Origin of the sequence: Novosphingobium bradum, from assembly GCF_042646485.1 — a bacterium.
Classification (GTDB): Bacteria; Pseudomonadota; Alphaproteobacteria; order Sphingomonadales; family Sphingomonadaceae; genus Novosphingobium; species Novosphingobium bradum.
In genome coordinates, this window is record NZ_JBHRTQ010000002.1 from 1,091 (window position 1) to 45,897 (window position 44,807).

At 68.3% G+C, this 44,807-nt stretch carries 35 protein-coding genes; 18 read left to right on the forward strand and 17 right to left on the reverse strand.

The window, feature by feature from the left end:
- The 3 genes from ACFOD9_RS01185 to hemF form a co-directional block, all read right to left on the reverse strand.
- Positions 1-1,106 (reverse strand): RelA/SpoT family protein (locus ACFOD9_RS01185; protein ID WP_379508254.1); only part of this gene is annotated, 1,106 nt, incomplete at its 3' end.
- Positions 1,107-1,292: 186 nt separating this feature from the next.
- On the reverse strand, positions 1,293-1,823 hold the full coding sequence (locus ACFOD9_RS01190; RefSeq protein ID WP_379508255.1) for a superoxide dismutase family protein: 531 nt from the start codon (positions 1,821-1,823) through the stop codon (positions 1,293-1,295).
- Positions 1,824-1,836: 13 nt separating this feature from the next.
- Positions 1,837-2,706: an oxygen-dependent coproporphyrinogen oxidase gene (hemF, locus tag ACFOD9_RS01195; RefSeq protein WP_379508256.1), complete on the reverse strand. Its 870-nt coding sequence runs from the start codon at positions 2,704-2,706 to the stop codon at positions 1,837-1,839.
- 46 nt (positions 2,707-2,752) lie between these two features.
- On the opposite strand from hemF, the gene pdeM reads away from it, so the two are divergent.
- Positions 2,753-3,421 carry a ligase-associated DNA damage response endonuclease PdeM gene (gene pdeM, locus ACFOD9_RS01200; RefSeq protein ID WP_379508257.1) on the forward strand — a complete coding sequence of 223 codons (669 nt, stop codon included), beginning with the start codon at positions 2,753-2,755 and terminating at the stop codon, positions 3,419-3,421.
- 2 nt (positions 3,422-3,423) lie between these two features.
- On the opposite strand, the gene ACFOD9_RS01205 is transcribed toward pdeM, so the two are convergent.
- The 3 genes from ACFOD9_RS01205 to ACFOD9_RS01215 form a co-directional block, all read right to left on the reverse strand.
- Positions 3,424-4,191, reverse strand: coding sequence for a TIGR01458 family HAD-type hydrolase (locus tag ACFOD9_RS01205; RefSeq protein ID WP_379508258.1), 768 nt, complete (start codon positions 4,189-4,191; stop codon positions 3,424-3,426).
- Positions 4,192-4,378: 187 nt separating this feature from the next.
- Positions 4,379-5,719: a glutamate--tRNA ligase gene (gene gltX, locus ACFOD9_RS01210; RefSeq protein ID WP_379508259.1), complete on the reverse strand. Its 1,341-nt coding sequence runs from the start codon at positions 5,717-5,719 to the stop codon at positions 4,379-4,381.
- Positions 5,720-5,767: 48 nt separating this feature from the next.
- Complete coding sequence (locus tag ACFOD9_RS01215) at positions 5,768-7,423, reverse strand: NAD+ synthase (RefSeq protein WP_379508260.1); 1,656 nt, start codon at positions 7,421-7,423, stop codon at positions 5,768-5,770.
- Positions 7,424-7,524: 101 nt separating this feature from the next.
- Here ACFOD9_RS01215 and ACFOD9_RS01220 point away from each other — a divergent pair, with 101 nt between their 5' ends.
- Positions 7,525-9,225 carry an amidohydrolase gene (locus tag ACFOD9_RS01220; protein WP_379508261.1) on the forward strand — a complete coding sequence of 567 codons (1,701 nt, stop codon included), beginning with the start codon at positions 7,525-7,527 and terminating at the stop codon, positions 9,223-9,225.
- A 103-nt stretch (positions 9,226-9,328) separates the two neighbouring features.
- Here the strand turns inward: ACFOD9_RS01220 and rpoC are convergent, their stop codons facing one another.
- Positions 9,329-13,621 (reverse strand): DNA-directed RNA polymerase subunit beta', encoded by a 4,293-nt coding sequence (gene rpoC / locus ACFOD9_RS01225; RefSeq protein ID WP_379508262.1) that lies wholly within the window; start codon positions 13,619-13,621, stop codon positions 9,329-9,331.
- 75 nt (positions 13,622-13,696) lie between these two features.
- Positions 13,697-17,875, reverse strand: coding sequence for a DNA-directed RNA polymerase subunit beta (gene rpoB / locus ACFOD9_RS01230; RefSeq protein WP_379508263.1), 4,179 nt, complete (start codon positions 17,873-17,875; stop codon positions 13,697-13,699).
- A 745-nt stretch (positions 17,876-18,620) separates the two neighbouring features.
- Between rpoB and ACFOD9_RS01235 the strand changes: the two genes are divergently transcribed.
- Complete coding sequence (locus ACFOD9_RS01235) at positions 18,621-19,148, forward strand: DUF2975 domain-containing protein (protein WP_379508264.1); 528 nt, start codon at positions 18,621-18,623, stop codon at positions 19,146-19,148.
- A complete protein-coding gene (locus tag ACFOD9_RS01240; protein ID WP_379508265.1) occupies positions 19,148-19,354 on the forward strand; it encodes a helix-turn-helix domain-containing protein in 207 nt (68 codons plus the stop codon). The genes ACFOD9_RS01235 and ACFOD9_RS01240 overlap by 1 nt, the downstream gene beginning before the upstream one ends.
- Before the next feature lie 13 nt (positions 19,355-19,367).
- Here the strand turns inward: ACFOD9_RS01240 and ACFOD9_RS01245 are convergent, their stop codons facing one another.
- Positions 19,368-20,015: a methyltransferase family protein gene (locus tag ACFOD9_RS01245; RefSeq protein WP_379508266.1), complete on the reverse strand. Its 648-nt coding sequence runs from the start codon at positions 20,013-20,015 to the stop codon at positions 19,368-19,370.
- A 394-nt stretch (positions 20,016-20,409) separates the two neighbouring features.
- Here ACFOD9_RS01245 and rplJ point away from each other — a divergent pair, with 394 nt between their 5' ends.
- Complete coding sequence (rplJ, locus tag ACFOD9_RS01250) at positions 20,410-20,922, forward strand: 50S ribosomal protein L10 (protein WP_379508267.1); 513 nt, start codon at positions 20,410-20,412, stop codon at positions 20,920-20,922.
- A 68-nt stretch (positions 20,923-20,990) separates the two neighbouring features.
- Positions 20,991-21,362 carry a 50S ribosomal protein L7/L12 gene (gene rplL / locus ACFOD9_RS01255; protein WP_379508268.1) on the forward strand — a complete coding sequence of 124 codons (372 nt, stop codon included), beginning with the start codon at positions 20,991-20,993 and terminating at the stop codon, positions 21,360-21,362.
- Positions 21,363-21,427: 65 nt separating this feature from the next.
- Here the strand turns inward: rplL and ACFOD9_RS01260 are convergent, their stop codons facing one another.
- On the reverse strand, positions 21,428-21,952 hold the full coding sequence (locus ACFOD9_RS01260) for a c-type cytochrome (protein WP_379508269.1): 525 nt from the start codon (positions 21,950-21,952) through the stop codon (positions 21,428-21,430).
- A gap of 144 nt (positions 21,953-22,096) precedes the next feature.
- Between ACFOD9_RS01260 and ACFOD9_RS01265 the strand changes: the two genes are divergently transcribed.
- The 5 genes from ACFOD9_RS01265 to ACFOD9_RS01285 all read left to right on the forward strand — a co-directional run bounded on the left by ACFOD9_RS01265 (position 22,097) and on the right by ACFOD9_RS01285 (position 27,467).
- On the forward strand, positions 22,097-23,476 hold the full coding sequence (locus tag ACFOD9_RS01265; RefSeq protein ID WP_379508270.1) for an MATE family efflux transporter: 1,380 nt from the start codon (positions 22,097-22,099) through the stop codon (positions 23,474-23,476).
- 140 nt (positions 23,477-23,616) lie between these two features.
- A complete protein-coding gene (gene groES, locus ACFOD9_RS01270; RefSeq protein ID WP_379508271.1) occupies positions 23,617-23,904 on the forward strand; it encodes a co-chaperone GroES in 288 nt (95 codons plus the stop codon).
- Between the two features lie 49 nt (positions 23,905-23,953).
- A complete protein-coding gene (gene groL / locus ACFOD9_RS01275; protein WP_379508272.1) occupies positions 23,954-25,591 on the forward strand; it encodes a chaperonin GroEL in 1,638 nt (545 codons plus the stop codon).
- Between the two features lie 172 nt (positions 25,592-25,763).
- Positions 25,764-26,852: a serine hydrolase gene (locus tag ACFOD9_RS01280; RefSeq protein WP_379508273.1), complete on the forward strand. Its 1,089-nt coding sequence runs from the start codon at positions 25,764-25,766 to the stop codon at positions 26,850-26,852.
- 93 nt (positions 26,853-26,945) lie between these two features.
- Positions 26,946-27,467 carry a group III truncated hemoglobin gene (locus tag ACFOD9_RS01285; protein WP_379508274.1) on the forward strand — a complete coding sequence of 174 codons (522 nt, stop codon included), beginning with the start codon at positions 26,946-26,948 and terminating at the stop codon, positions 27,465-27,467.
- Positions 27,468-27,477: 10 nt separating this feature from the next.
- On the opposite strand, the gene ACFOD9_RS01290 is transcribed toward ACFOD9_RS01285, so the two are convergent.
- Positions 27,478-27,804, reverse strand: a complete 327-nt coding sequence (locus tag ACFOD9_RS01290; protein WP_379508275.1) for a hypothetical protein — start codon at positions 27,802-27,804, stop codon at positions 27,478-27,480.
- Positions 27,805-28,087: 283 nt separating this feature from the next.
- Positions 28,088-28,279, reverse strand: a complete 192-nt coding sequence (locus ACFOD9_RS01295) for a hypothetical protein (RefSeq protein ID WP_379508276.1) — start codon at positions 28,277-28,279, stop codon at positions 28,088-28,090.
- A gap of 378 nt (positions 28,280-28,657) precedes the next feature.
- On the opposite strand from ACFOD9_RS01295, the gene polA reads away from it, so the two are divergent.
- From polA to ACFOD9_RS01310, 3 genes are all read left to right on the forward strand, one after another.
- Positions 28,658-31,528, forward strand: coding sequence for a DNA polymerase I (gene polA, locus ACFOD9_RS01300; protein WP_379508277.1), 2,871 nt, complete (start codon positions 28,658-28,660; stop codon positions 31,526-31,528).
- Between the two features lie 62 nt (positions 31,529-31,590).
- Positions 31,591-32,904, forward strand: coding sequence for a CHASE3 domain-containing protein (locus tag ACFOD9_RS01305; protein WP_379508278.1), 1,314 nt, complete (start codon positions 31,591-31,593; stop codon positions 32,902-32,904).
- A 46-nt stretch (positions 32,905-32,950) separates the two neighbouring features.
- On the forward strand, positions 32,951-34,000 hold the full coding sequence (locus ACFOD9_RS01310) for a mechanosensitive ion channel family protein (RefSeq protein ID WP_379508279.1): 1,050 nt from the start codon (positions 32,951-32,953) through the stop codon (positions 33,998-34,000).
- A 12-nt stretch (positions 34,001-34,012) separates the two neighbouring features.
- Here the strand turns inward: ACFOD9_RS01310 and ACFOD9_RS01315 are convergent, their stop codons facing one another.
- From ACFOD9_RS01315 to ACFOD9_RS01325, 3 genes are all read right to left on the reverse strand, one after another.
- Positions 34,013-35,023, reverse strand: a complete 1,011-nt coding sequence (locus ACFOD9_RS01315) for an acyltransferase family protein (RefSeq protein WP_379508280.1) — start codon at positions 35,021-35,023, stop codon at positions 34,013-34,015.
- 118 nt (positions 35,024-35,141) lie between these two features.
- Positions 35,142-37,451: a CDC48 family AAA ATPase gene (locus ACFOD9_RS01320; RefSeq protein ID WP_379508281.1), complete on the reverse strand. Its 2,310-nt coding sequence runs from the start codon at positions 37,449-37,451 to the stop codon at positions 35,142-35,144.
- A 491-nt stretch (positions 37,452-37,942) separates the two neighbouring features.
- Positions 37,943-38,722 (reverse strand): universal stress protein, encoded by a 780-nt coding sequence (locus ACFOD9_RS01325; protein WP_379508282.1) that lies wholly within the window; start codon positions 38,720-38,722, stop codon positions 37,943-37,945.
- A 240-nt stretch (positions 38,723-38,962) separates the two neighbouring features.
- Here ACFOD9_RS01325 and ACFOD9_RS01330 point away from each other — a divergent pair, with 240 nt between their 5' ends.
- From ACFOD9_RS01330 to ACFOD9_RS01345, 4 genes are all read left to right on the forward strand, one after another.
- On the forward strand, positions 38,963-39,670 hold the full coding sequence (locus tag ACFOD9_RS01330; RefSeq protein ID WP_379508283.1) for a CoA transferase subunit A: 708 nt from the start codon (positions 38,963-38,965) through the stop codon (positions 39,668-39,670).
- Positions 39,670-40,320 carry a CoA transferase subunit B gene (locus ACFOD9_RS01335; RefSeq protein WP_379508284.1) on the forward strand — a complete coding sequence of 217 codons (651 nt, stop codon included), beginning with the start codon at positions 39,670-39,672 and terminating at the stop codon, positions 40,318-40,320. Before ACFOD9_RS01330 ends, ACFOD9_RS01335 begins: the two co-directional genes overlap by 1 nt.
- Before the next feature lie 112 nt (positions 40,321-40,432).
- Positions 40,433-40,978 (forward strand): glutathione peroxidase, encoded by a 546-nt coding sequence (locus ACFOD9_RS01340; protein ID WP_379508285.1) that lies wholly within the window; start codon positions 40,433-40,435, stop codon positions 40,976-40,978.
- Between the two features lie 99 nt (positions 40,979-41,077).
- A complete protein-coding gene (locus ACFOD9_RS01345) occupies positions 41,078-41,770 on the forward strand; it encodes a ferritin-like domain-containing protein (RefSeq protein ID WP_379508286.1) in 693 nt (230 codons plus the stop codon).
- Positions 41,771-41,813: 43 nt separating this feature from the next.
- On the opposite strand, the gene metK is transcribed toward ACFOD9_RS01345, so the two are convergent.
- Both metK and lnt read right to left on the reverse strand, forming a co-directional pair.
- Positions 41,814-43,064, reverse strand: coding sequence for a methionine adenosyltransferase (metK, locus tag ACFOD9_RS01350; RefSeq protein WP_379508287.1), 1,251 nt, complete (start codon positions 43,062-43,064; stop codon positions 41,814-41,816).
- A gap of 60 nt (positions 43,065-43,124) precedes the next feature.
- Positions 43,125-44,726, reverse strand: a complete 1,602-nt coding sequence (gene lnt, locus ACFOD9_RS01355; RefSeq protein ID WP_379508288.1) for an apolipoprotein N-acyltransferase — start codon at positions 44,724-44,726, stop codon at positions 43,125-43,127.
- Positions 44,727-44,807 lie beyond the last annotated feature (81 nt).

The following is a 44,807-nucleotide window of genomic DNA, read 5'->3' on the forward strand; positions in this document are numbered from 1 at the left end:
GCATCGTGGCTGGCGTCGACGATCTCGATCAGGTCGCGCAGCCAGCCCACCTCGGCATCGGGGGTGACCCCGCCCTGCTTGTAGGCCCAGTGCGCGGCGAGGCCGAATTCGTTGGTCCGGTGCATATCGCGGGTGCGGATCTGCACCTCCATCCGCATCGAGTTCTCGAAGATCAGCGCGGTGTGGAGCGAGCGGTAGCCGTTCGACTTGGGCGTGGAGATGTAGTCCTTGAAGCGCCCGGGGATCATCTGCCACTGCTGATGGAGCACGCCCAGCGCCTTGTAGCAGTCCCCCACGCTTTCCACGATCACGCGGAAGGCCATGATGTCGGTGATCTGCTCGAAGGAAACGTGGCGCTCGGCCATCTTCTTCCAGATCGAATAGGGATGCTTCTCGCGCCCCGAAACCTCCACCTTCAGCCCCGCCTCGGCCAGCGCCTGCTTGATCGAGAGCGCGATCTCGTCAACCTGCCCGCCTTCGGAACTGCGGATCTGCGCCAGCCGGCCGCTGATCGTGGCATAGGCTTCCGGCTCCAGCTGCTCGAAGGCGAGGAGCTGCATCTCGCGCATATATTCGTACATCCCCACCCGCTCGGCGAGCGGCGCGTAGATATCCATGGTCTCGCGGGCGATGCGGCGGCGCTTGTCCTCGCTCTTGATGAAGTGAAGGGTACGCATATTGTGGAGGCGGTCGGCCAGCTTGACCAGCAGCACCCGCAGGTCCTCGCTCATCGCCAGGAGGAACTTCCGCAGGTTTTCGGCGGCCCGCTCGCTCTCGGTCATGGCCTCGATCTTGGAGAGCTTGGTCACCCCGTCGACCAGCCGGGCAACGTCCGGCCCGAACAGGCGCTCCACCTCCTCCACCGTGGCGAGGGTATCCTCGATCGTATCGTGGAGCAGGGCGGTGATGATCGTGTCGGTATCGAGCTTGAGCTCGGTCATCAGCCCGGCCACTTCCACCGGGTGCGAGAAATAGGGATCGCCGCTGGCCCGCTTCTGGGTGCCGTGCTTCTGGACCGTATAGACATAGGCACGGTTGAGCACCGCCTCGTCCGCCTCCGGATCGTAGGCCTTCACTCTTTCGACAAGTTCATACTGACGCAACATTGCCCGCACGATGCGCGGAGCGAGCCCTCGAGGGCAAGAAAAGTTTTGGGATTGGTTGAATACGGACCAGCCAATCGCCCTTCCCGCGGCGAGGTCAAGTCATTTGTCGGGCGCGGGAAGCCCATCCGGGCTTTCCTTCTGCGGCATCGGCCGCAAGCTCCTGACGGATGTCAGGAGCGCACCAGATCAAGGCCGCTCGAACACCCCGCAAACGATCCGCGCGCCGCTGTTGCCCGAAGGATCGGTCTTGTAGTCGTCGGCATCGGCGTGGAGCACCAGGGCCGTGCCTTCGCCGCCCAGCAGGGTGGAGGCCAGCTTGAAGGGGCGCATCGGGGTGCGGATCTTGGCGGAAATGCGGCCATCCTCGCCGGCGGTCACATTGGGCAGGTCGCCCAGGTGCTGGCCGGCCGGGTTGAGATTGCCATGCGCGCGGTGATCGGGGTTGAGATGGCCCCCGGCGCTGGCAAAGCCCGGCCCCTCGCACTTGCCGACCGCGTGGAGGTGCATCCCGTGCACCCCCGGCGCCACGCCCGAAATCTCCACTTCCAGCACCGATCCGGCCGGGCGCGGCATCACGCTGACCGTTCCGGCCACGGTGCCGTTGGGGCGATAGAGGGTGGCCACCGCCACCGGGCGCAAGGGGCGCTCGGCCAGAATGGGCTGCGCCACCGCGGCCAGCAAGGTCACCGAAGCGAGCGAAAGCTTGGACAGGCGCATGGGCAAAGTCTCCTCAGGACCAGACAGCTTCTGGCGGCAGGCTCATCAGGATGGCATCGATGTTGCCGCCGGTCTTCAGGCCGAACAGCGTGCCGCGATCATAGACCAGGTTGAACTCGGCGTAACGCCCGCGATATTCCAGCTGGGCCTGCCTGTCGGCCGGGGTGAACTCCAGCCCCATCCGCCGCCGCACGATGGCCGGGAAGGCGGCCAGGAAAGCGCGGCCCACGTCCTGGGTGAAGGCGAAATGGGCCTCCCACATGGCCTCGTCGCCGCATTCGAGATGATCGTAGAAGATCCCGCCCACCCCGCGATGAACCTTGCGGTGGGGAATGTAGAAATAGTCGTCCGCCCAGGCCTTGAACCGCTCGTAATAATCGGGCGCGTGGGGATCGCAGGCCGCCTTCATCGCGGCGTGGAATTCGTCGGTATCCTCGGCGAAGGGCAGCGGCGGGTTGAGGTCGGCACCGCCGCCGAACCAGGCCTTGGTGGTGGTCAGGAACCGGGTGTTCATGTGAACGGCGGGCACCTGGGGATTGGCCATGTGCGCCACCAGGCTGATCCCGGTGGCGCTGAAGCGGGGATTGGCGGCATCGGCCCCGTTGATCGTGGCGGCGAACTGCGGGTTGAGCGCGCCCTGCACGGTGGAGACGTTCACCCCCACCTTCTCGAACACCTTGCCCTTCATCAGCCCCTGCGTGCCGCCGCCGGTATCGCCCCCATTGTCGCCTTCGGCCACGCTCTGGCGGGTCCAGGGGGTATAGGCGAAACGGGCGTCGCTGCCGGCCTCGCGCTCGATCGCCTCGAACTCGGCGCAGATCTGGTCGCGCAGGGTTTCGAACCAGGTGCGGGCGCGGGCGGTGAAGGGGGTCCAGTCAGTCATCGCTTGTCCCTTGCCAAGCGCGGCGCCCTGTCGCAAGGGACAAGCGATGGTTCCCCTTTCGTTCGCAGGACAGGAATGGCGGCTCACCGCCTCCGGCGCACTTTACTGGCCGCGCGAGAATGCGCTGCTGGTGGCCGACCTGCATCTCGAAAAGGCCAGCTGGTTCGCCGCGCGCGGCCAGCCGCTCCCCCCCTATGACAGCCGGGAAACCCTGGGCCGCCTGGCCATCGCCCTGCGCGAAACCGGCGCGCGGCGGGTGTTCTGCCTGGGCGATTCGTTCCACGATGCCGATGGCCCGGCCCGGCTCGAACCCCATGCCGCGGGGATGCTCGCCGCGCTCACCCGGGCGACCGACTGGGTGTGGATCACCGGCAACCACGATGGCGCCGCCACGCTCGATGGCACGCAGGTCGAGGAACTGGCCGTCGCGGGCCTGTGCCTGCGCCACCAGGCGCGGCCCGGCGAAGCGGCGCCGGAACTGTCGGGCCACTATCACCCCCGGCTGCGGCTCACCCTGCGCGGGCGGCGGATCGTGCGGCCCTGCGCCGTGCGCTCGGACCACCGGATGATCCTGCCGGCCTTCGGCGCGCTGACCGGCGGGATGGACGCCGCCGATCCCGCGATCCTCGCCGCGCTCCAGCCCGCCCGCGCGATCGATGCCGTGCTGCCGGCAGGAAGCCGGCTGGTGCAATACCCGCTCTGGCGCGCGGGCTGAAATCAGGCGGCCGCCAGAAGCCAACCCACTGCGCCCATCAAGTCATCCGCCACGTGGCTCGGCGCGGGGCTGAACGCCGCCTCGTCGCCCGGGCGGTACTTGCCGGTGCGGACCAGCACCGCCCGGCCCAGCCCCGCCGCCAGCGCCCCGGCCACGTCGGCCTCGGCGTCGTCGCCGATCATCACCACCTCGTCCGCCGCGCAGCCAACCGAGGCCACCGCCAGCGCGAAGAACTCCGGCGCAGGCTTGCCCAGTACCAGCGCCCGGACCCGCGCGGCGAATTCCAGCCCGACGACGAAAGCCCCGGCATCAAGGCTGAGCGCGCCATCGGCATCCAGGAAGGTGCGGTTGCGGGCCAGCGCCAGCAAGGGCGCGCCGGCCACCAGCGCCCTGAAGGCCGCGTTCATCGCGCCATAGGAAAAGGCCTCGCCGGCATCGCCCACCACCACCGCGCCCGGCCCTTCCCCGCCGCACCCGGCAAAATCCTCGGCCAGCGCAGGGTGGACCAGCAGGTGCGGCGCCATGCCTCGCGCCGCCAGCCAGGCGCAAGCCGACCCCGCCGGGGTGAACAGCTCGCCATCGGCCACGTCCACGCCCATGGCCGCCAGTTGCGCGGCGATCAGCCGCCGGGGGGTACGCGTGGTATTGGTCAGGAACCGCACGGCCAGCCCCGCCGCGCGCAGCCGCCCGATGGCCGCGATGGCGCCGGGGATCAGGTCGCTCCCCTGATAGACCACCCCCGCCAGGTCGATGAACACCGCGCGCGCCATATCGGGGAAATGCGGGAAGGCGCATCGGGTTTCAAGCGTCACACCCTGCCACCCCCGCGCACCCGACCTGAGACTTGCGCGCACACCCTGATGCCCGCTCGCGCTGAGCCTGTCGAAGCGCCATGCACCACGGCCGCGGCGCCACCCTTCGACAAGCTCAGGGTGAGCGGTGAGGAATGATGCCGCCTTATGCCAACCGCGCCAACACTTCCTCGCGCCCGATCAGCGGCATCAAAGCCCCCATGTCAGGGCCGTGCTCCCGGCCAGTAAGTGCCAACCGCAGCGGGAGGAACAACTCTTTGCCTTTACGCCCGGTTTCAGTCTTCAAGATCGAGGTCAGCATCGACCACAGTCCGGACTGAAGGTCAGGATCATGCCAGTAGAGGCGTTCCGCCGCCATGCGCGCCTTCTTCAGATATTCCTTTGTATCTTCATCAAATTCGGGCGCGGCCACCGGCCCCGTCACCACCCGCCACCAGTCCGCCGCCTCGCCGATCTGCGCCAGGTTGGGCCGGATCGCCTCCCACGCCGCCGTATCCATGCCCGCGGGCAGCAGGTGGGCCACCCGGTCGAACGGCAGCTTGTGGATGATCTGCGCGTTCAGGCGGTGCAGTTCGGCCTCGTCGAACCGGGCCGGCGCGCGGCCGAAGGCGGCAAGGTCGAAGCTCGCCACCAGTTCGCCCCGGTCGGCAATGGCTTCCACCGCCTGCGAGGTGCCCAGCCGCGCCAGCAGCGCCACCAGCGCTTCCGGCTCGATCCCCTGTTCGCGGAAGGCCGAAACGCCCAGCGAGCCCAACCGCTTGGACAGCTTGCCCTCGCTCCCCACCAGCAGCGCCTCGTGGGCGAAGGCCGGCGGCTCGGCCCCCAGCGCGGTGAACATCTGCACCTGGGCGGCGGTATTGCTCACATGGTCCTCGCCGCGCAGCACCTGGGTGACGCCCATGGCCACGTCGTCGATCACGCTGGGCAGCATATAGAGCCACGAGCCATCGGCGCGGCGCACCACCGGATCGCTCATCGCGCCCGGATCGAAGTGCTGCGGCCCCCGGATGCCGTCGTCCCATTCGATCGGCGTGGCGCGATCCAGCAGGAAGCGCCAGTGCGGCTGCTCCCCCGCCGCCGCCCGGGCTTCATGGTCTGCCTCGCCCAGCGCCAGCGCGGCCCGGTCGTAGATCGGCGGCAACCCGCGCCCAAGCTGGATCTTGCGCTTGAGCTCCAGCTCCTGCGCGGTCTCGTAGCAGCGATAGACGCGGCCCGCCGCGACCAGCCGCGCGAACTCGCGCTCATAGAGCGCGGTGCGGGCCGATTGCCGCTCCTCCCCGTCGGGCGCCAGTCCCAGCCAGGCAAGGTCGGCCCGGATCGCCTCCACGTAGTCCTCGCGGCTGCGCGCCGCATCGGTATCGTCGATCCGCAGCAGGAAGCGCCCGCCTCCCTTGCGCGCGAGCAGCCAGTTGTGCAGCGCCGTGCGGATATTGCCGACGTGCAGCGTGCCGGTGGGCGAAGGGGCAAAGCGGGTGACGGTGGCCATGGCAGCGCCCTACCGCCCCCGCGCCGCGAAGGCTAGGCCGGCGCGCCCTCAGGCAGAGCGGAAGGCGTGGGTGATCGGATAGCGCCGGTCACGGCCGAAGTTGCGGCTGCCCAGCTTGACCCCAGGCGGCGCCTGCCGGCGCTTGTATTCGGCCAGGTGCAGCAGGCGCTCGATCCGCACCACGGTATCGTGGTCGAAACCTTCGCCCACCAGCTGGGCCACCGATTTCTCGTGCTCCACCAGCCCCAGCAGGATCGCGTCAAGCACCTCGTAGGGCGGCAGCGAATCCGAATCCTTCTGGTCCGGGCGCAGTTCCGCGCTCGGCGGCTTGGTGATGATGTTCTCCGGGATGACCGGTCCCACCGGACCGAGGCCGATCTTCGGTCTATGGGCGTTGCGCCACCGGCTGATGGCAAATACGGTCATCTTGTAGGCGTCTTTCAGCGGGTTGTAGCCGCCGGCCATGTCGCCATAGATCGTGGCATAACCCACTGACATTTCAGACTTGTTGCCCGTGGTCAGAAGCATCGGCCCAAACTTGTTGGACAGGGCCATCAAGGTCACCCCGCGAATGCGCGATTGCAGGTTTTCCTCGGTGACATCCGGCTTCTGCCCGGCGAAGACCGGCGCCAGCATATCGGTGAAAGCCCCCACCGCCGGGGCGATCGGCACCGTATCATAGCGGCAGCCGATCAGCCGCGCGCACTCGGTCGCATCATCCAGGCTTTCCTGGCTGGTATAGGCGCTGGGCAGCATCACGCACCACACGCGGCTTGGCCCCAGCGCATCGGCGGCGATCGCCGCGCAGATCGCGCTGTCGATCCCGCCGGAAAGCCCCAGCACCACGCCGGGAAAGCGGTTGCGGTCCACATAGTCGCGCAGCGCCAGCACCATCGCGCAGTAGATGTCCTCGGGGTGGTCGGCCAGCTGGGCGATCTCGCCCCGGTCGCAGCGCCACCCTTGCGCGGTGCGGGTCCAGCGGGTCTCGACGACCTGCTCCTCCCAGTCGGTCATCTGCACGGCCAGCGCGCCGTCGCCGTTGATGACGAAGCTTGCCCCGTCGAACACCAGTTCGTCCTGCCCGCCAACGCGGTTGAGGTAGGCCAGCGGCAGCCGGGTATCGACCGCCCGCAGCTTGGCCACACCATCGATCCTGAGGCTGTCCTTGTCGATCTCGTAGGGGCTGCCGTTGGGCACGATCAGCAGTTCCGCGCCGAAATCGGCAAGGTGCCGGCAGACGTCGGGCTGCCAGATGTCCTCGCAGATCGGCACCCCGATCATCACCCCCTTGAACACGATCGGCTCGGGCAGTTCGCCTGGCTGGAACAGGCGCATCTCGTCGAAGGTGCCGTAATTGGGCAATTCGCGCTTGAAGCGCACCGCCGCGATCCTGCCGCCATCGAGCAGGGCCACGCCATTGTGCAGCGCCCCGTCGCGCACGAACACGCTGCCCACCAACATGGCCGGCCCGCCATCGGCCGTGACCTTGGCCATCTTCTCCAGCTCGGCCGCCGCGCGTTCCACCAGTGCGGGCTTGAGGATCAGGTCCTCGGGCGGATAGCCGACCAGTTGCAGCTCGGGGAACACCACCAGGTCCGACCCGCGCGCCTTGTCGCGCACGGCAAGCATGGCCGCGGCATTTCCGGCAAGGTCTCCGACCGACTGGTTCATCTGGGCAAGGGTGATCTTGAGCGTATCGACCATGGGGCATGACTAGGTCACAGACCGACGGGCGGCAAGCGCAGGGGATTGCGGCAAGCAAGATTGACCGGCATCCTTGAGCCATCGGGAGGGGAGCAATCGCAATGAAAGGTGCCGTCAACGCCGTGCTGGCCCTGCTCGCCATCGCCGCCGCCGGCCAGGCCCAGGCCGCGCCCGCGCCGGTGGCCGACATCATCTTCCAGCACGGCACCATCATCCCGATGACCGCGCCCGACGCCCGCGCCGAGGCCGTGGCGGTGAAGGACGGGCGCGTGCTGGCCCTGGGCAGCGAGGCGGCCATGGCCAGGCTGCGCGGCAAGGCCACCCGCGTGGTCGATCTGGCGGGACAAACCCTGCTGCCCGGCTTCATCGATGCCCACGGCCACCTCACCGCGCTGGCCCGCATGGCCGCGATGGTCCCGCTGGCCTCGCCCCCGGTCGGGCCGGTCACCGATATCGCGGGCCTGCAGGCCGCCCTGCGCGAACGGCTGAAGGCGCAACCCGGCGACGGCTGGATCGTGGGCAACGGCTACGACGATTCGCTCCTGGCCGAGCATCGCCACCCCACCCGCGCGGAACTCGATGCGGTCAGCGCCGACCGGCCGATCTTCATCATGCACGTATCCGGGCACCTCGCCACGCTCAACACCCGGGCGCTGGACCTGGCGGGAATGCTGCATCCCGCCGCCGATCCGCCCGGCGGCGTCATCCACCGCGAAGCTGACGGCCGGACCGCGTCAGGCCCGATCGAGGAAACCGCGATCTTCATGGCCATGCGCCTGCTCGCGCCACCCTCGCTCGACCAGCAGCTGGCCCAGCTCGACGAAGCCCAGCGCGTCTATGCCCGCAACGGGCTGACCACCGCGCAGGACGGGGCGACCATGCCGGACGCCTGGGACCTCTTGGCCGAAGCAGCCCGGCGTTCGCGTCTCATCCTCGATGTCGATGCCGTGCCGCTGCTCGCCGCGAAATGGCCCGCGCTCGACAGCCTGCCGTTCACCGCCGCCTATGCCGGGCACCTGCGCGCCGCCGGGATCAAGCTGATAATCGACGGTTCGCCCCAGGGCCGCACCGCCTGGCTGAGCGAGCCCTATCACCAGCCCCCGCCCGGCCAGGACGCCCGCTATGCCGGCTATCGCCAGGTGCCCGACGAAGTCCTGCGCGCCAGCCTGCGCCGCGCCGCCAACCATGGCTGGCAGGTCTATGCCCACGTCAACGGCGATGCAGCGATCCAGCAACTGATCGATGCCGTGCGCGCGGTGAACGCCGATGGCGGCACGCCGCTGGTGCGGCCCGTCGCGGTCCACGCGCAGACTGCGCGGCACGATCAACTGGTGGCGATGAAGGCGCTTGGCATCGTCCCCAGCTTCTTTGCCGCCCATACCTTCTACTGGGGCGATTGGCACCGCGAGGTGGTGCTCGGGGCTGAACGGGCCGAGCGCATCTCGCCCCAGCGCGAGGCCATCGATCTCGGCCTGGCCCCCACCATCCACAACGATGCCCCGATCGTCCCGCCCGACATGATCCGCCTGGTCTGGTCGGCCGCCACCCGCCGCACCCGTTCGGGCGACATCCTTGGCGCCGCCGAGCGGGTCAGCGTGTTCGAGGCGCTCGGTGAGGTCACCCGCAATGCCGCGCTGCAATTGGGCGAAGATGGCATCAAAGGCACGATCGAGCCGGGAAAATACGCCGACTTCGTCGTGCTGAGCGCCAATCCGCTGGCCACCGCCCCGGAAGACCTGCTGCGCCTGAAGGTGAGCGCCACCTACAAGCAGGGCCGAGCGATCTACAGCGCCGCCAACTGAAATCGCCGCCCCGGGGCAGCATGGCCCCATGCCAAGAAAAAGCCCCGCCGGATCGCTCCGGCGGGGCCATTTCCTTGTCGCTGGCTCAGGTGTCCGGCGGGCCTCAGGCCTCGCCCCCGTTATCCTCGGCGCCATTCACCAGATAGTCGCCGGCATCGGCATCGGTGCCGTGGGTCTCGCCCTCGACCACGGCCAACGGATCGTCGCCGATCGCGGCTTCCGGACCCTGCGCCAGTTCGGCGGCGTGTTCCTCGGCCGCCGTTGCCGGCGCGATCAGGCTTTCCTGGAGCTTGCGATACTGCGCGCGCAGCGCCGCGTCGCGGCTGGTGGCCGCCACGCGCAGGCGGTTCATGCCGGCGCCCGTGCCCGCCGGGATGAGCCGGCCGACGATCACGTTCTCCTTGAGCCCGATCAGGCTGTCGCGCTTGCCCTCGACCGCGGCCTGGGTGAGCACGCGGGTGGTCTCCTGGAACGAGGCCGCCGAGATGAACGAACGGGTCTGGAGGCTCGCCTTGGTGATGCCCAGCAGCACCGGCTTGCCAACCGCGGGCGCCATGCCCTCGGCCAGCTTGGCGTTGATCTCGTCCATTTCCTCGCGGTCAACCTGCTCGCCCGCCAGCAGCACGGTGTCGCCACCGTCGGTGATCTCGACCTTCTGCAGCATCTGGCGAACGATCACCTCGATGTGCTTGTCGTTGATCTTCACGCCCTGCAAGCGGTAGACTTCCTGGATTTCCGCGACGAGGTACTCGGCCAGAGCCTCGACCCCCATCACTTCCAAGATGTCGTGCGGATCGGGCGAACCGGAAATCAGGTTGTCGCCCTTCTTGACCCAGTCGCCCTCCTGCACGTCGATGACGCGGCTCTTGGGGATCAGGTACTCGATCGGATCGCCCTCTTCCGGAACGATCGCGATCTTGCGCTTGGCCTTGTAGTCGCGGACGAATTCGATCCGGCCGGCGATCTTGGCGATGATCGAGTTGTCCTTGGGCTTGCGGGCCTCGAACAACTCGGCAACGCGCGGCAGACCGCCGGTGATGTCGCGGGTCTTGGCGGCTTCGCGGCTGGCACGGGCCAGCACGTCACCGGCTTCGACCGCCTGCCCGTCTTCCACCGAAAGGGTGGTGCCCGGCGCCATCAGGTAGCGCGCGGCCTCGCCCGAGGCGTCGTCAAGCAGGGTCAGGCGCGGACGCAGGTCTTCCTTCTTGGAACGGCTGGTCGAGCGGTTCTCGGTCACGACGCGGCTCGACATACCGGTCGCTTCGTCAGTCTGCTCGGTCAGGGTCTTGCCGTCGATCAGGTCCTGGTACTTCACGATACCCGGCTTTTCCGTGATCACCGGGGTGGTGAACGGATCCCACTCGGCCAGGCGATCGCCCTGGCTGATGATCGCGCCGTGCTCGTGGAGCAGGTGGGTACCATAGGGCACGCGGTGCATCGCGCGCTCGCGGCCCTCGCTGTCGAGCACCACGATCTCGCCGCCACGGGCCAGGCTCAGCCGGCGGCCGCGCTTGTCGGTGATGGTAGGGATGTCGCGGTATTCGACCGTGCCGTCGCACAGCGCTTCAAGGTGCGACTGCTCGTTGACCTGCGCCGCGCCACCGATGTGGAAGGTACGCATGGTGAGCTGGGTGCCCGGCTCGCCGATCGACTGGGCGGCGATCACGCCGACCGCCTCGCCGATGTTCACCGGGGTACCACGGGCGAGGTCGCGCCCGTAGCAGGTCGCGCAAACGCCCTGTTCGGCCTCGCAGATCAGCGGCGAACGGATGCGCGCACCCTGCGGGTCGACCGCCTCGATCCGGGCCACGGCGGCCTCGTCGAGCAGGTCGCCCTTGGCGGCCACAACCTTGCCGTCCTTGTCGAGGATATCCTCGGCCAGGGTGCGGCCCAGGATGCGCTCGCCCAGCGAGGCGATGGTCGAACCGCCCTGGATGATCGCGCGCATTTCCAGCGCCCGCTCGGTCCCGCAATCGGGGATGACCACCACGCAGTCCTGCGACACGTCGACCAGGCGGCGGGTCAGGTAGCCCGAGTTCGCCGTCTTGAGCGCGGTGTCCGCGAGACCCTTGCGGGCGCCGTGGGTGGAGTTGAAGTATTCAAGAACGGTCAGGCCTTCCTTGAAGTTCGAGATGATCGGCGTCTCGATGATCTCGCCCGACGGCTTGGCCATCAGGCCGCGCATCCCGGCAAGCTGCTTCATCTGGGTCGGCGAACCACGCGCGCCCGAATGGCTCATCATGTAGATCGAGTTGACCGGCTTCTGCCGCCCGTGCTCGTCCTTCGGGGTCGCCTTGATCTCGTCCATCATGGCCGCGGCCACCTGGTCGCCGCAGCGGCTCCAGGCGTCGATGACCTTGTTGTACTTTTCCTGCTGGGTGATCAGGCCGTCCTGGTACTGCTGTTCATAATCAGCCACCAGTTCCTTGGTCTTGTCGACCAGTTCCACCTTCGAATCCGGGATGATCATGTCATCCTTGCCGAAGGAGATGCCGGCCTTGAACGCGTGGCGGAAGCCCAGCGCCATGATCGCGTCGGCGAACAGGACCGTGTCCTTCTGGCCGGTGTGGCGATAGACTTGGTCGATGACGTCGCCGATTTCCTTCTTGGTGAGCAGGCGGTTGACCACCTCGAAGGGCACCTTGTGGCTCTTGGGCAGGCATTCGCCGATCAGCATCCGGCCCGGAGTCGTCTCGAAGCGGCCGATGTATTCCTGGCCGTTCTCGTCGGTCTGGGGAACGCGCGCGATCACCTTGGAGTGGAGCGTCACCGCCCCGGCGTAGAGCGCCTGGTGCACCTCGGCCATGTCGGCCATCAGCATCCCCTCGCCCGGCTCGCCTTCGCGGTCCATCGAGAGGTAGTAGAGGCCCAGGACCATGTCCTGCGAGGGCACGATGATCGGCTTGCCGTTCGCGGGGCTGAGGATGTTGTTGGTCGACATCATCAGCACGCGCGCTTCCAGCTGGGCTTCCAGCGAAAGCGGAACGTGGACGGCCATCTGGTCACCGTCGAAGTCGGCGTTGAAGGCCGAGCAGACCAGCGGGTGCAGCTGGATCGCCTTGCCCTCGATCAGCACGGGCTCGAAGGCCTGGATGCCGAGGCGGTGGAGCGTGGGCGCGCGGTTCAGCAGCACCGGGTGCTCGCGGATCACTTCGTCCAGGATGTCCCAGACTTCCTTGCGCTCCTTCTCGACCCACTTCTTGGCCTGCTTCAGAGTCATCGACAGACCCTTGGCATCGAGCCGCGCGTAGATGAACGGCTTGAACAGTTCGAGCGCCATCTTCTTGGGCAGGCCGCACTGGTGCAGCTTCAATTCCGGCCCGGTCACGATGACCGAACGGCCCGAATAGTCGACGCGCTTGCCGAGCAGGTTCTGGCGGAAGCGGCCCTGCTTGCCCTTGAGCATATCGGACAGCGACTTCAAGGGCCGCTTGTTGGCGCCGGTAATGACCCGGCCGCGGCGCCCGTTGTCGAACAGGGCGTCAACCGCTTCCTGGAGCATCCGCTTTTCGTTGCGGACGATGATGTCGGGCGCGCGCAGTTCGATCAGGCGCTTGAGGCGGTTGTTGCGGTTGATGACGCGGCGATAGAGATCGTTGAGATCCGAAGTCGCGAAGCGGCCGCCGTCGAGCGGCACCAGCGGGCGCAGTTCCGGCGGAATGACCGGCACCACGTCGAGGATCATCCACTCCGGGCGGTTGCCGGAATCGATGAACGATTCCACCACCTTGAGGCGCTTGATGATCTTCTTGGGCTTCAGTTCGCTCTTGGTCTCGGACAGCTCCTTGAGCAGGTCCTCGCGCTCCTGGACCAGGTCCAGGTCCATGAGCATCAGCTTGACCGCCTCGGCGCCGATCCCGGCCGAGAAGGCGTCTTCGCCATACTCGTCCTGGTATTCGTAAAGCTCGTCCTCGGTGATCAGCTGGAACTTCTCCAGCGGGGTCAGGCCCGGCTCGGTGACGATGTAGCTCTCGAAGTAGAGCACGCGCTCAAGCTGCTTGAGCTGCATATCCAGCAGCAGGCCGATGCGCGAGGGCAGCGACTTGAGGAACCAGATGTGGGCAACGGGCGCGGCCAGCTCGATGTGGCCCATGCGCTCGCGGCGCACCTTGGTGACGGTAACCTCGACGCCGCACTTCTCGCAGACGACGCCCTTGTACTTCATCCGCTTGTACTTGCCGCAAAGGCACTCGTAGTCCTTCACCGGCCCGAAGATGCGGGCGCAGAACAGGCCGTCGCGCTCGGGCTTGAAGGTGCGGTAGTTGATCGTCTCGGGCTTCTTGATCTCGCCAAACGACCACGAGCGGATACGCTCGGGGCTGGCGATCCCGATCTGGATCTGGTCGAAGGTTTCCGGCTTGGCCAGCTGGTTGGTGAACTTGGTCAGGTCGTTCATGTTTCTGTCCCTCTAGGGGTCAAGGCAATCGGGCGAAGCGGGGGACGGGCGACCGGCAAGGCCGCCCGTCCGCGCCTATTCCGCCGCGTGGCGCTGGTTGTTGATCGCCTCGTCGTCGGCATCGTCGTGGTCGATCATCGAGTTGAGCTCCACGTTGAGGCCGAGCGAGCGCATTTCCTTGACGAGCACGTTGAAGCTCTCGGGAATGCCGGCCTCGAAGGTATCGTCGCCCTTGACGATCGCCTCGTAGACCTTGGTGCGGCCGACCACGTCGTCCGATTTCACCGTGAGCATTTCCTGCAAGGTATAGGCCGCGCCATAGGCCTGGAGCGCCCAGACCTCCATTTCGCCGAAGCGCTGGCCGCCGAACTGCGCCTTGCCGCCCAGCGGCTGCTGGGTGACGAGGCTGTAAGGCCCGATCGAACGCGCGTGGATCTTGTCGTCGACCAGGTGGTGCAGCTTGAGCACGTACTTGTAGCCCACGGTCACCTTGCGGTCGAACCGGTCGCCGGTGCGGCCATCGTAGAGGTCGACCTGCCCGCTCTCGTCCAGGCCCGCCATCCGCAGCATGGCGGTCACGTCGGCTTCCACCGCGCCGTCGAACACCGGAGTGCCCATCGGCACGCCGCCGCGCACGTTCTGCGCCAGTTCGATGATCGATTCGGCACTGCGGCCGGCGATCTCGCTGGTGTAGTTGTCGCCATAGATCTCGGCGAGCAGCGCCCGGACCGCTTCCGGCGGCTGGCCAGCAGTGGGGTTCGGGTTGGCCTCGCGCCAGGCATCCAGCGCATCGCCGATCTTGCGGCCAAGGCCGCGCGCGGCCCAGCCCAGGTGCGTTTCGAAGATCTGCCCGACGTTCATGCGGCTCGGCACGCCCAGCGGGTTGAGCACGAAGTCAACGGGGGTGCCGTCTTCCAGGAAGGGCATATCCTCGGCCGGCAGGATGCGGCTGATGATGCCCTTGTTGCCGTGACGGCCGGCCATCTTGTCGCCCGGCTGGAGCTTGCGCTTCACCGCGACGAAGACCTTGACCATCTTGAGCACGCCCGGGGCCAGCTCGTCGCCGCGCTCCAGCTTCTCCTTGCGATCCTCGAACTTCTCGCTGATCGCCTTGACGGTCTCGTCGTACTGGGCCTTGACCGCTTCCAGCTGCACCTGGCGCGCATCGTCGGCGACGGCGAACTTCCACCACTCGTAGCGCTCGACCTCGGCGAGGTTGTCCTCGGTGATCGTGTCGCCCTTCTTGAAGCCCTTGGGAGCGGCCGCGGCCACCTGGCCGATCAGCATCTCGCGCAGGCGGTTGAAGGTGGCGCGGTTGAGGATCGCGCGCTCGTCCTCGCGGTCCTTGGCGAGGCGTTCGATCTCCTCGTTCTGGATCGCGCGGGTACGGTCGTCGATCTCGATGCCGTGACGGTTGAACACGCGCACGTCGACGATCGTGCCGGCCACGCCCGGGGGCAGGCGCAGCGAGGTGTCGCGCACGTCGCTGGCCTTTTCGCCGAAGATCGCGCGCAGCAGCTTCTCTTCCGGCGTCATCGGCGATTCGCCCTTGGGCGTGATCTTGCCGACGAGGATGTCACCGGGGTGAACTTCCGCGCCGATATAGACGATGCCCGCCTCATCGAGGTTGCGAAGCGCTTCCTCGCCGACGTTGGGGATGTCGCGGGTGATGTCTTCCGGCCCGAGCTTGGTGTCGCGGGCCATGACCTCGAACTCCTCGATGTGGATCGAGGTGAAGACGTCATCCTTCACGATCCGCTCGGAGATCAGGATGGAGTCCTCGTAGTTGTAGCCGTTCCAGGGCATGAACGCGACCAGCACGTTGCGGCCCAGGGCCAGTTCGCCCAGTTCGGTCGAGGGGCCGTCGGCGATGATGTCGCCGGCTTCCACCAGGTCACCCACCTTCACCAGCGGGCGCTGGTTGATGCAGGTCGACTGGTTCGAGCGCTGGAACTTCTGCAGCGTGTAGATGTCCACGCCCGACTGGCCGGCCTCGATGTCGCCCGAGGCGCGGATGACGATGCGGGTCGCGTCGACCTGGTCGACCACGCCGGGACGCAGGGCGGCGATCGCCGCGCCCGAATCGCGCGCCACGGTCGCTTCCATGCCGGTGCCCACGAACGGCGCCTCGGCCTTGACCAGCGGCACCGCCTGGCGCTGCATATTCGAGCCCATCAGCGCGCGGTTGGCGTCGTCGTTTTCCAGGAACGGAATGAGCGAGGCGGCCACCGAGACGAGCTGCTTGGGACTGACGTCCATCAGCGTCACGTGCTCGCGCGGGCTCATCACGAACTCGCCGCTTTCACGCGCCGAGACCAGTTCCTCCACGAAGGAGCCATCGGCGGTCAGCTCGGCCGAGGCCTGGGCAACCGTGTGCTTGGCCTCTTCCATGGCCGACAGGTAGACGACCTCGTTGGTCACCTTGCCGTCGATCACCTTGCGGTAGGGCGTCTCGATGAAGCCGTACTTGTTGACGCGGGCGAAGGTGCTCAGCGAGTTGATCAGGCCGATGTTCGGGCCTTCGGGCGTCTCGATCGGGCAGATGCGGCCGTAGTGGGTCGGGTGAACGTCGCGGACCTCGAAGCCCGCGCGCTCACGGGTGAGGCCGCCCGGCCCGAGCGCCGAGACGCGGCGCTTGTGGGTGACTTCCGAGAGCGGGTTGGTCTGGTCCATGAACTGCGAGAGCTGGCTCGAACCGAAGAACTCGCGCACCGCGGCCACGGCCGGCTTGGCGTTGATCAGGTCGTTCGGCATCACGGTCGACACGTCGACCGAACTCATCCGCTCCTTCACCGCGCGCTCCATGCGGAGCAGGCCGACGCGGTACTGGTTCTCCAGCAGCTCGCCCACCGAACGGACGCGGCGGTTGCCGAGGTTGTCGATGTCGTCAACCTCGCCCTTGCCGTCCTTGAGGTTCACCAGCTCCTTGACCACGGCGAGGATGTCCTCGGTACGCAGCGTGGTGATGGTATCCTCGGCGTCGAGGCCCAGGCGCATATTCAGCTTCACGCGGCCGACGGCCGAGAGGTCATAGCGGTCGCCGTCGAAGAACAGGCCTTCGAACAGGGCTTCAGCGGTCTCGCGCGTCGGCGGCTCGCCAGGGCGCATCACGCGGTAGATGTCGGCCAGGGCATGGTCGCGGTCCGGGGCCTTGTCGGCCTTCAGGGTGTTGCGGATCCACGGGCCGGTGTTGATGTGGTCGATGTCGAGCAGCTCGATCCGGTCGATCCCGGCCTTGTCGAGCGCTTCCAGGTTCTCCGGCGTCACTTCGTCGCCGGCTTCGATCCAGATGCGGCCCGTGCTCTCATCGATAAGGTCGAGCGCGGAATAGCGGCCGAAGATTTCCTCGGTCGGGATCAGCAGCTGGGCAAGCCCGTCCTTTTCCGCCTTGTTGGCGGCGCGCGGGGAGATCTTTGTGCCAGCGGGGAAGATCACCTCGCCGCTCTTGGCGTCGACGATGTCGAAGGCCGGCTTGGCGCCGCGCCATTGCTCGACCACGAAGGGCACCTGCCAGCCGCCCTGGCCGCGCACCCAACTCACGGTCTCGTAGAAGTGGTTGAGGATGTCTTCGTCGCCCAGGCCCAGCGCGTGGAGCAGCGCGGTCACCGGCAGCTTGCGCTTGCGGTCGATGCGGACGTTGACGATGTCCTTGGCGTCGAACTCGAAGTCCAGCCACGAACCGCGGTAGGGGATCACGCGGGCGGCGAACAGGTACTTGCCCGAGGAGTGGGTCTTGCCGCGATCGTGGTCGAACAGGACGCCCGGCGAACGGTGCATCTGCGAAACGATCACGCGCTCGGTGCCGTTGATGAAGAACGTGCCGTTCTCCGTCATCAGCGGCATATCGCCCATGTAGACGTCCTGCTCCTTGATATCGAGCACGGAGCGGGTTTCAGTTTCCGAATCCACCTCGAACACGATCAGGCGCAGGGTCACCTTCATCGGGGCGGCATAGGTGATGCCGCGCTGGCGGCACTCGGTCACGTCGTACTTGGGCGGCTCCAACTCGTAGTGAACGAAGTCCAGCTCGGCGGTGCCGGCGAAGTCGCGGATCGGGAACACCGAACGCAGGGTCTTTTCGAGGCCCGAGACATAGCCCGTGGCCGGGTCCGACCTCAGGAACTGCTCGTAGCTTTCGCGCTGGACCTCGATCAGGTTCGGCATCTGCACCACTTCGTGGATGTCGCCGAAGATCTTGCGGATCCGCTTGGAGCGCGCGTTGCGCGCAGCCTGCACTTGGGGCTTGGTCGCCATGAGGGAGTCTTTGCCTCTTCTCGTGCGGCCGGACGAATTGCCGGCCAGAAAAATCATGCCACATACGCGATCGGTGGCCATGAACGCGAAACAGGCAGGCACGCGCACTCCCAGTGGGAGCCGCTACCCGCAGCAGATTCGCGTCGCATGAAAACCCGGAAAAGCTTCCTTCTTGGGCAGTTCCCGCGCACGAACCGCCTTGCTCGAAGCCTCCGAGCGAACGAACCCTATAGGCCTGCCGCCCCCCAAGGTCAACGCGGCGCCGCGCAATCCGGCGCATTTGCGGCCCGCTCCGGCCAGCGCTCACCCCAGCCAGCCCGATGCCGCCCGACGCCACCCCAGCGACCAATCCGCCGCGCATCGTTTTTCGATATTATCGATTGACGATAAGGTCGACTCCATGTATTGAAAAACGATAACGAACATATCGGAGATCGATCAATGCGCTCTGCCCTCCCCCGCCCGGCCTACCTCCTCGCCTTCGCCCTTGCCGCCGGCGTCAGCCAGTTGCTGTGGATCACCACCCTCGCCGCACCGGCCCTGGCCTGACCGCCATGAGCCCGGCCCTGAGGCGCTCGGTGGCCATTGCCATCTTGCTCCATGTCGGTGCAGTGATCTGGGCGGCGTCGCTGGTGTCCACCGGCGCCTGAATTCGCCGAACCTGAAATCGGTGAACCTGAAATCGCCGGGCCGGTATTCCCGGCCCCGCAGTCCCCACCGCCGCCCGACCGGAAAGATGCCCCGCATGGCCCGCCGCTACGACCCCCTGCTCTCCGCCGCCCGAACGCTCGTCACCATGTTGCTCGGGATGTGTGGTCTCGGCGCGATCGCGGCGGCGGCGGGCGCGCCGCTGATCCTGGCCTGGAAGCCGCAGGTGCTGGACTACCTCGCCCACCAGGCCGGCCACCCGCTGGACCCGCGCGTGGCCGGCGGCGTGGCCCTGCTGCTGCTGCTGGGCGCGGTGGTGCTGGCGCTGTCGGTCTATTTCCTGGTGCTGCTGCGCGGGATCATCGATTCGGTTGCCCGAGGCGAAACCTTCGCCGCGCCCAATGCCGCCCGGCTCGCGCGCATGGGCTGGCTGGCGGCCATCGTCGAGGCCGTGTCGATCCCGGCCGGGGCCGTGGCCTTCCCGATCAACCGCGCCATCGGCCACGATCGCCTCGAATTCGGCCTCTCGCCCGGGGTGATCCTGCTGGCCCTGGTCCTGTTCATCCTCGCCCGTGTGTTCCGCGAGGGCGCGAAGATGCGCGAAGAGCTGGAAGGCACCGTCTGATGGCGATCACCGTCAAGCTTGACGACCTGCTCCACGCCCGCCGGATGACCCTGACCGAACTGGCCGAGAAGGTCGACATCACCCTGGCCAACCTGTCGATCCTCAAGACCGGCAAGGCCAAGGCGATCCGCTTCTCCACGCTGGAGGCGATCTGCCAGGTGCTCGAATGCCAGCCCGGCGACCTGCTCGGCTTCCGCGCCAACTGACGCCGCGCGCGGCTCAGAACAGGCCCGGCACCAGCCGCCAGCGCACCCTCGCCATGTAGGCGGCATATTCGGCATCGCGCGAAAGCAGGCGCTCCTCGGCCAGGATCCGCAGGATCTGCGCCCACCAGCCGATGGCATAGATCACCACGTTGATCGGGCTGAACATCAGGATCAGCACGCCAAGGTGCACGAACAGGTAGCCCGCATACATTGGATGGCGAACGAAGCGGTAAGGACCGGTCAGCTTGATCCCGCGGTTGGCCGGCGCCACGCCGAACGAGCGACGCAGGATCAGCTTGGCCCAGGCCTGGACCAGGTTGCCGCCGATCGCCAGGAACACGCCCAGCGGCGCCAGGGCGGGAACCAGCGTCACCCCCGGGATGATCAGCAGGCCGGCGCAGGTCGCGGTGATCGCCAGCAGCCAGTCGCCCAGTTCCATGGAAAGCTTGTCGGTCGGCCGCCGGATCAGGGTGAAGATCGCCACCGCCGTCTCCGACAGCAGCAGCAGCGGGGCATAGGGATTGCCGGAAATTTCAACCCGCTGGACGAGGAAGATCCACAGGACGACAATCGCCACCTGCTCGATCCTGTCCATCACCCGCGGGCGGCACCAGAACGGCAGGGCGGCCACGGTCTCGATCGGCTTGGCACTCGCGGTCATCAGGTCCCCCACAGGTAGAACTGCGGAGGTGCCAGAACAGGGTTAAGGAAGGCCTAAGGAGGGCTGGCGGACGACGCCAGCCTCGCAAAACCTTGACTTCCCGCCCCCGCCCGCTAAAGGCCCGGGCCGACCGACCGGATTCGTCCGGCCTGTCATCCGTCCGAGACAGTTGGTGCAAGGGGTCTGCCCTTGCTTAATCTCCAGCCTAGACGGGGAAAAGAGATTCCAGTGCCCACGCCCGGCCCGCCGGTTTCGTGGTGCGTTTGCGCCCTTCCTCCCAGAGCAAGGCCGCTGCTCCTTCCCCCCTCAACGGACTCGCCCCGGCCGCCCAGGCTGCCGGGACAACGTAGCCGGTCGCCTGCTCGTCAGGCGATCATATGTGAAGGAGTAAGGCATGGATCGTTCGCAGAAAGCCGAATCGGTCGCATCGCTGAACGCGACTTTCGCAGAGGTCGGCGTGGTGGTGATCACCCGCAACCTCGGCATGACGGTGGCCCAGTCCACCGCCCTGCGCGGAAAGATTCGGGACGCGGGCGCGACCTACAAGGTTGCGAAGAACAGTCTTGCCAAGCTTGCCGCCAAGGACACGGCCTACGAAGGGATCAGCGATCTCTTCACCGGCCCGACCGCGATCGCCGCTTCGGTGGATCCGGTTGCCGCCGCCAAGGCCGTGGCCGAATTCGCCAAGACCACCGACAAGATCGAGATCGTCGGTGGCTCGCTGGGTTCGGTTGTCCTCAATGCCGATGGGATCAAGGCTCTCGCCACGATGCCGTCGCTGGACGAAATGCGCGCCAAGCTCATCGGTCTCGTCCAGGCCCCGGCCACGAAGATCGCCCAGCTTTCCACCGCTCCGGCGGCCAAGCTGGCCCGCGTCTTCCAGGCCTACGCCGACAAGGCCGCCTAAGACTGTTCGTAACGAATTCCCGGGCAGGGTTTCCCCTTGTCCGGCCCATCTATCAGGAGTGAAGCATCATGGCCGACATCGCCAAGCTTGTTGAAGAACTTTCGAAGCTGACCGTCCTCGAGGCGGCTGACCTTGCCAAGGCCCTCGAAGAAGCCTGGGGCGTTTCCGCCGCTGCCGCCGTTGCCGTGGCTGCCGCCCCGGCCGCCGCTGCCGAGGCTGCTGAAGAGCAGACCGAATTCGACGTCATCCTGACCGGCGACGGCGGGAAGAAGATCCAGGTCATCAAGGAAGTCCGCGCGATCACCAACCTCGGTCTGACCGAAGCCAAGACCCTCGTGGAATCGGCTCCGAAGGCGATCAAGGAAGCCGTCTCGAAGGCCGAGGCCGAAGAGATCAAGAAGAAGATCGAGGAAGCCGGCGGCACCGTCGACATCAAGTAATCTTCTTCGGGCTCACGCTCGAAAAGCAGGAAGGGCGGCTCCTCGCGGGGCCGCCCTTTCTCGTATCACTTGAGCGTCTTGAGCCAGGCGATCAGTTCGGCCCGCTTGGCCGGATCGCTCTGCCCCGCATAGGTCATCCGCGTGCCCGGAACCAGTCGCATCGGCCCCGCCAGCCACTTGTCGAGCGTGGCATCGTCCCAGGTCAGCCCCGAGGCCTTGAGCGCCGGGCTGAAGGCATAGCCGGCAATCTCGCCCGCCTTCGTCCCATAGACCCCGGCCAGGCTCGGCCCGATCCCGTGCTTGCCCGGCACCGGCGAATGGCACGCCGCACACTGGGCGAAAGCGGCCGGCGCGCCGGCCAGAGCGGATGCCGCGCCTGTATCCGCCGGCACCTGGCCCGCCGCGCCATTCGCGCCCGGTCCGGCCCCAGACCCGGCCCCAGACCCGGCCCCGGTCCCGACCTCGCCCCCGGCCGGCTGTTCGCCACTTCCGGCCTGCTCGCCACTACCGCAGCCCGCCAGGGCCAGGGCCAGGGCCAAAGCCAGGGCCGGGCCGGCCATGATCCCGGTCCGCAAGAATGTTCCTGCCATCGCCAAACCTCGTTCGTTGTCGCGGCCGCGCCGGCGCGGTCCGCTTCGCGCTCCCGACATTCCGCCAATCGCCCGCCCGGGGCAAGGTTCCGCAGGATCGGCCCCTTTCCCCGGCCGCGCCCACCGCCTAAGCCAGCCCGGTCCATGCCGGTTCCGCCCGCCCCCTCGCCCTTCCGCCGCGAACTGGCCACCACCCTGCGCCTGGCCGTGCCGCTGGTCGCGGCCAACCTGCTGCAGATGCTGGTCTATGCGATCGACGTGGTCTTCGTGGCCCGGCTCGGCAGCGCGGCCCTGGCGGCGGCCAGCCTTGCCACCAGCCTGTTCGGCCTCGTCACCTGGTGCCTGCTCGGCCTGACCGGCGCCTGTGCCCCGCTGATCGCCGCCCAGCTCGGCCGCCGTGCCCATGCGGTGCGCGAGATCCGCCGCTCGGCGCGAATGGCCCTGTGGCTCGCCCTGGCCAGCGCCCTGCCGGCCATGGCCCTGTTCGCCTGGGGCGAGCAGGTGCTGCTGCTCCTGGGCCAGAACCCCGACCTCGCCCGGCGCGCGGGCCAGTTCCTCGCCATCCTCGTCTGGGCGACGATCCCCAACCTGATGGCCGGCGTCCTGCGGACCGTCGTGGCCACGCTGGGCCGTCCGGTCCTGGCCACGGCGATCACCGCCCTGGCGATCCTGGTCAACGCGCTGGGTAACTATGCCTTCATCCATGGCCGGCTCGGCGCGCCGGCGCTCGGGCTTGACGGTTCGGCCGTGTCCACGGTGATCACCGCCTGCGCGATGCTGGCCGCCTATGCCGCCGTGCTGCGGCTTGACCGGCGCCTGGCGCGCTATCGCCTGCTCGGCCGGCTGTGGCGCCCGGCATGGGACCACTTGGCAGCCCTGCTCCGCATCGGCATCCCGGTTGCCCTCATCATCCTGGCCGAGGGCGGGCTGTTCGCCGGCGCCGCCTTCCTGATGGGCCGGATCGGGGAGGCCGAACTGGCCGGCCATACCGTGGCACTCCAGGTCGCCTCGATCGCCTTCCAGGTGCCCTTCGGGCTTGGCCAGGCCGCCACGATCCGGGTCGGCTATCACTACGGCGCCGGCGACCGGGCCGCGATCGGCCGCGCCGGGCGGGCCGCGCTGGTCCTCGCCTTCGGCTACATGGCCCTGCCTGCCGCGGCGATGATCCTGGCGCCCGGCGCGGTGATCGGGCTTTATGTCGACCTGTCCGCCCCGCAGAACGCGGCGATGATCGGCTTTGCCCGGCAGTATATCGTGGTGGCCGCGGCCTTCCAGCTGTTCGACGGCGCCCAGGCCGTGCTCGCCGGCGCCCTGCGCGGCCTCCAGGACACCCGCATCCCGCTGCTGCTGGCGCTGGCCGGCTACTGGCTGTTCGGCTTTCTCACCGCGATCACCCTCGCCTTCCTCACCCCGCTGGCAGGCTTGGGCGTGTGGCTGGGCCTGGCCGTTTCGCTGGTGGTTGTCGCCGCCCTGCTCGGCCGGCGCTGGCGCCAGCGCGAACGGCTGGGCCTCGTCCCGGCCTGATCCCCGCGGCACGTCGTCGCAAATTTTTTGCCGCACCGCCGCCTTGACGGCAGGTGAACCCCCACCCATATGCGCGGCGCTGGCACTCCTGTGGTGCGAGTGCCAAAATTCACAATCCACCTTCCAGAGAGGTAATTCGCATGACTTTCCGTCCGCTGCACGACCGCGTGCTGGTCCGCCGCGTTGAGGCCGAGGAAAAGACCGCCGGCGGCATCATCATCCCCGACAGCGCCAAGGAAAAGCCCGCCGAGGGCGAGATCGTCGCCGTGGGCTCGGGCTCCAAGGCCGAAGACGGCAAGGTGACCCCGCTCGACGTCAAGGCCGGTGATCGCGTCCTGTTCGGCAAGTGGTCGGGCACCGAGGTCAAGGTCGATGGTGAAGACCTGCTGATCATGAAGGAAAGCGACATCCTCGGCATCATCGGCTGAGCGAAGTCCTCCTTTCTCTCCCTATCCAGACATCTGAAGGAAAAGCACAATGGCTGCCAAGGACGTACGCTTTTCGCGCGACGCGCGCGAACGCATCCTCAAGGGCGTGGACATCCTCGCCGACGCGGTGAAGGTCACCCTCGGCCCCAAGGGCCGCAATGTCGTGATCGACAAGAGCTTCGGCGCCCCGCGCATCACCAAGGACGGCGTCACCGTCGCCAAGGAAATCGAACTCAAGGACAAGTTCGAGAACATGGGCGCCCAGATGCTGCGCGAAGTGGCCTCCAAGGCCAACGACGCGGCCGGTGACGGCACCACCACCGCCACCGTTCTGGCCCAGGCGATCGTGCGCGAAGGCATGACCTCGGTCGCCGCCGGCATGAACCCGATGGACCTGAAGCGCGGCATCGACATCGCCGTGACCAAGGTCGTCGAGAACCTGAAGGCCCGTTCGACCCCGGTCGCCGGCACCTCCGAAATCGCCCAGGTCGGCATCATCTCGGCCAATGGCGACACCGAAGTCGGCCAGAAGATTGCGGAAGCGATGGAGAAGGTCGGCAAGGAAGGCGTGATCACCGTTGAAGAGGCCAAGGGCCTCGAATTCGAGCTCGATGTCGTCGAAGGTATGCAGTTCGACCGCGGCTACCTGTCGCCCTACTTCGTGACCAACCCCGAGAAGATGGTCGCCGAGCTGGAAAACCCCTACATCCTCATCCACGAGAAGAAGCTCTCGTCGCTCCAGGCGATGCTGCCGATCCTCGAGGCCGTGGTGCAGTCGGGCCGTCCGCTCCTGATCATCGCCGAGGACATCGAGGGTGAGGCGCTCGCCACGCTCGTCGTCAACAAGCTGCGTGGCGGCCTGAAGATCGCCGCCGTCAAGGCGCCGGGCTTCGGTGATCGTCGCAAGGCCATGCTGGGCGACATCGCCACGCTGACCGCCGGCGAGATGATCTCGGAAGACCTCGGCATCAAGCTCGAGAACGTCACCCTCGGGATGCTTGGCCAGGCCAAGAAGATCACCATCGACAAGGACAACACCACCATCGTCGACGGTGCCGGTTCGGCTGACGAGATCAAGGCCCGGGTCGAGCAGATTCGCGCCCAGATCGAAGTCACCACCTCCGAGTATGACCGCGAGAAGCTCCAGGAGCGCCTCGCCAAGCTCGCTGGCGGCGTGGCCGTGATCAAGGTCGGCGGCGCCACCGAGGTCGAGGTGAAGGAGCGCAAGGATCGCGTCGACGACGCCCTCCACGCCACCCGCGCCGCGGTCGAGGAAGGCATCGTCCCGGGCGGCGGCACTGCCCTGCTCTATGCCACCAAGGCTCTCGAAGGCCTCAAGGGCGCCAACGATGACCAGACCAAGGGCATCGACATCGTCCGTCGCGCCATCCAGGCTCCGATCCGCCAGATCGCCGCGAACGCCGGCCATGACGGCGCCGTGGTCTCGGGCAACCTGCTGCGCGAGAACGACGAGAACCAGGGCTTCAACGCCGCGACCGACACCTACGAGAACCTGAAGGCGGCCGGCGTCATCGACCCGACCAAGGTCGTTCGCACCGCCCTCCAGGATGCGGCCTCGGTGGCCGGCCTGCTGATCACGACGGAAGCCGCGATCGCCGAGCGCCCCGAAGACAAGCCCGCCATGCCGCCCATGCCGGGTGGCGGCATGGGCGACATGGGCTTCTAAGGCCCAAGCGCTCAACCACGAACAAGGCGGGCCGGAGAAGCAATTCTCCGGCCCGTTTTGCATGGCGCGGCGCGCCCGGGCCGCCCCAGCCATCGCCCTGTCGCACGAATGTTGTATACACTCCCCTGAATAGTTTAGAGAAATGCAAGGGTATCGGGTGTAGGGTCTCTTCATGATGGCAGGAATCAAGTCTGGTTTTGGCCGAGTATTGGCCGTCGCCGCGCTGTTTGCCGGCGTGGCCATGCCGCTTGCTGCCGAAGCCAGCAGCCTTGAAGCCCAGTTCGACAGCGTGCTTGGCGCTGCCCCGCGCGCACCGCAGCCGGTATCGCGCGCGGCCGTGTCGGCCACCCGCTTCGATGCGGCGCGCGCCCAGGTCGCCACCAGGCCGGCGCCGGCAATTTCCCGGATGGCCTCGGGCGATGCGCTGGCCGTCCAGCTCGCCTCGCTGGCCACCAATTCGCAGGGGCGCATCGGCGTGGCCGCGCTTGATCTCGCCACCGGCCGCGCGGTCGGTGTGCTCGGCGACCAGCCCTTCCCGATGGCCTCCACCAGCAAGATCGCGATCGTCGCCACCTTCCTCGCCGGGGTCGACCAGGGCCGCTGGGGCCTGGACAATCGCTACCCGCTGATGGTGCCGCTGCCCTCGGCCAAGTTTTCCAGCGCGGTCGCCCCGGTTCGCCCCGGCGCGGAACTGACCGCGCTCGATCTGATCGAACGCGCCATCACCCGCAGCGACAATCACGCGACCGACGCCCTGCTCGCCGTGGTCGGCGGCCCCCAGGCTGTCACCCGCTGGGTCCACCAGAACACCGGCCTCACCGAGTTCCGGCTTGATCGCGACATCGCCACCCTCGTGCGCGACGATGGGGCGGTGAACCCGGCCTATACCGTGGACAAGCGCGACAGCATCACGCCTATCGCCATGACCCGCCTGCTGGCCGGCATCTACCAGGGCCAGTGGCTCAGCCCGGCGAGCCGCGACGTCCTGCTCGGCGCGATGAGCCGCTGCCTCACCGGCCGCAGCCGGATGAAGGCGCTCCTCCCCGAAGGCGCGGCGATCGGCCACAAGACCGGGACCCTGTTCAACACCGCCAGCGACGTGGGCTTCATCGAAACGCCCGATGGCCGCAAGCTGGCCGTGGCGATCTACGTCACCGGCCAGGGCGGCAAGCCCGAGCGCAATTCGCGCATCGCGCTGCTCGCCCGCACCATCTACGACGGCTACCGCGCCGACGGCACCCGCCAGTCCGCCCTGCGCTAAGCGCAGAATCCGCCCCACGAGTGGGGAGAGGGACCGCGCGAAGCGTGGTGGAGGGGGCTTGCGGCGCACCATCACAAGCGCCATCTCCCCGCCATGACCGATCCCGCCAGTCCCGCACCGCTCCGCAAACAGGGCCACCCCCGCGCCGTGGCTGCGCGCGCGAGGCGCCGCGCCGAGGCCGAAGCGGCGGGCGTGGATGCCGCCTTCATTTCCGACCTGGTCGAAGGCTTCTACGGCCGCATCCGCGCAGATGCCGTGCTGGGTCCGATCTTTGCCCGCCACATCGTTGACTGGGCGCCGCACCTAGACCGGATGAAGGCCTTCTGGCGTTCGATCCTGCACAACTCGGCCGAATTCTCGGGCAACCCGATGCAGCGCCACGCCGCGCTCCACGCCGCCGGCAGCCCGCTGGGGGAAGCCGAATTCGCCCGCTGGCTCGGTCTGTTCTACGCCACCTGCGATGACCTTGCAGCAAGCCGCGGGCTTGATCCGGCCGCCGCGCGGCAGGTGAGCGAACGGGCACGGATGATCGCCGACAGCCTGCTCACCGGCATCGCCACGCGCGAACACGGCCTCGCCGCGGCCCGCGCCGGCGATGGGCTGCCTCGACCGTGACGGGAGCGCGTTAGCGTTCCCGGGCGTGTTCGCCGGCTTCCGCCGATGCCGCCTTGCCCATCTGGTTCGCCCGGCTGGCGGCGCTGTCGGCGGCATCCGAAGCCCTCGCGCCGCCTGCCTTGAGCGTGCGGGCGGCATCGTCGGCCGCTTCGGACGCCTTGGCGCCCAGATCCTTGGCCGCGCCGGCAATCGCATCGCCGGCCTTGGCGGCATTGGTCGCCGTGTCGGAGGCGGCGGCATCGACGGCGTTCCTGCTGGCATCCTCAGTGTTCTTCGAGCATCCGGCCGTGGTGAGGGTGATCGCGGCGAAGGCGAGAATCAGGATCGGCTTGGGCATGGGGTTGGCTCCCGCAGGGCAAAGGATCGCCCCACCAATGCCGCTTGCCCCACCCGGTTCCCCCGGCCAGTTCTCCCGGCCGGTTCCCGCGGCCAGTTCCCGCGGCCAGTTCCCCCGCCTGGTTCATCCGGTCCTGGTCACTCGGTCCGGCGCCGCCGCTTCAAGTTCGGCGGCTCGATTCCCCCGCCGGGCCAATGCCACCGCCGCGCCTGCCGGGGGCAAAAGAAAAGGGCGCGCGAGCCGTGCTCGCGCGCCCTTTCCGAAACTTGCCGTAAAGGCAAGATTACATCTTGGCGGCTTCGGTCGAAGCTTCCGTGGCAGCTTCCGTAGCAGCTTCGGTGCCAGCGTCGGCCGGAGCGGCTTCGGTGGCTTCGGCAGCGGTTTCGGTGGCTTCCGGAGCGGCTTCTTCACCCTTGCAGGCCGAGAGAGCGAACACGCCAGCGGCGGCAGCAGCAGCCAGAACGATCTTGCGCATGAAACTAATCCTTGATCAGCGAGTGGACCACGCCCGGCCCCGCCCGCTCAACCGGCCATGAACTGGCCTGATCAGCATATGCGAAAACCGTGCGGAAAGCCTACCGCGACAGTAGACTTCGCACGTCAAATATCCGCGACTGCCCGGCGATGCAAGCGCTACTCGCTCCGCCGATGGTCGAATCACGCCAATCGGGCGCTTTTCCACCATGTTGCCCACCAGTTAGCGACCAATTGTGGCAAGCAGATGGCGAAGGAAAGGCCGGCCTGCCCCTTTCCCGGCCCCATTCCCGGCCCCGATCCCGGTCCCATGCGCGCTCCGGCAGGCGGCGCGCTTGCGGCACTGGCGCGCGGGCCGCAGGCTGCTAGGAAGGCGCACATGGACGCCAAGCAGCATCTCTACCTCGTCGACGGTTCGGCCTATATCTTCCGCGCCTATCACCGCCTGCCGCCGCTGACCAACCCCGCCGGAACCCCGGTCGGCGCGGTCTATGGCTATACGACGATGCTGTGGAAACTGGCCCAGGATCTCCACGAGGCCGATGGCCCCACCCACCTCGCGGTCATCCTCGACAAGGCCGGGACCTCGTTCCGCAACGCCATGTACGACCAGTACAAGGCCAACCGCCCGCCCGCGCCCGAGGACCTCGTCCCCCAGTTCCCGCTGATCCGCGATGCCACCCGCGCCTTTTCGCTGGCCTGCATCGAGGAACCCGACCTGGAGGCCGACGATGTCATCGCCTCCTACGCCCGCGCCGCCGCGCGGGCCGGCTGGGACGTGACGATCGTCTCCTCCGACAAGGATCTGATGCAACTGGTCGGCCGGTGCAACGACCCTGCAAGCGGGGTGCAAGGCGGCCGTATCGATATGCTGGACACGATGAAGAACCAGCGCATCGACATTCCCGAGGTGGTCGAGAAATTCGGCGTCGGCCCGGAGCTGGTCGGCGATGTCCTGGCGCTGATGGGCGATTCGGTCGACAACGTGCCCGGCATCCGCGGCATCGGTCCCAAGACCGCGACCAGGCTGATCCAGGAGCACGGCAGCCTCGAGGGCACGCTGGCCGCGGCGCCGGCGATGAAGCCCGGCAAGCTGCGCGAGAGCCTGATCGAGCAGGCCGAGATGGCCCGCCTGTCGCGCCGGCTGGTGGCGCTCAAGGAGGATTGCCCGCTGCCGGTGGCGCTGGAGGACTTCCGGCTGGGCGTGATCCCGCGCGATCCACTTGCTGCCTTCCTTGCCGAACATGGCTTCACATCGTTGCTCCGGCGGCTCGATGGCGGGCAGGCCGCGCCGGGGCCGAAGACCCAGCTCCATCCGGGCAAGCCGCAGACCGCTGGCGCACCCGCCGCGCCGGCCGGGGCGCAGCGCGAACGGCCGACCTTTCCGGCGGTGGACCTGGCCGCCTACGAATGCGTGCAGAGCGCCGAGCGGCTGGCCCACTGGATCGAGCGCGCCCTTGCCGCGCGGCTGGTGGCGGTGGATACCGAGACCAGCCACCTCGATGCGATGCGGGCCGAGCTGGTCGGCATCAGCCTGGCGCTTGGACCCAACGATGCCTGCTACATTCCGCTCGGCCACGGCGGGGCGGATATGTTCTCGGAGCGGCCCCCGCAGGTGGACAAGGCCGCAGCCCTGCGCCTGCTGAAGCCGCTGCTGGAAAGCGATGCGGTGCTCAAGGTCGGCCAGAACATCAAGTACGACCTCACCGTGCTGGCCCGCGCCGGAGCGGCGGTGGGCGGCATCGCGGTCGCTCCGATCGACGATACGATGATCCTCTCGTTCGATCTCGATGCTGGCCGGAGCGAGGACGGGATCGGTGGCGGACACGGGATGGACGAGCTGGCCATGCGCCACCTTGGCCACACCACGATACCGTTCAAGGAGGTTTGCGGCACCGGCAAGAAGGCGATCCCCTTCTCCGAAGTCCCGCTTGACCGCGCCACGCACTATGCGGCCGAAGATGCCGACGTGACCTGGCGCCTCCACAAGGTGCTCAAGCCCCGCCTGGCCGAGGAAGCCGCCACCCGCATCTACGAGCGGGTCGATCGCCCGCTGATCCCGGTGGTGGAACGGATGGAGCGCCACGGCATCAAGGTCGATCGGGAGCGGCTGGCCCGCCTCTCGGGCGAGTTCGCCGAGGCGATCCGCGCGCTGGAGGGCGAGATCCATGGCCTGGCCGGCCAGGAGTTCACCATCGGCAGCCCCAAGCAGCTGGGCGAGATCCTGTTCGACAAGCTGGGCTACAAGGGCGGGCGCAAGGGCAAGTCGGGCCAGTATTCCACCGACCAGGCGATCCTCGAAGGGCTGGCCGGCCAGGGCGCCCAGGTGGCCGGCAAGGTGCTGGACTGGCGCCAGCTCGCCAAGCTCAAGTCCACCTATACCGATGCCCTGCAGGCCGCGATCCACCCCGAGACCGGCCGGGTCCACACCAGCTACAGCCTGGTCGGCGCGCAGACCGGGCGGCTTTCCTCCACCGATCCCAACCTGCAGAACATCCCGATCCGCACCGAGATCGGCCGCCAGATCCGCGAGGCCTTCGTGGCCGAGCCGGGCAATGTCCTGCTGGCGGCGGACTACAGCCAGATCGAACTGCGGCTCGCCGCCCACATGGCCGACGTGCCCGAACTGAAGGAGGCCTTCGCCGCCGGCGAGGACATCCACGCCCGCACCGCCCGCGAGATGTTCGGCCTGGTTGACCGCGACACCCGCGCCCGCGCGAAGACCATCAACTTCGCCATCCTCTACGGCATCAGCCGCTGGGGGCTGGCCGGGCGGCTGGGCGTGAGTTCCGACGAGGCCCAGGCCATGATCGACCGCTATTTCGAGCGGTTCCCCGGCATCCGCCGCTATATCCACGCCACGCTGGAAGGCGTGCGCGAGCGCGGTTTTTCCGAAACCCTGTTCGGCCGCAAGACCTGGTTCCCCCGGATCGGCGCCAGCAATCCCAACGAGCGCGCCGGCTCCGAACGCGCCGCGATCAACGCCCCGATCCAGGGCACCTGCGCCGATATCATCAAGCGTGCGATGGTCCGCATGATGCCCGCGCTGACCGATGCCGGCCTTGGCCACGTGCGAATGCTGCTCCAGGTCCACGACGAACTGGTGTTCGAGCTGCCGGAAAGCGATGCGGCCGCCGCCGCCCCGGTGATCGAGCGGGTCATGGCGGAAGCCGCGCTGCCTTCCGTGAAGCTCGACGTGCCGCTCGGCATCGAGATCGGGACGGGGCCGAACTGGGGCGCGGCGCACTGATCGGGCGCCAGCTGCGGCCAAATGCGTTGGACAGCCAGGGACTTGTCCGTAATCTGCCTCCCATGGACGGCATCGATCAGGTTGCGCCCGGGCGGCACCGCGGCCCGCGCCTGCCCACCCTGCTGCTGCTCGGCTTCGTCGCCGCGGCCCTGATCGGCGCGGTCGCGCTGATGTGGCAGACGGTGGCGGCCGAACGCTCGCAGCGCGCCCAGGCGGCGCGCACCAATGCCGTGCTGGTCGCCGTGCGCGACATCATGCGGACCGCGACCAATGGCGAAACCGGCCAGCGCGGCTACCTGATCACGCTCGACCGGCGCTACCTTGGCCCCTATGTCGCCGCCCGCGCCCGCTATCGCCCCGAGCTCCAGCGCCTGCGCGCGCTGATCGGCACCGACCTTTCCCCCCGCCAGCGCGAGCTGCTGGACCAGATCGAGACCCTCGACGAGGCCCGCTTCGCCGAACTGTCCGAAACGGTGGCCCTGATCGCGGGGGGCGACCTGCTTGAAGCCCGCCGCCGGGTGCTGACCGACGAAGGGCAGGACGTGATGGAGCGCCTGCGCCGCGCGGTGGGCGAGCTGGAAGAGCTGGAGTTCGCCTCGCTGCGCCATTCCAGCCAGCGCGCGGAAGCAGCCGAGGCGCGGCTGGTGCCCCTGCTGGTCGGCCTGCTGGCGATGATCCTGCTGGTGCTGGGCCTGGGCCTGACCCAGGTCATCCGTGCCGCCGATGCCGAGGCCCGGGCGCAGGGCGCCGCCGAACTGGGCCGCGCCCGCGACCGGGCGGACCTGCTGGCCCACGAGCTCAACCACCGGGTCAAGAACCTCTTCGCGGTGGTGCTGGCCATCGTGAAGATGAGCGCGCGCGACGCGCCCGAGGCCCGCCCCGTGATCACCAGGATCACCGAGCGCATCCACGCCCTGCTCACCGCCCATGAGGTTACCCAGGGAACCTCGGCCCATCGCAGCGCCAACCTGGTTGACCTGGTGGAAACGGCGCTGCGCCCCTACCGGTCGGACGAGAACCGCGCGATCATCGACGGCCCGCGGGTCGACCTGCCCGAAACCGCCGTGGTCCCGCTGGGCCTGATGCTCCACGAATTGACCACCAACGCGGTCAAATATGGCGCCTGGTCCCGCCCCGATGGAACCCTGGTGGTGCGCTGGGAGCGCGTCGACGGGCGGCTGCGGCTTGACTGGGTGGAGCAATGCCCCCCGCCTGAAGGCCCGTCGCCCGATGGGCCATCGCCGGCCGAACCCGGCCACCGCGGCTTCGGCGCCGCGCTGATCGACGGCTCGGCCCGCCAGCTTGGCGGAACCATCGAACGCCGCTTCACCCCCGGCGGAATTGCCGTGCGGATCGACCTACCGCTGGCCGAGTGAGCCTCGGCGATTGCCCTTGCCCCTCCCTGCCCCTAACCAGAGCGCCATGTCGCTGCCCCATGCCCCCGGCCTCGGCCAGTTCCTCCTCGGCGATCTCCCGCGCGCGCTGATCGCCGGCGGCATCGCCATCGCGGTGGCCCTGGCGATCCATTTCGCCCTGTTCCGCGCACTGGTCCGGCTGGCGCGGATGTCGCACCTTGAATCCGATGCCATCGTGGTGGAACGCCTGCGCGGGCCGTTCCGCTGGGCCTTGCTGGCGCTGGCGATCGAACTGGCCGGCGAAAGCTCGGCGCTGGTGGCGCGGGTCTGGGGCGCGGTCGACCGGTTCCTGATCCCGGCCCTCCTGGGATGGATCGCGCTGCGGCTGGTGCGCGCCTATGCTCTGGCGGTCGACAGCCGGGCGCGGCTGGAGGAGGATACCCTCGCCGCGCGCAGCCGCCGCACCCGCATCGCCATCCTCTCGCGCTCGGCCCGCTTCGTGATCGTGTTCATCACCGTGGCGCTGATGCTGCTGTCGATCCCGGGGGTCCGCAATGTTGGCGTGACGCTGATCACCTCGGCGGGCCTTGCCGCCCTCGCGGTGGGCGCGGCGGCCCAGCCGGCGCTCAAATCGCTGATCGCGGGCATCCAGATGGCGCTGACCGAGCCGATCCGGATCGACGACCACGTGGTGATCGATGGCGAGGCCGGCCGGGTGGAGGACATCCGCATGACCTACGTGGTAATACGGACCGGCGACCAGCGCCGCCTGATCGTGCCCACCGCCCGCTTCCTTGATACCACCTTCCAGAACTGGACGCGGGTGGGCGGCGGGATCACCGGATCGGTGCTGCTGCCGGTTGCCCCCGGCACGGCGATCGCGCCGATCCGCGCCGCCTATGAAGGCATCCTCGGCCATCGCCCGGAATGGGACAAGCGTTCGGGCGCGCTCCAGGTTTCGGCCTCGTGGATCGACCGGATCGAGTTGAAGCTGGTGATGAGCGCGGCCGACCCCGCCGCGCTCGCCACCCTGCAACTCGCCGTGCGCGAGGAAATGCTGGAATGGCTGCGGGTGGAGATGCCGGAGGCGGTGCGGCCACCCGCCGCGGCCGAGTAGAGCCTGCTCCGCCTAGGTGGACGCAGCGCCAGCCGGCAGGCGCGCGCGCAGCCATCGCCGGGCCGGTTCGTCGATCGTCCGGTCAACCAGCGCCGCCCACACTAGAAGCGCCACGACCAGCGCCAGCGTGGTCGGCAATGGCCCCAGCCCGAGCACGCCATCGTGCACGCCCTGCCACTTCAGCAGCGGCACGTGGATGCAGTAGAGCGGGTAGGAAATCCGGCCAAGCAGGTCATGAAGGCGCGGGGCACGCGGCTCAAGCGTGGCGCCGGCCAGCACCAGCAGCGGAAAGGCGACGAGGACCGCGAGGATATCCCCTGTCGCCGTATTCCCGGGATAGAGCAGCGCGCCCCCCAGGACGACAAGGGGCAGAAGATCGGCCCCGCGCCCCCGGATGCGCGCCAGCGGCGTGCGGGCCAGAACGACGCCGATCAGGAAGGCGGTGAAGGCCCGCGCGAAGCCCCAGCCAAAGGTACTCCAGCCCGCGCCGAGATCGGCCGTGCCGTGCGCCGCGATCCCCCAGGCCAGCCATGCCGCCCCGCCAATCGCCAGCAGGGCAAGCTGCGCCCGCGACAGGCGCACAAGGCCGGCCGCATAGATGAGGTTGACCGCCAGCTCGAAAAACAGCGACCAGTAGGCGCCATCGAGCGGAAACAGCAGCCAGCTTGCCGGATCGCGGCCCAGCGGCGGGGAAGGCAGGAAGGCGAGGTTGGGCAGGCTCAGCAGCAGGTCCCCCGCCAGCCGCGGATTCGGCGCTGCGGCCAGCGAGGCGAGGACCGAGAGGAGCGACAGCGCCAAGCCCAGCAGGAAGGCCGGATAGAGCCGGATCAGGCGCAACTGCAGGAAGCGGGGCAGACCCAACCCGCCGTCCAGCCGCGCGCGATAGGTGCGATCGATCACGAACCCGCTGAGCAGGAAGAACAGGTCAACCGCCAGGTAGCCGCTTGCCAGGATGGGCTTGCCCCCCGGCGCGGCATGGTACAGCACCACCGCAATGGCCGCGACGCCCCGGATTCCATCCAACGTGTGGTATCGCCCTGCGTCCTGCCCCATGCCCGCGCCTTCCCTTGCCCTGGCATGACCCTAGGGCCGCCGTGGCCGGGCGCAAGCCGGGACGGCGCCGGAGCAGGAGCGCGCCGGCTCAGCCGTGTTTCTTCTCCCGCGTGGGCTGGACCATGCCGGGGGAGAGGAAGCCGACCGGGGCGATCTGGGCGGCGCGGCGCTTCAGTTCGCCTTTCATCCGGCCATATTCCTCTTCCATCTCGGCGGTGACCGTGGCGCGGCTGTCGGCCAGCGCCTCGGCAAAGTCGGCGGCGGTGACCGTGCCGACCTCGCGGCCCATGCGGCGGATCGCGGTGAGGCCGGCGCGGCGGACCACGTCTTCCAGGTCTGCGCCGGTGAACCGGTCGGTCTCGCGGGCGACAGCCTTCAGGTCGACGTCGGCGGCGAGCGGCATCCGGGCGGTGTGGATCCTCAGGATATGCTCGCGCCCGGCCTCGTCCGGGGTGCCGACATAGACCAGTTCATCGAACCGGCCCGGGCGCAGCAGCGCCGGATCGACCAGGGTGGGCCGGTTGGTCGCCCCGATCACCACCACGCTCTGCAGTTCCTCCAGACCGTCCATTTCCGCCAGGATGGTGTTGACCACCCGCGCGGTGACCGCCGGTTCGCCCATGCCGGCGCCGCGCGCGGGAACCAGGCTGTCGATCTCGTCGATGAACACCACGCAGGGCGCCACCTGGCGGGCGCGGGCGAACAGCCGGCTGATCTGCTGCTCGCTCTCGCCATACCACTTGGAGAGAAGGTCGGACGACTTGATCGAGATGAAGTTGGCCTCGGCCTCCTTGGCCACCGCCTTGGCGAGCAGGGTCTTGCCGGTGCCGGGTGGGCCATAGAGCAGGAAGCCCTTGGCCGGGCGGATGCCAAGGCGATGAAAGGCCTCGGGATTCCTGAGCGGCAGTTCCACGCCCTCGCGCAGGCGCTCCTGCGCCTCGCCAAGGCCGCCGACATCGCTCCAGCCGATGTTCGGCACCTGGACCATCACCTCGCGCATGGCGCTGGGCTGGACGCGCTTGAGCGCTTCGAGGAAATCGTCGCGAGTCACGCACAGGGTATCCAGCACGTCCTGCGGGATGGTCTGCGCCTCGAGATCGAGCTGGGGCATGATCCGCCGCACCGCCTCGATCGCCGCCTCGCGGGCAAGCGCGGCGAGATCGGCGCCGACGAAGCCGTGGGTGGTGCGCGCCAGTTCATCCAGGTCGACCCCGGCGGCCAGCGGCATCCCGCGGGTGTGGATGCCCAGGATCTCGCGGCGCCCGCTCTCGTCCGGCACGCCGATGACGATCTCGCGGTCGAACCGGCCGGGCCGGCGCAGCGCCTCGTCGATCGCATCGGGCCGGTTGGTGGCCGCGATCACCACGATGTTCGAGCCGGAATGCAGCCCGTCCATCAGGGTGAGCAACTGGGCGACCAGCCGCTTTTCCGCCTCGCCGTGGACCTGTCCGCGCTTGGGCGCGATCGAATCGATCTCGTCGATGAACACGATCGACGGGCTTTCGCGCGCGGCCTCCTCGAACACGTCGCGCAAGGCCTTCTCGCTCTCGCCATAAGCCGAGCCCATGATCTCGGGGCCGTTGATGGTGAAGAAGCTGGCCTCGCTCTCATTGGCCACGGCACGGGCGAGGCGGGTCTTGCCGGTGCCCGGCGGGCCATGGAGCAGCACGCCCTTGGGCGGATCGACGCCAAGTCGGGTGAACAGCTCGGGATAGCGCAGCGGCAGTTCCACCATCTCCCGCAGCTGGCGGATAGTATCGCCCATCCCGCCAACGTCGTCATAATTGACATCGGCCCGGGCGGTGCGCGGCTCCTCGAACTCCTCGCGCAGCTCAACCTCGGTGGCCTCGTCGATGTGGACGATGCCCTTGGGCACGGTGCTCACCACCGAGAGGCGGATTTGCGTGAGCGCATAGGCCGGGGCGTTGAACATCCGCGCGATCTGCGGCGGCATATCGCGCACCTGCTGCTGCCCGGCCGTGGCGACGAGATCACCGGCGAGCAAGGGCCGCTGGAAGAAGTTGCGCTTGAGCGCCTGGGCCGGGCCTTGCAGGCGCATATCCTTCTGGGCGGGAGCAAAGACCACGCGCTGCGCCGGGCGGCTTTCGGCCCGCCGGATGGTCACGTGCTCGCCCGAACCCACTTCGGCATTGGCGCGCTGGAGCCCGTCGAGCCGGATCACCTGAAGCCCTTCGTCCTCGGGATAGGCCAGCACGGCACGCGCCGCGGTGATCCGCTTGCCGGCGATCTCGATCACGTCGCCCTCGGTCACGCCGATCTCGGCCATGGCCGACTTCGGCAGGCGAGCAATGCCATGGCCGCTCTCCTCCTGCCGCGCCGCCGCCACCTGCAACCGGGCCGTGCGCTCCACGGCGCCCGCGGGTGCTGCCTCTGCCATGATCCGTGATCCCCTTTCCTGCGGACGGCCTCGCCCGCCTCACGCATCAGCTAGGAACGCGCCTGCCGGATTGCAAAGGGGCCGGAAGCGGAACGTGCGGGCCGGCGGTTCGATCCGCGCAGGGGAATGCGCCGGAACAGCCGCGCGAACGCGGCCTGGAACGGGGCCGGGAACAGGAGGCAAAAAAAGGGCCCGGTCGTTGCCGACCGGGCCTTGGAAGTTTTGGGAGAGGATGCCTGAAAGGCCCGTCCCTTATGTTGGTGACTCGGGTTTTGTGCAAGTGCGAAATGCGTGGCGCTAATTGCAAAATATGCAATCATAGGCAAAAATGGCGCAAATCCGCGCAAATACAGGAGCTTCCGGCAAGGTCGACCGATCCACCAAGCCACGCCCGGTCCATGCAGTGTGCACTGCAAAATCTAGCTGCCCTGCATATCAACCAGCGAATCATCCGCAACAAGGCCCGCATGGGGCCACGCGAGAGAGCCGGATCAGTGGGCGAGCAGCAGCGCCGGCCCGGCGGGTTCATCGAGGAAGAACCGCGTCACCCCGCCGAACAGGAACTCGCGCAGTCGGCTGTGGCGGAAGGCGCCCATCACCAGCAATTGCGGCTGGAGCAGGCCCAGTTCGCGCGCGATCGTTTCCTGCACCGCGCCGACCCGCTCCACCACCTTCAGCTCGGCCTTGATCCCGTGGCGCGAAAGATAGGCAACCGCATCGGTGGCGGGGAAATCGGCGGATGCGTTTTCCACGGTGATCACGCTCACCTCGGCATCGCCCAGCAGCGACACGGCCGAACGCAGCGCCGTGGCCGCCTCGACGCTGCCATCCCAGGCCACGGCCACGCGCGTCAGCGGGAAGGTGAGCGTTTCCTCGGCGTTGACCGCCAGGACCGGGCAGCGCACCGCCAGCGGCAGGTCGCTCGCCAGCGCCTCGCGCCGGGCGACCACCACCAGGTCGGCCAGCCGGGCGGAATCGGCCAGGGCATCGATCGGATCGCGTTCGGCCCGCACGACGTCGCAGCGCACGTCGCCGCGGGCCAAGTGGCTGTCGATCTCGCGGGCGAAAGCATCGTCGCCGGCGATGGCATCCTTGAGCGCGTCGGTGGCGACGAAGCCACCGCCCAGCCCGTCCACCGCGACATAGCGACTGACCGGCGTATCAACCAGCAAGGTCAGGTGCCCCCGGGTCATCCGTGCCAGCGACAGGGCGGTATCGATCCTGGCCCGTCCGGCGGGACCGGCTTCGGCGTGAACCAGTATGGAGCGCATCGGCCTTACTCCCAATCGTGGTGATCATGCTCTTTGCGGCTGGAGGCGCAATTTAGCCATGATCTGAATCAATTGCACTTTAATTCCGGCCAGTTGCCCCCGCCCGCCCGGCCCCCGCTCAGCCCCCGGCCCGCCTTTGTGCGCCCGCAAACAAGTTGCGTGACAGATCATGCTGCACTGCATTAAAAAGCATTCCTGTCCGCCCCCGGTTGCCCGGGCCGCGGAATCTGGAGGGTTCACGTGAACAAGGTCTACCCCGATGCCCGCGCCGCGCTTGATGGCCTGCTGCGCGATGGGATGCTGATCGCCAGCGGCGGCTTCGGCCTTTGCGGCATTCCCGAACGCCTGCTCGATGCCCTGCGCGATTCCGGGGTGAAAGACCTGACCTTCGCCTCCAACAATGCCGGGATCGACAACGAAGGCATCGGCAAGCTCCTGCGGACCCGCCAGGTAAAGAAGATGATCGCCTCCTACGTGGGCGAGAACAAGGAGTTCGAGCGCCAGTACCTTGCCGGCGAACTGGAGGTCGAGTTCTGCCCCCAGGGCACGCTGGCCGAGCGGATGCGCGCGGGCGGCGCCGGCATCCCGGGCTTCTACACCAGGACCGGCGTCGGCACGCTGGTCGCCGAGGGCAAGGACGTGAAGAGCTTCGACGGGGAGGACTATATCCTCGAACGCGGGATCGTCGCCGACCTGGCGCTGGTGAAGGCGTGGAAGGCCGATACCACCGGCAACGTCGTCTTCCGCAAGACGGCGCGCAACTTCAACGTGCCGGTCGCCACCTGCGGCAAGGTCTGCGTGGTCGAGGTGGAGGAACTGGTCGAGCCCGGCGCGCTCGATGCCGATGCGATCCACCTGCCGGGCGTCTATGTGCAGCGCATCGTGGTGGGCAGCCCCTACGACAAGCGAATCGAATTCCGCACCGTGCGCGAAGGGGAGCCCGCCTGATGTCCGAACACTCAAAGGGCTGGACCCGCGACCAGATGGCCGCCCGCGCCGCGCAGGAACTGCGCGACGGCTACTATGTGAACCTGGGCATCGGCATCCCCACCCTGGTCGCCAACCACGTGCCCGCCGGGATCACGGTCACCCTCCAGTCGGAGAACGGGATGCTGGGCATCGGCCCCTTCCCGACCGAGGACGAGGTTGACGCCGACCTGATCAATGCCGGCAAGCAGACCATCAGCCAGTTGCCCCATTCGGCCTATTTCGACAGCGCGGCCTCCTTTGCCATGATCCGCGGCGGCAAGATCGATCTTACCGTGCTGGGCGCGATGGAAGTGGCCGAGAACGGCGACATCGCCAACTGGATGATCCCGGGCAAGATGATCAAGGGCATGGGCGGGGCGATGGACCTGGTTGCCGGGGTGAAGAAGATCATCGTGGTGATGGAGCACTGCGCCAGGGACGGGACGCCCAAGTTCATCCCCGCCTGCACCCTGCCGCTGACCGGCGTGGGCGTGGTCGACATGATCGTGACCGACATGGCCGTGTTCCAGCGAACCGACAAGGTCAGCCCCTTCCGCCTGATCGAATGCGCGCCGGGCGTGACCGCGGCGCTGGTTCGGGAAAAGACAACGGCGCACTACACGGAGTGAGCGGGCCGGCCCTGGTGGCGGCACGCTCGGCGCAACCATCGCCGACACGCCTTGCCACCCGCCGCGCGGCCCCACATAGTCCCGGGCAAACACACAGGCCCGGAGACCTTGCATGACCGACCTTGCCCAGATCCCGCTCAGCCGCATCGACGGCCGGCCGGACAGCCTCGCCGCCCATGCCGGCAAGGTCCTGCTGGTGGTCAACGTCGCCAGCAAATGCGGCCTCACCCCGCAATACGAAGGGCTGGAACGGCTTTACGAGGCCAACAAGGATCGCGGCCTCGAGGTGCTGGGTTTTCCGGCCAACGATTTCGGCGCGCAGGAGCCCGGCACCCACGACGAGATCGTGGAATTCTGCAAGCTCAACTATGGCGTGAGCTTCCCCCTGTTCGCCAAGGCCGATGTCACTGGCCCGGCCAAGCAGCCGCTCTATGCCGCACTCACCGCTGCCCGGCCCGGCAAGGTCGGCCCGGCGGCCGAATTTCGCGCCCAGCTCAAGGGCTATGGCATGACCCCGACCGAGGATCCCGAAGTGCTGTGGAACTTCGAGAAGTTCCTGATCGCGCGCGATGGCTCGGTGGTGGGCCGCTTCGCGCCGGGCGTCACGCCCGACGATCCGGCGCTGGTCGCCGCGATCGAGGCGGAATTGGCGCGCTAGACCACCGGAACCCCGCCCCGCCCTTGCCCGTTCTGTTCGCGTCGGTGCGCCTTCGTGCCGGCGCGGGGCTGCCGGGCCGCCATTTGCCAGGGGATTGCCGTGGCTGCATCGGGTGAAGCATCAGGAAGCACGGCCGGCGGAGCCTTGCGCGACCGCTATCTCGACGTGCTCGCCTCGGTCTATCTCTACAACGAGCATCGCGGCTATACCGCGCTCGACCGGGTGATCGCGGCGGTGCGGCGCTGTTGCCCGGACGAGCCGGACTTCCTCGCCGAAGTGCTTCGCCACCGCGCCGATGAGCACAAGCACTACCATATGTTCCGCCGCTGGTTCGAGCGGGCCGGGCGGATGCCGCTGGCGATGGACCGCCGCGTCGGCCACATCGACCGCTTCATCCTGCGCGTGTTCGGCTGCCCGATCGACGCGCTCGACACCGAAACGGTCGCCGCCAGTCCGGCCGAGTTCGAGAAGCTGTGCCGGGTGATCATGCTCACCGAGCAGCGCGGCTACCGCCAGGTGGAAATCCTGCTCCGCAACGGCTGGGTCCGTTCCGATCCGGTGATGACCCGCATCTTCGAGATCGTCCACCGCGACGAGCCGGGCCACTTCCTGCCCTACCGGCACTGGCTGGAGCGGCGCGGGCGGGCCACGGCGCGCTGGCGGGAAAAGTGGACCGACTTCTGGATCCACCGCGCCCTGCTCTTGGGCCGCATCCCCGCCCTGTTCCTCGATCCGGCCCTGCCCCGGCTGGACCGCTGGCCGCACGAGGCCGACGGAGAAGCTGCGGCCTAGCTCCCCCGCTCACCCCGAGCGTGTCGAAGGGTTTGGCCCCGGTTCAGGCCGAAGTCGCCGCCGGCGCCAGCGCCGCCTTGAGCGCGTCGGCAAGGTCGGTGCGCTCCCACGGGAACAGGTCGCCCTCGGCCTTGCGGCCGAAGTGGCCATAGGCCGCGGTGGTGCCGTAGATCGGCTTGTTCAGCCCCAGCCCCAGGCGGATACCCTTGGGGGTCAGCCCGCCAAGCCTGGCTTCCGCGACCCTGGCGATGGCCTGTTCGAGCACGGCATCGTCCACGGCCCCGGTCTCGTGGGTGTTCACGTAGAGCGAGAGCGGGCGGGCCACGCCGATCGCATAGGCGAGCTGGATCGTGCAGCGCGTGGCGAGGCCCGCGGCCACTACGTTCTTGGCCAGATAGCGCGCGACATAGGCCGCCGACCGGTCGACCTTGGTCGGGTCCTTGCCCGAGAACGCCCCGCCGCCGTGCGGCGCGGCGCCGCCGTAGGTATCGACGATGATCTTGCGCCCGGTCAGGCCCGCGTCGCCGTCCGGCCCGCCGATGACGAAGCTGCCAGTGGGATTGATGTGCCAGGCGGTGCGCCCGGTCACCCAGCCGGCCGGCAGGATTTCGCCAACCACCCGCTTCACGTAGGCGTGCAGCTCGGCCTCGCCGGCGCCGCTGTCATAGCCTTCCTTGTGCTGGGTCGAGACGACGATCGCGGTCGCCTCCACCGGCTTGCCGTTCACGTAGTGCAGCGTCACCTGGCTCTTGGCATCGGGTTCGAGGAAGGGCGCCGCCCCGCTCTTGCGATCGGCCGCGAGGCGTTCGAGGATCTTGTGGCTGTAGTCGAGCGTCGCCGGCATCAGGTCGGGGGTTTCGTCGCAGGCATAGCCGAACATGATGCCCTGGTCGCCCGCGCCCTCGTCCTTGTTGCCGCTCTCGTCCACGCCCTGCGCGATATGGGCCGACTGGCCGTGGAGGTGATTGGCGAATTCGAAGGTCTTCCAGTGGAAGCCGGCCTGCTCGTAGCCGATCCGCTTGACCACGCCGCGCACCACTTCCTCGATCTCGTCGCGCGCGCCGGGCGCCCAGCCGTGATGCTCGGGCCAGCGATCCTCGTCGAACACCGGCTTGCAGCGGATTTCGCCAGCCAGGACCACGCGCTGGGTGGTGGTCAGCGTCTCGCAGGCGACGCGCGCTTCCGCATCCTTGCCGAGGAACAGATCGACGATGGCATCGCTGATCTGGTCGGCAACCTTGTCGGGATGGCCTTCGGAGACGCTTTCGGAGGTGAACAGGTATTCGCTACGCATGGAGTGGATTCCGGCTTAAGGACGGGACTTCCGATATAAAGAAATCTTTATGTCACCCCTCTAGCGCCGCCGCTCGCGCAGCGCAAGCAGGGCCGCGATGGCCAGTAGCGCCGCCCAGCCCAGCGGCAGGGCATTGCCCGCCTTTGCGAACAGGGTCGGCGCATGGGCCGGCGGCACCAGTCCGTCGATCCGCCCGGCCACGGGGCGCGGCAGCGCCGCGCGCACCCGCCCATCGGCATCGATCACCGCGCTGATCCCGTTGGTCGTCGAGCGCAGCACCGGCAGCCCCTCCTCGATCGCCCGAAGCCGCGCCTGGGCGAGATGCTGGGGCGGCCCCCAGGCGCCGAACCAGCCATCGTTGGAGGGATTGAAGATATAGTCCGGCCGGTGCGCCCGATCGGCCACCTCGCCCGAGAACACGATCTCGTAACACACCTGGATGCCGGCCCGGCCCCACGGCCCCAGATCGAGCGTGCGCGGTCCGGGGCCGGGGAGGAAATCGATCGAGCCGGGCACCAGCCGCGATAGCCCCAGCGGGGTGAGCAGGGCGCGCATCGGCAGGTATTCGCCGTAAGGGACAAGGTGCGCCTTGGCATAGCCGGCGCGGATCGCCCCGCTCTCGTCCAGCGCGGTCACCACGTTGCGCGCGCCGACCACGCGGTTCCCCGCCCCCTGCTCGCCTGCCATGTCGAGATCCACCGCGCCGGTGAGCAGCATGGAACCCCGCCCGATCACCGCCCCGATCCGCCGCCGCGCCAGGACCGGACTGCCGGCGAAGGTGCTGCGTTCGTAGAACCAGGCCGGATAGCCATCGCGCAGGTAGTCCGGCACGCCCGATTCGGGCCAGAGCACCAGCCGGGGTCCGGGCGCGGGCGCGGAGGCCGGGGGGGCCATGGTCAGGCGGGCGGTGGTGGCGAACTGGGTCTCGAAATTGGCCGGATCGTCGATCAGCTCCTGCCGCACCCCCGGCTGAACCAGGGTAAGGCGCAAGTGGCCCGCCGGGGCAGGACCGCCCACCTGCGGCACCAGCATCAGCCCGGCCGGCAGGGCGAGCAGCAGGCCTGCCCGCATCCGCGCGGCCCGGCCTTCCCAGGCCAGCCACCACGCGCCGCCCAGCAGCGCCACCAGCCCCGAAAGGGCATAGGTGCCCAGCCAGGGCAGCAATTGCGCCAGCCCCGCCCGGTCGAACCCGCCCAGCGCGGCCACGCCCAGCGGATTCCAGGGAAAGCCGGTGAACAGCCAGCCGCGCAGCCATTCGCTCACGATCCAGGCCGCGGCGAAGGCCGCCACCAGGGCCGCCCCCCGCGCCCGCGCAAACCACGCCGCGCCCGCCGCCAGGGCCGGAAACAGCGCGAGGTAGAGCGAGAGCAGGAATACCGCGATCCAGCCCAGCCAGGCCGGCATATTGGCCTGGTAGGTGAAGGCCGTGGCGATCCAGTTGTCGCCCAGGCAGAAATGGCCCACGCCCCACAGCCAGCCGGCCAGCACGGCGCGCCATGGCCCGGGCGCCCGCGCGACCAGCCCGACCAGCACGGCGGTGCCGGCCAGGGTCAGCGGCCAGAGCATCAGCGGCCGGAACCCGCAGGCCGCCAGCGCGCCCGCCGCAAGGGCAAGGGCGGCCAGCGGCAGCAGGCGCGTGGAAAACAGGGGCGAGACAGTCATCGGCGCGCGCATCGCGGGCGGTGATGGCGGCTCGCCGCCCCCCGCGCAAGCCCATCGGCAGGGCGGCCGCCCCAAACGAAG

Coding starts and splice junctions, on each gene's coding strand:
- metK (WP_379508287.1), bottom strand. CDS start 43,064: ATGCGTAGCGAATACCTGTTCACCTCCGAAAGCGTCTCCGAAGGCCAT.
- ACFOD9_RS01305 (WP_379508278.1), top strand. CDS start 31,591: ATGGACGGCATCGATCAGGTTGCGCCCGGGCGGCACCGCGGCCCGCGC.
- polA (WP_379508277.1), top strand. CDS start 28,658: ATGGACGCCAAGCAGCATCTCTACCTCGTCGACGGTTCGGCCTATATC.
- rplJ (WP_379508267.1), top strand. CDS start 20,410: ATGGATCGTTCGCAGAAAGCCGAATCGGTCGCATCGCTGAACGCGACT.
- ACFOD9_RS01325 (WP_379508282.1), bottom strand. CDS start 38,722: ATGCGCTCCATACTGGTTCACGCCGAAGCCGGTCCCGCCGGACGGGCC.
- hemF (WP_379508256.1), bottom strand. CDS start 2,706: ATGACTGACTGGACCCCCTTCACCGCCCGCGCCCGCACCTGGTTCGAA.
- ACFOD9_RS01260 (WP_379508269.1), bottom strand. CDS start 21,952: ATGGCAGGAACATTCTTGCGGACCGGGATCATGGCCGGCCCGGCCCTG.
- ACFOD9_RS01265 (WP_379508270.1), top strand. CDS start 22,097: ATGCCGGTTCCGCCCGCCCCCTCGCCCTTCCGCCGCGAACTGGCCACC.
- ACFOD9_RS01240 (WP_379508265.1), top strand. CDS start 19,148: ATGGCGATCACCGTCAAGCTTGACGACCTGCTCCACGCCCGCCGGATG.
- groES (WP_379508271.1), top strand. CDS start 23,617: ATGACTTTCCGTCCGCTGCACGACCGCGTGCTGGTCCGCCGCGTTGAG.
- rpoB (WP_379508263.1), bottom strand. CDS start 17,875: ATGGCGACCAAGCCCCAAGTGCAGGCTGCGCGCAACGCGCGCTCCAAG.
- rpoC (WP_379508262.1), bottom strand. CDS start 13,621: ATGAACGACCTGACCAAGTTCACCAACCAGCTGGCCAAGCCGGAAACC.
- gltX (WP_379508259.1), bottom strand. CDS start 5,719: ATGGCCACCGTCACCCGCTTTGCCCCTTCGCCCACCGGCACGCTGCAC.
- ACFOD9_RS01295 (WP_379508276.1), bottom strand. CDS start 28,279: ATGCGCAAGATCGTTCTGGCTGCTGCTGCCGCCGCTGGCGTGTTCGCT.
- pdeM (WP_379508257.1), top strand. CDS start 2,753: ATGGTTCCCCTTTCGTTCGCAGGACAGGAATGGCGGCTCACCGCCTCC.
- ACFOD9_RS01310 (WP_379508279.1), top strand. CDS start 32,951: ATGTCGCTGCCCCATGCCCCCGGCCTCGGCCAGTTCCTCCTCGGCGAT.
- ACFOD9_RS01190 (WP_379508255.1), bottom strand. CDS start 1,823: ATGCGCCTGTCCAAGCTTTCGCTCGCTTCGGTGACCTTGCTGGCCGCG.
- ACFOD9_RS01335 (WP_379508284.1), top strand. CDS start 39,670: ATGTCCGAACACTCAAAGGGCTGGACCCGCGACCAGATGGCCGCCCGC.
- lnt (WP_379508288.1), bottom strand. CDS start 44,726: ATGACTGTCTCGCCCCTGTTTTCCACGCGCCTGCTGCCGCTGGCCGCC.
- ACFOD9_RS01340 (WP_379508285.1), top strand. CDS start 40,433: ATGACCGACCTTGCCCAGATCCCGCTCAGCCGCATCGACGGCCGGCCG.
- ACFOD9_RS01205 (WP_379508258.1), bottom strand. CDS start 4,191: ATGGCGCGCGCGGTGTTCATCGACCTGGCGGGGGTGGTCTATCAGGGG.
- ACFOD9_RS01280 (WP_379508273.1), top strand. CDS start 25,764: ATGATGGCAGGAATCAAGTCTGGTTTTGGCCGAGTATTGGCCGTCGCC.
- groL (WP_379508272.1), top strand. CDS start 23,954: ATGGCTGCCAAGGACGTACGCTTTTCGCGCGACGCGCGCGAACGCATC.
- ACFOD9_RS01215 (WP_379508260.1), bottom strand. CDS start 7,423: ATGGTCGATACGCTCAAGATCACCCTTGCCCAGATGAACCAGTCGGTC.
- ACFOD9_RS01285 (WP_379508274.1), top strand. CDS start 26,946: ATGACCGATCCCGCCAGTCCCGCACCGCTCCGCAAACAGGGCCACCCC.
- ACFOD9_RS01245 (WP_379508266.1), bottom strand. CDS start 20,015: ATGACCGCGAGTGCCAAGCCGATCGAGACCGTGGCCGCCCTGCCGTTC.
- ACFOD9_RS01320 (WP_379508281.1), bottom strand. CDS start 37,451: ATGGCAGAGGCAGCACCCGCGGGCGCCGTGGAGCGCACGGCCCGGTTG.
- ACFOD9_RS01235 (WP_379508264.1), top strand. CDS start 18,621: ATGGCCCGCCGCTACGACCCCCTGCTCTCCGCCGCCCGAACGCTCGTC.
- ACFOD9_RS01220 (WP_379508261.1), top strand. CDS start 7,525: ATGAAAGGTGCCGTCAACGCCGTGCTGGCCCTGCTCGCCATCGCCGCC.
- rplL (WP_379508268.1), top strand. CDS start 20,991: ATGGCCGACATCGCCAAGCTTGTTGAAGAACTTTCGAAGCTGACCGTC.
- ACFOD9_RS01290 (WP_379508275.1), bottom strand. CDS start 27,804: ATGCCCAAGCCGATCCTGATTCTCGCCTTCGCCGCGATCACCCTCACC.